The 57,120-nt window shown below is 61.3% G+C and carries 54 protein-coding genes, 6 tRNA genes and 1 pseudogene (2 of these 61 running past the window's edge); 24 read left to right on the top strand and 37 right to left on the bottom strand.

The genetic code is table 11. The annotated features are described in order from the left end of the window. From VES88_16530 to VES88_16520, 3 genes are all read right to left on the bottom strand, one after another. On the bottom strand, nt 1–114 hold the 5' portion of the coding sequence (locus tag VES88_16530; protein ID HYN83088.1) for a hypothetical protein. It extends 102 nt beyond the left edge of the window; 114 of the gene's 216 nt are visible here — the first part of the coding sequence; its start codon is at nt 112–114; its stop codon lies off the left edge, out of view. A 75-nt stretch (nt 115–189) separates the two neighbouring features. Next, nucleotides 190–393, bottom strand: a complete 204-nt coding sequence (locus tag VES88_16525) for a hypothetical protein (GenBank protein HYN83087.1) — start codon at nt 391–393, stop codon at nt 190–192. 379 nt (nt 394–772) lie between these two features. Next, entirely contained in the window at nt 773–1,126 is a 354-nt protein-coding gene (locus VES88_16520) for a hypothetical protein (protein ID HYN83086.1), read from the bottom strand. 129 nt (nt 1,127–1,255) lie between these two features. Between VES88_16520 and VES88_16515 the strand changes: the two genes are divergently transcribed. The 3 genes from VES88_16515 (at nt 1,256) to VES88_16505 (ending at nt 2,101) form a co-directional block, all read left to right on the top strand. Further along, nucleotides 1,256–1,477: a helix-turn-helix transcriptional regulator gene (locus tag VES88_16515; protein HYN83085.1), complete on the top strand. Its 222-nt coding sequence runs from the start codon at nt 1,256–1,258 to the stop codon at nt 1,475–1,477. Between the two features lie 193 nt (nt 1,478–1,670). After that, nucleotides 1,671–1,877 carry a hypothetical protein gene (locus VES88_16510; protein HYN83084.1) on the top strand — a complete coding sequence of 69 codons (207 nt, stop codon included), beginning with the start codon at nt 1,671–1,673 and terminating at the stop codon, nt 1,875–1,877. Continuing rightward, nucleotides 1,874–2,101, top strand: coding sequence for a helix-turn-helix transcriptional regulator (locus tag VES88_16505; GenBank protein ID HYN83083.1), 228 nt, complete (start codon nt 1,874–1,876; stop codon nt 2,099–2,101). The genes VES88_16510 and VES88_16505 overlap by 4 nt, the downstream gene beginning before the upstream one ends. A 271-nt stretch (nt 2,102–2,372) precedes the next feature. On the opposite strand, the gene VES88_16500 is transcribed toward VES88_16505, so the two are convergent. After that, the gene (locus tag VES88_16500) at nt 2,373–3,500 is read right to left on the bottom strand and encodes a hypothetical protein (GenBank protein HYN83082.1); all 1,128 of its coding nucleotides are present in this window, start codon (nt 3,498–3,500) and stop codon (nt 2,373–2,375) included. A 386-nt stretch (nt 3,501–3,886) separates the two neighbouring features. Between VES88_16500 and VES88_16495 the strand changes: the two genes are divergently transcribed. Both VES88_16495 and VES88_16490 read left to right on the top strand, forming a co-directional pair. After that, a complete protein-coding gene (locus tag VES88_16495; GenBank protein ID HYN83081.1) occupies nt 3,887–4,771 on the top strand; it encodes a PIN domain-containing protein in 885 nt (294 codons plus the stop codon). 391 nt (nt 4,772–5,162) lie between these two features. Continuing rightward, nucleotides 5,163–5,630: a hypothetical protein gene (locus tag VES88_16490; protein ID HYN83080.1), complete on the top strand. Its 468-nt coding sequence runs from the start codon at nt 5,163–5,165 to the stop codon at nt 5,628–5,630. A 295-nt stretch (nt 5,631–5,925) separates the two neighbouring features. Here the strand turns inward: VES88_16490 and VES88_16485 are convergent, their stop codons facing one another. From VES88_16485 to VES88_16470, 4 genes are all read right to left on the bottom strand, one after another. Then, a complete protein-coding gene (locus VES88_16485) occupies nt 5,926–6,330 on the bottom strand; it encodes a hypothetical protein (protein HYN83079.1) in 405 nt (134 codons plus the stop codon). 411 nt (nt 6,331–6,741) lie between these two features. Then, nucleotides 6,742–6,909, bottom strand: coding sequence for a hypothetical protein (locus VES88_16480; protein ID HYN83078.1), 168 nt, complete (start codon nt 6,907–6,909; stop codon nt 6,742–6,744). A gap of 176 nt (nt 6,910–7,085) precedes the next feature. Further along, nucleotides 7,086–7,346 carry a hypothetical protein gene (locus VES88_16475; GenBank protein ID HYN83077.1) on the bottom strand — a complete coding sequence of 87 codons (261 nt, stop codon included), beginning with the start codon at nt 7,344–7,346 and terminating at the stop codon, nt 7,086–7,088. A gap of 330 nt (nt 7,347–7,676) precedes the next feature. Continuing rightward, a complete protein-coding gene (locus tag VES88_16470) occupies nt 7,677–9,899 on the bottom strand; it encodes a carboxypeptidase-like regulatory domain-containing protein (GenBank protein ID HYN83076.1) in 2,223 nt (740 codons plus the stop codon). 157 nt (nt 9,900–10,056) lie between these two features. Here VES88_16470 and VES88_16465 point away from each other — a divergent pair, with 157 nt between their 5' ends. The 3 genes from VES88_16465 to VES88_16455 all read left to right on the top strand — a co-directional run bounded on the left by VES88_16465 (nt 10,057) and on the right by VES88_16455 (nt 12,734). Next, complete coding sequence (locus VES88_16465; GenBank protein ID HYN83075.1) at nt 10,057–10,224, top strand: hypothetical protein; 168 nt, start codon at nt 10,057–10,059, stop codon at nt 10,222–10,224. A gap of 53 nt (nt 10,225–10,277) precedes the next feature. Then, nucleotides 10,278–11,177: a hypothetical protein gene (locus VES88_16460; protein ID HYN83074.1), complete on the top strand. Its 900-nt coding sequence runs from the start codon at nt 10,278–10,280 to the stop codon at nt 11,175–11,177. A gap of 453 nt (nt 11,178–11,630) precedes the next feature. Beyond that, on the top strand, nt 11,631–12,734 hold the full coding sequence (locus VES88_16455) for a hypothetical protein (protein HYN83073.1): 1,104 nt from the start codon (nt 11,631–11,633) through the stop codon (nt 12,732–12,734). Between the two features lie 283 nt (nt 12,735–13,017). On the opposite strand, the gene VES88_16450 is transcribed toward VES88_16455, so the two are convergent. Then, nucleotides 13,018–13,091 (bottom strand) — tRNA-Pro (locus VES88_16450). Between the two features lie 51 nt (nt 13,092–13,142). Further along, nucleotides 13,143–14,033: a diacylglycerol kinase family protein gene (locus VES88_16445; GenBank protein HYN83072.1), complete on the bottom strand. Its 891-nt coding sequence runs from the start codon at nt 14,031–14,033 to the stop codon at nt 13,143–13,145. Between the two features lie 106 nt (nt 14,034–14,139). On the opposite strand from VES88_16445, the gene VES88_16440 reads away from it, so the two are divergent. After that, nucleotides 14,140–14,625: a hypothetical protein gene (locus VES88_16440; protein ID HYN83071.1), complete on the top strand. Its 486-nt coding sequence runs from the start codon at nt 14,140–14,142 to the stop codon at nt 14,623–14,625. A gap of 354 nt (nt 14,626–14,979) precedes the next feature. On the opposite strand, the gene VES88_16435 is transcribed toward VES88_16440, so the two are convergent. Beyond that, entirely contained in the window at nt 14,980–15,879 is a 900-nt protein-coding gene (locus tag VES88_16435) for a DUF4382 domain-containing protein (protein HYN83070.1), read from the bottom strand. Nucleotides 15,880–16,161: 282 nt separating this feature from the next. Between VES88_16435 and VES88_16430 the strand changes: the two genes are divergently transcribed. After that, complete coding sequence (locus tag VES88_16430) at nt 16,162–16,695, top strand: prolyl oligopeptidase family serine peptidase (GenBank protein ID HYN83069.1); 534 nt, start codon at nt 16,162–16,164, stop codon at nt 16,693–16,695. A 25-nt stretch (nt 16,696–16,720) separates the two neighbouring features. On the opposite strand, the gene VES88_16425 is transcribed toward VES88_16430, so the two are convergent. Together VES88_16425 and VES88_16420 are read right to left on the bottom strand one after the other, a co-directional pair. Further along, nucleotides 16,721–17,425: a nitroreductase family protein gene (locus VES88_16425; GenBank protein ID HYN83068.1), complete on the bottom strand. Its 705-nt coding sequence runs from the start codon at nt 17,423–17,425 to the stop codon at nt 16,721–16,723. 16 nt (nt 17,426–17,441) lie between these two features. Next, nucleotides 17,442–20,096: a protein kinase gene (locus VES88_16420; protein HYN83067.1), complete on the bottom strand. Its 2,655-nt coding sequence runs from the start codon at nt 20,094–20,096 to the stop codon at nt 17,442–17,444. Between the two features lie 246 nt (nt 20,097–20,342). Here VES88_16420 and VES88_16415 point away from each other — a divergent pair, with 246 nt between their 5' ends. Continuing rightward, nucleotides 20,343–21,320, top strand: a complete 978-nt coding sequence (locus tag VES88_16415; protein HYN83066.1) for a methyltransferase domain-containing protein — start codon at nt 20,343–20,345, stop codon at nt 21,318–21,320. A gap of 1 nt (nt 21,321) precedes the next feature. Here VES88_16415 and VES88_16410 read toward each other — a convergent pair whose 3' ends face one another. The 8 genes and pseudogenes from VES88_16410 to VES88_16375 all read right to left on the bottom strand — a co-directional run bounded on the left by VES88_16410 (nt 21,322) and on the right by VES88_16375 (nt 30,269). Continuing rightward, entirely contained in the window at nt 21,322–22,731 is a 1,410-nt protein-coding gene (locus VES88_16410) for an amino acid permease (protein HYN83065.1), read from the bottom strand. A 25-nt stretch (nt 22,732–22,756) separates the two neighbouring features. Continuing rightward, on the bottom strand, nt 22,757–23,812 hold the full coding sequence (locus VES88_16405) for a 2-oxoacid:ferredoxin oxidoreductase subunit beta (protein ID HYN83064.1): 1,056 nt from the start codon (nt 23,810–23,812) through the stop codon (nt 22,757–22,759). Then, on the bottom strand, nt 23,809–25,608 hold the full coding sequence (locus VES88_16400) for a 2-oxoacid:acceptor oxidoreductase subunit alpha (GenBank protein HYN83063.1): 1,800 nt from the start codon (nt 25,606–25,608) through the stop codon (nt 23,809–23,811). The genes VES88_16405 and VES88_16400 overlap by 4 nt, the downstream gene beginning before the upstream one ends. Further along, a complete protein-coding gene (locus VES88_16395) occupies nt 25,605–27,419 on the bottom strand; it encodes an FAD-dependent oxidoreductase (protein ID HYN83062.1) in 1,815 nt (604 codons plus the stop codon). Before VES88_16395 ends, VES88_16400 begins: the two co-directional genes overlap by 4 nt. A gap of 170 nt (nt 27,420–27,589) precedes the next feature. Beyond that, the gene (locus tag VES88_16390; protein ID HYN83061.1) at nt 27,590–27,979 is read right to left on the bottom strand and encodes a type II toxin-antitoxin system VapC family toxin; all 390 of its coding nucleotides are present in this window, start codon (nt 27,977–27,979) and stop codon (nt 27,590–27,592) included. Continuing rightward, nucleotides 27,976–28,206 carry a type II toxin-antitoxin system Phd/YefM family antitoxin gene (locus VES88_16385; protein ID HYN83060.1) on the bottom strand — a complete coding sequence of 77 codons (231 nt, stop codon included), beginning with the start codon at nt 28,204–28,206 and terminating at the stop codon, nt 27,976–27,978. Before VES88_16385 ends, VES88_16390 begins: the two co-directional genes overlap by 4 nt. 182 nt (nt 28,207–28,388) lie before the next feature. After that, the gene (locus VES88_16380; GenBank protein ID HYN83059.1) at nt 28,389–29,990 is read right to left on the bottom strand and encodes a tannase/feruloyl esterase family alpha/beta hydrolase; all 1,602 of its coding nucleotides are present in this window, start codon (nt 29,988–29,990) and stop codon (nt 28,389–28,391) included. A gap of 116 nt (nt 29,991–30,106) precedes the next feature. Then, nucleotides 30,107–30,269 (bottom strand): annotated as a pseudogene (locus tag VES88_16375) (tyrosine-type recombinase/integrase). An 83-nt stretch (nt 30,270–30,352) separates the two neighbouring features. Between VES88_16375 and VES88_16370 the strand changes: the two are divergent. Further along, complete coding sequence (locus VES88_16370) at nt 30,353–30,622, top strand: hypothetical protein (GenBank protein HYN83058.1); 270 nt, start codon at nt 30,353–30,355, stop codon at nt 30,620–30,622. Between the two features lie 93 nt (nt 30,623–30,715). On the opposite strand, the gene VES88_16365 is transcribed toward VES88_16370, so the two are convergent. Next, nucleotides 30,716–30,789 (bottom strand) — tRNA-Arg (locus VES88_16365). Nucleotides 30,790–31,111: 322 nt separating this feature from the next. Between VES88_16365 and VES88_16360 the strand changes: the two genes are divergently transcribed. Both VES88_16360 and VES88_16355 read left to right on the top strand, forming a co-directional pair. Beyond that, nucleotides 31,112–31,579: a hypothetical protein gene (locus VES88_16360; GenBank protein HYN83057.1), complete on the top strand. Its 468-nt coding sequence runs from the start codon at nt 31,112–31,114 to the stop codon at nt 31,577–31,579. 197 nt (nt 31,580–31,776) lie between these two features. Next, nucleotides 31,777–32,061 (top strand): nuclear transport factor 2 family protein, encoded by a 285-nt coding sequence (locus VES88_16355; GenBank protein ID HYN83056.1) that lies wholly within the window; start codon nt 31,777–31,779, stop codon nt 32,059–32,061. 69 nt (nt 32,062–32,130) lie between these two features. Here the strand turns inward: VES88_16355 and VES88_16350 are convergent, their stop codons facing one another. After that, nucleotides 32,131–34,728, bottom strand: a complete 2,598-nt coding sequence (locus tag VES88_16350; GenBank protein HYN83055.1) for a DUF5916 domain-containing protein — start codon at nt 34,726–34,728, stop codon at nt 32,131–32,133. Nucleotides 34,729–35,085: 357 nt separating this feature from the next. After that, nucleotides 35,086–36,486, bottom strand: coding sequence for a cupredoxin family copper-binding protein (locus tag VES88_16345; protein ID HYN83054.1), 1,401 nt, complete (start codon nt 36,484–36,486; stop codon nt 35,086–35,088). A 336-nt stretch (nt 36,487–36,822) separates the two neighbouring features. On the opposite strand from VES88_16345, the gene VES88_16340 reads away from it, so the two are divergent. Both VES88_16340 and VES88_16335 read left to right on the top strand, forming a co-directional pair. Further along, nucleotides 36,823–37,257 (top strand): hypothetical protein, encoded by a 435-nt coding sequence (locus VES88_16340; GenBank protein ID HYN83053.1) that lies wholly within the window; start codon nt 36,823–36,825, stop codon nt 37,255–37,257. 35 nt (nt 37,258–37,292) lie between these two features. After that, entirely contained in the window at nt 37,293–38,306 is a 1,014-nt protein-coding gene (locus VES88_16335; GenBank protein HYN83052.1) for an NAD-dependent epimerase/dehydratase family protein, read from the top strand. A gap of 53 nt (nt 38,307–38,359) precedes the next feature. Here VES88_16335 and VES88_16330 read toward each other — a convergent pair whose 3' ends face one another. The 3 genes from VES88_16330 to VES88_16320 form a co-directional block, all read right to left on the bottom strand. Then, nucleotides 38,360–39,616 carry a sensor histidine kinase gene (locus VES88_16330; protein ID HYN83051.1) on the bottom strand — a complete coding sequence of 419 codons (1,257 nt, stop codon included), beginning with the start codon at nt 39,614–39,616 and terminating at the stop codon, nt 38,360–38,362. A 120-nt stretch (nt 39,617–39,736) separates the two neighbouring features. Further along, nucleotides 39,737–39,886: a hypothetical protein gene (locus tag VES88_16325; GenBank protein HYN83050.1), complete on the bottom strand. Its 150-nt coding sequence runs from the start codon at nt 39,884–39,886 to the stop codon at nt 39,737–39,739. A 1,343-nt stretch (nt 39,887–41,229) separates the two neighbouring features. Beyond that, a complete protein-coding gene (locus VES88_16320) occupies nt 41,230–41,457 on the bottom strand; it encodes a helix-turn-helix transcriptional regulator (GenBank protein HYN83049.1) in 228 nt (75 codons plus the stop codon). A 304-nt stretch (nt 41,458–41,761) separates the two neighbouring features. On the opposite strand from VES88_16320, the gene VES88_16315 reads away from it, so the two are divergent. Then, nucleotides 41,762–42,226 carry a hypothetical protein gene (locus VES88_16315; protein ID HYN83048.1) on the top strand — a complete coding sequence of 155 codons (465 nt, stop codon included), beginning with the start codon at nt 41,762–41,764 and terminating at the stop codon, nt 42,224–42,226. Between the two features lie 53 nt (nt 42,227–42,279). On the opposite strand, the gene VES88_16310 is transcribed toward VES88_16315, so the two are convergent. The 7 genes from VES88_16310 to VES88_16280 all read right to left on the bottom strand — a co-directional run bounded on the left by VES88_16310 (nt 42,280) and on the right by VES88_16280 (nt 45,119). Further along, on the bottom strand, nt 42,280–43,530 hold the full coding sequence (locus VES88_16310; GenBank protein ID HYN83047.1) for a pilus assembly protein TadG-related protein: 1,251 nt from the start codon (nt 43,528–43,530) through the stop codon (nt 42,280–42,282). Next, complete coding sequence (locus VES88_16305; protein ID HYN83046.1) at nt 43,531–43,992, bottom strand: TadE family protein; 462 nt, start codon at nt 43,990–43,992, stop codon at nt 43,531–43,533. A 23-nt stretch (nt 43,993–44,015) separates the two neighbouring features. Next, on the bottom strand, nt 44,016–44,432 hold the full coding sequence (locus VES88_16300) for a TadE/TadG family type IV pilus assembly protein (protein ID HYN83045.1): 417 nt from the start codon (nt 44,430–44,432) through the stop codon (nt 44,016–44,018). A gap of 259 nt (nt 44,433–44,691) precedes the next feature. After that, nucleotides 44,692–44,765 (bottom strand) — tRNA-Arg (locus tag VES88_16295). Between the two features lie 29 nt (nt 44,766–44,794). Beyond that, nucleotides 44,795–44,868 (bottom strand) — tRNA-Val (locus tag VES88_16290). A gap of 40 nt (nt 44,869–44,908) precedes the next feature. Further along, nucleotides 44,909–44,981, bottom strand: a tRNA-Gly gene (locus tag VES88_16285). Nucleotides 44,982–45,046: 65 nt separating this feature from the next. After that, nucleotides 45,047–45,119, bottom strand: a tRNA-Ala gene (locus VES88_16280). A gap of 292 nt (nt 45,120–45,411) precedes the next feature. On the opposite strand from VES88_16280, the gene VES88_16275 reads away from it, so the two are divergent. Continuing rightward, nucleotides 45,412–46,299, top strand: coding sequence for an RNA polymerase sigma factor RpoD/SigA (locus tag VES88_16275; protein ID HYN83044.1), 888 nt, complete (start codon nt 45,412–45,414; stop codon nt 46,297–46,299). Between the two features lie 249 nt (nt 46,300–46,548). Here the strand turns inward: VES88_16275 and VES88_16270 are convergent, their stop codons facing one another. Beyond that, a complete protein-coding gene (locus VES88_16270) occupies nt 46,549–47,403 on the bottom strand; it encodes a helix-turn-helix domain-containing protein (GenBank protein HYN83043.1) in 855 nt (284 codons plus the stop codon). Nucleotides 47,404–47,410: 7 nt separating this feature from the next. Then, nucleotides 47,411–48,163 carry an ABC transporter ATP-binding protein gene (locus tag VES88_16265; protein ID HYN83042.1) on the bottom strand — a complete coding sequence of 251 codons (753 nt, stop codon included), beginning with the start codon at nt 48,161–48,163 and terminating at the stop codon, nt 47,411–47,413. Between the two features lie 149 nt (nt 48,164–48,312). On the opposite strand from VES88_16265, the gene atpA reads away from it, so the two are divergent. From atpA to VES88_16245, 4 genes are read left to right on the top strand one after another with little or no spacing between them, the layout of a single operon-like run. Continuing rightward, a complete protein-coding gene (gene atpA, locus VES88_16260) occupies nt 48,313–49,899 on the top strand; it encodes a F0F1 ATP synthase subunit alpha (GenBank protein HYN83041.1) in 1,587 nt (528 codons plus the stop codon). A 3-nt stretch (nt 49,900–49,902) separates the two neighbouring features. Then, nucleotides 49,903–50,784 carry a F0F1 ATP synthase subunit gamma gene (locus VES88_16255; GenBank protein HYN83040.1) on the top strand — a complete coding sequence of 294 codons (882 nt, stop codon included), beginning with the start codon at nt 49,903–49,905 and terminating at the stop codon, nt 50,782–50,784. Between the two features lie 2 nt (nt 50,785–50,786). Then, nucleotides 50,787–52,223, top strand: coding sequence for a F0F1 ATP synthase subunit beta (atpD, locus tag VES88_16250; protein ID HYN83039.1), 1,437 nt, complete (start codon nt 50,787–50,789; stop codon nt 52,221–52,223). 15 nt (nt 52,224–52,238) lie between these two features. Then, on the top strand, nt 52,239–52,493 hold the full coding sequence (locus VES88_16245) for a hypothetical protein (protein ID HYN83038.1): 255 nt from the start codon (nt 52,239–52,241) through the stop codon (nt 52,491–52,493). Between the two features lie 15 nt (nt 52,494–52,508). Here the strand turns inward: VES88_16245 and VES88_16240 are convergent, their stop codons facing one another. After that, nucleotides 52,509–53,174 carry a carboxypeptidase regulatory-like domain-containing protein gene (locus VES88_16240; GenBank protein HYN83037.1) on the bottom strand — a complete coding sequence of 222 codons (666 nt, stop codon included), beginning with the start codon at nt 53,172–53,174 and terminating at the stop codon, nt 52,509–52,511. 284 nt (nt 53,175–53,458) lie between these two features. On the opposite strand from VES88_16240, the gene VES88_16235 reads away from it, so the two are divergent. Beyond that, nucleotides 53,459–56,545, top strand: coding sequence for a SusC/RagA family TonB-linked outer membrane protein (locus VES88_16235; GenBank protein HYN83036.1), 3,087 nt, complete (start codon nt 53,459–53,461; stop codon nt 56,543–56,545). 7 nt (nt 56,546–56,552) lie between these two features. Further along, nucleotides 56,553–57,120: the beginning of a hypothetical protein gene (locus tag VES88_16230; protein ID HYN83035.1), read on the top strand. 935 nt of this gene lie beyond the right edge of the window; the window shows 568 of its 1,503 coding nt (coding positions 1–568); the start codon lies at nt 56,553–56,555; its stop codon lies beyond the right edge, outside the window.

The following is a 57,120-nucleotide window of genomic DNA, read 5'->3' as shown; positions in this document are numbered from 1 at the left end:
GACCGTCGGTTGGGACGCGGTGGCGGCCTTCGCGGGCGGCGCGGTGGTCGTCTGGGCAACGGCGAGGCACGGAAGGGCCAGCGCGAGTACGACGATCAGCAACTGCCGCTTCATGGGTACTCCTTTCAGGACGATAGCCGCGATCTGAGATTTGGCTGGGATTGTACGGTGACTAGGTTCCCACCACCGTCAGAATAGGTGACACGATTGCTTCCCGTTGTCCGATGCTTCCAGCGGGTACGACAACGTCGATCGGTTCCCACGAGACACTGAAGCCGACGTCTTGAGGCGGCCGGCGACGAAGTTCCGAATCGCCCATTTGCCTTCCAGGACCGGCGCCCCAGGAGGATAGACTATCGCGTCGTCGGACCAGAACGACACAATGCGCTCCAAGTCACCGCCTCGGCTTGCGGGCGCAGACACTGCGTTGTTATCCCCGGCATAGTCCGACCTTGTTGAGAGGCTACTGGTCTTGTCGGCCCAACTCTTTATTCACCTGCACAGGATACTACCCCTGACTCTGCCAACGCGGCAAGACTCGTCGTAATATCTGCTATTCACCGCCCAGGCGGTCCGCCGGACTCCGGACGCCTAACCCACCGCGGTTCAGAACGTGGGTGTAGATCATCGTCGTACTGACTGTCCGTGTGCCGCCATCCTTGAAGGGCGTTGCCCACGAAAAACCCGCCCGTCATACAGACCGAGCGGGTTTGGTGCCTTGGAGGTTTTCGTTCAGGGCTGGCGATCCCGTTTCACGATACCCCCCTCACGCTCACCGCGGAATAAAGACCGCTTCCGCCTTCAGGCGGCACGATTGAAGGAGCTCGATCATCGCTTCGATCTGCTCGATCTTCAGGGTTCCTTCGAGCGCTGGAGCGCCGTAGCCCGACCCATCGTAGCCCGGCGACGTGTAGATGCCAATGTGAAGCTCTGACATGTCGCCCGCACGGTCGGCAACTTCACCAAGATAGACCTTCACACCGTCACGGTTTGCCGTCACGGTTCGAAGCAACGGAACGGCCGGCGGATTGACGTGCTCCGCTGGATCGAGTGACGGGTTTTCTGGATCCCATTCAGTGACAGCCACGTCGATTTCACGCCCAGTGGTTCGCTCCATTGTCTGCATTGTCGCTCCTTAAAGGTGTACCGCACTATATCACTTGTGCTAGGGTACCGCAAGGCTTTTGTGCAATATCACTTGTGCGGTAGCAGAATCCTGCCATATTGGTATGATGTTCATGCCTGAGCGGTAGGAATGAGCCCCGCGAGGTTTCGGCTGCAGGAGGTTATCGACGCCAAGGGTACAAGCCAGAGCGAGCTTTCCCGCGTGTCTGGCGTGAGCTTCGCCACGATCAGCCGCATGTGCCGGAACGTCACAGCCCAGGTATCGCTCGCAACCCTCGATAGGCTTGCGACCGCGCTCAACGTCGAGGTTGGGGATCTGATTCAGCGTGAGCCGAAGGGACGGAGGAAGTGACCAGCGGGATTGCGGTGCTGACCGAAACTATCCGCGACATCAACGCCGCTCACGGTGCTTGCCGGGAATCTGCGCGCACTGCACTAGAGCATGCGGCTCGTGCTGGCCAACTGTTGCTTCGCTAGTGGGCGCGTCATGGTCTAAACGAGCTCAGCGCATTCCGGTCTGGAGCGCCCTCTCGCTTCTTGTCCCAATGATCGCTTTCGTTCGGATCTCCAATACTCCGGCGACGGCAACTACACAGATCGGTTACGCTCTCGCTCAACTTGGATACGTGATGTTCGCTGCAGGAGTGATCACGGGCACGTATGGTATCTTCGGCCTCAAAAAGCGAATACATGTTATCGGCGCCGCTATTGTAGCGTTCGTGATAGGAACCGTGCTGAGCAACATCGGTTGAGGCTCCGGTTGCCCGAGATGTTGAAGGAGGCGGGACTTTCGCCCTATGCGCTCTCGAAGCGATCGAGCGGGCGAATCTCCATGTCAGCGGCCTATCGGCTTGTGAAGCTCAATGGTCGTGTCCAGAACTTCGACGCCGGTATGCTCGAAGCACTCTGCGACGTGCTGTCTGTTGAGCCGGGAGAACTACTAGAGCGGGATTCCGCGAAGCGTCGGCGCAAATGAGTTGCCCGGTCCACGAGCAGTCGCAGCCCTGCTTCGTCTGCGCTCTCGAGGCCAGCTTGCCGAGCTTCTTGCCGGAACAACTCTGCGCGACAGCTGCCTTCATGGAGGCGCTACCGACTCGATACGCGATGAGCGGGGAGATTCAGGGCGAGGTCTTACACATCGCAGCTGAGATACGCGGACTCGCAGACCTGCTGGCCGCCTAAAGGCAGCCCGTTTCGGGCTATGAGTATCGGAAACGCTGGATGCGCTGCTGAGCGTTTCCGCGATGTCATGAAGAGGATTTTCCGAAAGGAGGCGCGTCGATATTCGGTGCTGACGGCCTGATGTGCGGGGGCGTGAATGAGGCGTTGCTGGCGCCGCTGCCGCTAGCGAGAGTTCCTTTCACAACTGCCAGGGGAATCTCAATGCACTGCTGGATCCATCGAGGTTCACGCGTCCACGCCCTACACGCTTCTTCCGACAGACAAAACTTCTCCACGTAGGGGCGGACGGTAACCGAGTTCAGAACCTGCTTGGTAACCAGCGCCTTACCGGCCTGGTAAACTGCGTGGTCTAGATAAGTGTCGGACTCGCCCCGTTTCATGGGCAATGTATCTACGCTAAAAAGGTCGAGAAAGCGTTGCTCGTCGTCAGTAAGTAGCGCGAGTTTTTCGTAGACGACCCTGATACGTGAACTACGCACACCCGCTCGGAAATCGGGGTCGGATGAGAAACCAATCTCCTCCGAATTAGCCGACAACCACCCGATCGTGTCGCCCTCAAAGGCCGCCCGCTTGATTAGTGTCTGGTAAGCTCCGGCGACGGCGGGATGAGCCTTTCGCCACTCCTCATAACCTTTTGCTTCATGCTCTTCCGCAGGGAAGGTAGGCTCGACATACCGGACGCGATTCAGAACGGCCACGCCACGGGCGTATTCGTTCCGGAAAGTTCGGAGTGCTTCCTGAATTTCGGAGAGGCTTGGAGGCGTTCTGTCTAGCGCATCGTCAACCGCCTTTGTGGCATCGCGCAGCTTTTTGGCCGGCTCGTAAGCGAAAATAGTGAAGGGGTTGCCGCGACCGGCAAAGTAACTGGCAGCCTGTTCATTCAAGGACGCGAGATTGGTAGAGGCCAAAAAGACGTTGTCATCCCTCGACAGCTCGCGCACGCGCTGAACGTCCTCATACTCGCTTGGCGACAGAGGGCGCGGTCGTAGGTTCTTGCGCCTTTCACGGAGCCTAGCGACCGTCGGGCTGTTTTCGATGAACGCGCTCAAGATCATCACGGCTAGCAAGCCAACCAGCAGTAAACCGAAAAAGCCGACCCGCTGCGCCATCAACCAACGAAGGTTCTGCGAGACGGGTGGCCAAACGGAATTGGTCAGCCAGGTACCCGCCACCAGTTCGAGGACAAACGCCACGGCTAGCACGCCGATAGCCGTCCATGTTCGATGACCTCGGATGCTTGTCCCGACCGCGCGTAGCTGCTCTCTGACTTTTCCCATTCCCCCGAATCTACGCGTCAGGCGATCAGCCGCAGCGAAGCGACCACAGAGAGCCGACCCCGAGGGATTGGTAGTAAATTCTCCGGTGTGCCGTCTGATGCAGATCGCTTCCGCTTCCTCGCAACACACAAACTGACCCTTCACACAAACGGCGAGCAGTACATGGTCCATTTCTGCCGCACAAATGGACCGGGAAAGCCGCCCATCTACTACCCGGCCTCGAATGGAGCTTCAGCGGAAGAAGCGATAGACCGCGCTATAGAGCGATACAACCGGAAGCATGCTCATCAGCCTACAGGCCGATGACTGCGTTATCTGTCGCCGCGAACGTCGAAGCTGAACTTTGCGAATTCACCGCGAATGTCGAGCGACTCCTGACAGAATTCAGCAGCCTTTACCTTGCCCGCACGTCTAGCCCGGGACTCGTTTTCTTTAATGTGAACGGCAACCATGCGTTCGAAGGCCTGCCCTTGCCAGGGCGCCAATTGCAATCAAAGCTCCTCCGCGAGCGAGGGCATCTGTATCCGCTGTTGGATCTGCTTACGCGTTCGCTCCCCGTAACCGACCGAAAGCGAGTGGACGAGGCTAAGGAGACATTTGATCGATTGATTCAACAGGACGGATGCACGTGGTCCAAGAACATCACGGAGACCGCTACAGCTGCGCGCCTTGCGCGCGATAATATTCTCGAAGTCCTCAACTCCCTCTACGATCCCACCCCAAACGACCTGCTGTATGTGCCGGATACCAACGCATTGTACGCGAATCCGCAGTTGGAAACGTGGCGTTTTGATTCCTCAAGGCCGTTTACGATTCTGCTGATTCCAACGGTGCTTGCTGATTTAGATCGACATAAGGTTGAGCATAAAAACGAGTCGCTACGCGAGAAGGCGTCGGGGCTTATCCGCCGTATCAAAGGCTATAAGGATCGGGGGAAGCTCATTGATGGGGTACCGCTGTCAAGCGGGGTCAGTGTAATTCAGTCGCTTGCTACGGAGCCGACTTTCGCGGAAACCTTACCGTGGCTTGATCGCAACAATGATGATGATCGCATTATCGCGGCATGTTTTGAGATAATGCACGCGCGTCCGCGCAGTGCAGTCTTGCTCGTTACTGCGGACATCAACCTGCAAAACAAAGCTGAATTCGCCCGGCTACCTTTTGTTGAGCCTCCACCGGCTAAGTAAACGATCTACGCCCCGGGCACGACGGGCGTGAAACTGATTACCCGTAGCAAGTGTTATTGCATGATCTACGGCCCGGCTCATCGCGCGCAGGATCTACGGCACCGCATCCTCGAGAGCATGACGGCGGAAGAGATCGAGCAATACTCAACACAAGGGAGAGTGAACGTGGAAGCCATAGAAACGAGTCGGAATTGCGAGAAGTGGGTACTACCCGGCAGATCGTCGCGATGAGTGAGTGGGGAAAGCCTCTCGGCGGCGGCGCTAACTGCTGGTTCCATTACGGCGGCAACGCTCACTGCAGGTGCCCCGAGACGGAACTCAACGACCTTGACCGAGCGGCCGTCGAGAAAACGCAGGAATGAACGCGATCGGGCGGCTACGGCCGGCCGTAATGCTGATTCTTGTCGCGCAGCTGAGTTGCGAGAGCGCGGCTCAGAACGCCGCAAGGGCGACAAAGGTAATAGGGAAGATCCTAAAGGACGCGGCGAGAAAGGCTGAAGGAACCGGTCACATTCCCCCGGTTCCGAAAGCTCCTGTTCCAGTAGCGCAAATTGTCCAGGAATCGATCGATCGGGTCAAGCTCGCCCAGTGGCGTAAACGCTACGCGTTTGCAGAGAACGTCATCCAGGAAAGCATATGTGCCGAGATCGGGCACGCCTTAAGGACTAAGGACTTTCCCACCTTTAATGGTTTCGTTGACACTGTGAAAGGGAACCTCCTTGGCCACGCGGTCCCGGGAGGTGAGGCGCTGAATGCCGCAACAGAGATCGCGGAGATGCTGTACGAGAAAAGCGACATGTCCTTATCCGAACGCTTCAGGATCCTCCGCTGGCAGATCGAAGAATGTCCCCGCTATTGAGGACGGAGCGGAGCCATCACACCTCGTTGATTATGCTCTGCTTTTTGCGCTCGGAAGTCCTCGTGAGTGGTGAGCCTTTTCTGATACAGCTCATAGACCTCCCGGAGGCGCGCCTCTACGCTCTGGTAGCTGGCATCTCGTGACGGCGGCGGAGTTGGAGCCGGATCGTGCGGCGAGGGTTTGCGGGAGTGGATGTCAAACCCAATACCTCGCGCGGTCCCAAGCCTCCGGTAGTTCCGCCTTGGCCTCCTCCCCGGATTCGCGCGTCGGGGAAAGCCGCCGAATCGACCGGTTTTTAGGCTTCTCCTTCAAATGTCCATGACCGTCCTTCTTCATCCTCGCAATCGCCCGTCAGGTCCTCCTCGAGCTCACAGTCGGGGAAGTCTACCCAGCCCCCTTTCGGAAAATAGATTCTCTGCAGCTCCTGCCCATCCATGTCGGCATCGACCGTGTAGGTATTCCCGCTGCTGCCGCTTGTCACCGTTACGGTTACGGTCCCGAAATAGCCCGATGGCTGGTCGTTCGTTTCATCGTTTGAGGTTGCCGGATCATCTGACGGTAGCGCATACGCACGACGGATGGTCGGCGATCCCCCCGTCCGCGACATGTCGCCCTTCTGGACCACAGCCTCACCCGGCCCGCACATCGTGCTGAACGCCACGACCACGGCCAGTGTGAATCGCATCCAAAGCTTTCGCATTTAGCCAACGCTGAAAGGGAACCGTCAAGAACGTTCACGTTTGAGTGCGATCGCGCAAGCCACGTTCCGCGGTTCTTCTCAGGCTGATGGTTGAAGGAGAGGTTACGATGTAACCGGTTCGACGCTGAGTGGCCATCAAAACTCCGGGGATAAGTCCGGTAATAACGATGGATACAGAGCTGAGGACCTTCCCATTTCTCCCATAATTCCCTAGTTCCCAACCTCAACCATCGGGACACTCAGAGGGTGTTGCAAAGGGGTCGTAGCGGTCTAATTCGAAGCGTCGTGTTCCCCGAGTGTGACCCGGACGCTCCACAAAGCCATTGAGAGCGACAAACGCCGCAACATAAACGGTTGCGGCGTTATCAGTTGCCCCTCCTAGGCTCGAACTAGGACTCTCCTGATCCAGAGTCAGGGACAATCATTCACCATTAACGACAATCTGGCAACGACCTTCACCGGTCCCGCGGCAGCCGCTTCCGCTGCCGCCAAGCGAAGATCGTTCGGGAAGCGGTCGACACGCGTCGGCATCTTGGCGTTCGCTGGGAGGACGGCCAGAGTGAAGGACTCGTTGTGCACATCCATCCCCACCTAGATGATAGAGCGAGTAACAGGAACTGCAGCAGTAGTCGTTGACATAGGTTGGTCTCCATATGCGACAGTCTGACCACCAAACTGCGCGAAACCAGCATCCTGCGTGGAGGCCGATTGATTCTCTGTCGCTAATCGCCCGTCGTCGCGGTGGCTGCCGCGCTTTATCGTACCCACCGTAGCGATGCCAGCGCGGCCAATCCTGGTCGGTCGCGCGGATCCACCCGCAGCCGGTCGCCCGGGCCGCCGAACCGATACACCTGGTCGCTGACCGGCCCACGGATCGCCGCCTCGCCGGTCCCCACGTATTCGAACATGATCACAGATGTCGCCGACGCCGCAGCGGCGCCGACGGATGCCTTGGTCCCGGCGCTCGCGGCGATGGCTGCGGCACGTGCCGCCGCGCGGTTACTCCCACAGCACATGTCCCTTTCTCCTATTTAGATGGTCTTTGTCCCGCTGGGGGACCTGCCGGGAACGCGCGTTCGAGCAAAATGGCGCCGCCCGATAGCGCGGGCCAGAAGACAACCCGAACGATCCAATCGTCGCCCAACCAAACCGCGATCGGCAACGCCACCCAGAGGCTCGAGCAGTTGAAGCAGTCCATCATTTGTCCGATGAATCCCGACCCCGCGATGCGGCGGAGGCGGGCCACCACGTTCCACGGCCCATCCTCCGCCACGATCAGGTGTGTTAGGCGCCACGTCGCCAAGATCCCGGCGACCAGCAGCGCCCCACTCACCGCATGGCTCTCGTCACACGGACACCTGGAAGCTCCGTTCGCTCAGGTTGCGGTGCGCGTTGTTCGCGCTGCAATTTACGATGGTACGCTTATATGCCCGGAGCTCCAACTGGTAGCAGCAGCTCTCCTGGAAGGCCACGTCGGCCGAGATCGACAGCCGGATGGCACCGCCGGTCCACGTCGGCGCCGTGGCGTTCTGCGGAAGCATTCGTGCCGTCGCATAGTCGGGCCCCACCTGTGTCGCTGCCGGCACCGGACCACCCAACAGCGGCGTCATCACGCCACCCAGGCCGATGAGGTCGCGTGACAAGTTCTCCCCGAACGTGGCTTCCAGACTGTATGAGGCCAAGTGGCCCTGCGCATCGTACGCAACGAAGTCAACCTCGAGAGTGTCGCCGGGTTTGATCTTGACGTCGCCACAGGGACCAATCACCTCTGAGCCACCCCCCCCTGTGTGTACGATGCGAGCGTCTAGGATATCGGTCATCGGTTCGTTCGTACAGGTATGCGTGGTGCCTGGGCCGCACGGATTGTCCGCTGGCCCGGGGGCGGGGAAGGTCGACTGGTTATCGATGGTGACGATGATGCCGGCCGGCGTCTGCGTATCGCACACCGGGAGGACCCGTCGATTCGAGAGCACCCCGCCCGCCTCGTCATACCCGACGACCTGTAGACCATAGGTGCCGTCGCCGAAAGCCGGCTCGGTGACCCATGGGAACACCATGTCGATGTTCGTTCCGAGCCACACCTTGCTGCCACCCCAGTCCGCAGGCGTGTGCGTCGCCTCGTAGTGCTCGATCGTTTCGTAGACGTGGTGTCCACCGATCGGCACTTGCGCGCTGAATGGGACGTCGACATCGGTGGCGAGGGTGAAATCCCAGTACTCGCGTACGAACGTCCCAAGCGCCTCAGGTGGTACTACCTGCCAGGTGCCCCCTGAGTCCGTCGTGAACTCGATCTCGTAGTAGTCGATGCCGCTGAGGCATTGCACGGTACCACGGATGTCGACCACGCCGCCGAATGGCGCATCGCCTCCGTTCGAGATCACGTTCGGGAATGCGTACCCTACGGGCGCCGGATCGGCACCCGGATTCCCCCCAACCTCGTCTTCGTCGACGTTGCAGACCTTGGCGAGCGACAAGCATTCGCCCTCAAGGCAGCCATTCGTCGCTACGCAGCACGCGTCGTCGGACGCGGTGAGCGTCACGTTGAACATTTGCGGGATGTTCCAGCGGGCCGAGAACCACCCCTCGTCTACGATTACGCGCGACTGGCCTCCGCAGGTCTGCGTGGCACGGAACACGATGTCGGGGGTGCAATCCCACCACGGCTGCCACGGCCACCATGGCCAGAGGTGAATCGACTGGAGCGCCGGGATGTTAGGCAACCGCGCGAGCAGCCGTTCCCGCAACCCTTCGAGGCGAGCTGGATCCACCGAGGCGACTGCCTGACGAGCGCGTGACACGACGCGCTCCGCAGCGACTGCGGCGACGTTTCCGACAGCGGAGCGTTTTTCCGACGCGGCCACGATAGACCGCCCCGCCGACCGAAGGACAGGTTGGTCACCGATCAGTTTTTCGAATAGAGCGAGATCGGGCTGCGGATCGGAAAGCGGTATCTTCGGGAAGCGCGGCTCCCGCTGCAGGGCGCCGAGAATGTGTCCAGCGAGCGTCGGTTCGACGTACCATCGGCGGAGCCGCCACCACCACCATGGCCACCACCCGCAGCACCATTTGAATGTCAGGGTGAACGAACCGCTCGCGTCAGTCGTGGCGCAGCCCACCAGCTGCCGGCTCCACCACCACCACCACGCGTCCACGTCGTACGCACAGACGACGGCCCCGGGAACAGCGTTGCCGTCGGGACAGAGCACGCGTCCGTGGATCGTGAAGGCCCTGCACCATCGCAGCCACCAGAACCAATAGTATGGGGTGATGCGGATGGTGGGAATGACGAGCTCGTCCCTCCCCAACCATCGGCGGAGAGGGACATCAACCGCGATCGTCTGCAGGCCGAGGAGTTCATCGTCGGTTGCGTCGTACGGCCCCACAAACACGCGGAGACCGCGGGCGTTTTCCTTGACGTCGAACGAGACTTGCGCCGACGCCTTCTTGTCGAGCGTGACGGTTTCGGAAGCGAGCGGCTTGCCGCCCGAAGCGAGGAGGACCTTGATCTGTCGTTTTGGGTCGAGACCCTCTATGCCCGATGCATCGAGAGGAATTGTGATGCGCGCCATGTGACCTCCATGTGGTACTGTCGGGCGGCTGGGTAAAGTCTCAGCGAAGCACGATCTAGTTTAAGTGCCACTTTCTCCTCGATAATAGGAAGAACGTAGCAGACCACAATGCCGGTTTTATATCACGGTGTGCGGTTTTTGTATCACCCTATTAGTGATGCAAAAACCGCAAGTTCACTGCGGCCGTCAAAGCGGCGCTGGTCCACGTGGAGCGATCGGCGCCAATCACGACTTCCTCGTCAACAACGTCGACAATTACCCCGGCGCGAAGGACGACGGGAACGCATGGAGCTTCAACGTCTACTACAAGGACACGTCACCATGAACGCCGGCAGAATGCGTGCTGTGCGCCCGTTAAGCGGCTTAAGCGTGGCGCTGATGCTCACCGTGGCGGTCGCGCCGGTCGGTCACGCCCAGCCAGTCCATGGTATGCGCGAGATGTCCGGGTTGCGTCTGTATCAGGGCCCTGTTCACGTGAAGCAGGTCGCCGGGATAGTCGACTTAGCCGACACGGCAGCGATGACGCGGCTCACCCTAGTGCTACGCAACGACTCCGCGGCGACCCAGGCGATCTCCGCCGGCTTCCGCGGCGCACCTCCGGAGCGGATTTCCGTCCAGTCCCGCGACACGAACCGCGTCGTCGTGCCCGTGCGAGTCGAGCGCACTGGCTCGCGCGCCGGCGCGCAAACCGCCGCGTTCGAGCTGTTTCCAGAGCTGATGTCGCTTCCCGCATCGCTTCCCCCTGAGGAGGTTAACGTCCTCTTCCTGCTGCCGCCGGGCGCGTCGTTCCTTCGCGCGAAGACGCCGATGGTCCGTGACACCACGAGCGGGCGGATCGGATACCGCCTCGCGCGGAAGCGGGCGTACTTGACGCGTGTGAACATCGCCTATACCACGGGTCGTGTGGCGCTCGAGATCCAAAAGTCGATGGTGCCGACCGTCGTCGACAGGGTCGGACCGGTGACCGTCACTCTCGTTGTGCGCAACGTCGGCAGCGCCACCGCCAGTAGCGTCGTCTTGCACGACGACTTCGACCCGGGGGACTTCGCGGGCGAGGGTGCGGAGTTCACGTTGGTGAACGGCAAGGAGAACGACCGGCGGTTGGTCTGGTCACACCGGCTGGACACGCTGGAGCCGAATGGAACGGCCACAGTAAGGTACACCGTTCGTGCGCTTCTGCCGATCACATCGGTGACTTTGAGCGCGGTCACCGCAACGTCGGGTCAGGACCTCGTCGGCGTCAGCAATCGCGTGCGGCTAGATCGGCTGCGGCGGTAGTCGCGCGGCGCCGACTAAGCTCGGACATCAGATGCCGGTAAGTCCCTCGCGCACTTCCACAGCGTTTCATTCCTCGGTGCGCTCAGGAAGTCATGACCAGCCCAGGTCAGCCGCTTCACGAATGCGACATGGGTGCGCCCATCGCCCATCGCAGTGCCCGAAAGGATAGCTCCCTTGAATCGTCATGCATCCCTGAACAGCAGCCCTGGACGTATCTCCCCTTCTCAGGAAACCGGACCAGCGTCGCGCTTAGCGTTTCAGGAAGCAAGGAACGCGGCCCCTAAAGGTCGGGGACGATACAGAAACAGCACTCAGTGATATAAAACCGGCATTGCGGGCCTCGACCACTGTCATATAGTGGGAAAATTCAGATGCTTTATTTCATTCGTCTCTTCGGGCCCTGTGAAAAAGAATTTTCCATCACGTTTGTCAACGAAACCTAGGAGGCATCAGATGGCACCGGAACCTGATTCGACGTCGGCGCCACAAGAACCGTACCTCGTCCCCGAGTGTGATTGCGGGGGAAAGGAATGCATTGGCCCTGAGCCGGTGCCATGGCTCTCCTGGCAGCACTGCTTCAAGATGTATGAGTTCCGGTATGGCGTCGTTCCGCTCGACAAGCAGGTAATCGCCACAGCGCGCCTGGAGCGCCTTCTCATCCGCATTCGATACGAGCATTCGCTGTGCCTCGCCGGCCGGAAGCAGGGGCCCATCGTCCACAGCTTGACCCTGCTTCCCAAGGAAGAGGTCCGCATTTACGAGTACGATCGGTACAGAAGGTCCACCGCAGTGACCAATCGTTTCAGCGTGCGGACGTCGTTCTACACGCTCACCCAGCGCGTGCAGGATGCCTACTCGAGCACCAAGACCGACGCGGGAGGGTCCGTTTCCACTACCAGCAGCGCGTCGGCAGGCGGGGGCGGCGGGATCGACCTGCCCCTCATCGGTAGCTTCGGGGGTAGCGCATCCGCCTCGGCGAGCTTCAACACGGCCGCGTATTTCGACGTTGCGAGCGTCAGCGAGCAATTCAGCCACGTCGCCGAGACCAGTTCACTAGCTGTGGAGAGCGAGCGCTCGATCGTCGTCAGCACGTTCGAGGACCAGGAGAGCCTGCACTCGACGGCGAGGACGCTTCGCAACGACAACGACTGCAGAGCCGTCACGTACTTCATCCGGCGCGTCTTCGAAGTCTACAAGCTGACGACTCGGATTGTCGCGATCGAGCTGCAGATCGGAGACCGGTGGGTGGATCTGGGCGCCGCACCGCCCGAGATCCAGGGGATCGTGAAGAAGCACCTGGTCAAGATCGATGTCGGCGCCCCGCACGATCCGGAGGTCGAGATCGCGCTGCCGACCGACGGCCTGCTGTACGAGGCGGAGCTCGCGCACTGCTGCTCGTGCGACTGCGAGCGCGAAGCGAAGACGCGCTTGGAGCTGGAGAAGCTGCAGCTGGAGAATCTCAACCTTCGTCTGGAAGCGGCGAGGCGCCAGAAGCGGCTCGATGCGGGGGAGTTCGATCCGTTTGAGCCGGCGCCGCCGGCCCCCGAGGAGGCGTAGAGCCCTGCGCTGGGCGGCTGGCCCCTCATGGCTGGGCGCCATCGCGGTGAATGCGCGTTAGGCATCGGCTATGGGATGTCGCTCACTCAGTATGGGAGGGAGGCTTCGATGGTAGGGTCGACGAGCCCTGCCATTCCAGTCCTGCGGAGATTCCGAGAGAGAAGTGCTTCGCAATTGGTGTTGGCCTCCTACTCCGAGAACAGGAGCCCACGAAACTCACCCCCGAATCCGGATAACAAAGACCCCCACAACGCAAAACGTTGCAGGGGCTGCACTTGATAAGTCGGGGCGACTGGATTTGAACCAGCGACCTCCTGCTCCCGAAGCAGGCGCGCTACCGGGCTACGCTACGCCCCGATTTGATAGCTCCAGCACCGCTTAGCGCACTGGAATTCGTAACTTAATCCCTCAGCGACGGGGCACCAACACCCGTCCCGCCATGGGCTCGACGGTCACCTCGAACGGCGAATTCCCCAGCAGCTCGCCATCGGCCTGCCCCAGTTGCGGGGGAATTGTCTCCAGCCGGAATTCCTTTCCAACATGGTAGCTGACGCACCGATCCGGCGAAAAGTTCTTGCGCGACATCTTCCATAGTATGCGCGCCGCATCCCTCAGATTGTTCGGTGAGTAAATGCAGGCGTTGAGAAATCCGTCGTCGCGTCTGATGCCGTCGCCAAACGAGATGAGGTTGTTCAGGACCGCCCCGAAGTTTGCAATCAGCACGGCCGAGGCCTGGCGCTCGACGATCTCGCCGTCCACGGTGAGGCGCACACGGAATTTTTTCATTCGCAGCACTGCGCGAGTCGCGCTCACGACATACGCAAAGAATCCGAACCTCCGCTTGAGCGGCGCCGGTGCGTCGGCAATCATGGCCGCGTCGAGCCCCACGCCCATTCCTATCGCGAATCTCTGTCCGTTAGATAGTCGGCCAAGATCGATCCGCGCCTCGTCGGCGTCGAGAAGCGCCCGCACGGCCTTCCCTAGTTTCAACGGCGTGCCCAGGGTTCGCGCGATGACATTTCCGGTTCCGCCCGGGAGAATCCCAACGGGTGGACCGGTGTGCGCGAGCGCGCTCACTATCTCGATTGCGGTGCCGTCTCCCCCAAGCGTAAACACGGCGTCGTACGCTGAGCCGTGCTCGGCGGCAAGGATCGCTCCATGGCCGGGCGATTCAGTCGCGCGCGTGTCGCATCGCACCCCCGCCTCTGCGAACGCGCGCTCCGCCTTCGCCCTCGCGCGGGAGCCTCGCCGCGACGCAGGATTCACTATCAAAAGCACTCGGCGGATTACAATCGGCATGACGGGGTAATTAACCGCTCGGGGTCACTCTCGCCAACGCACCAACCCGGCGATTCCGTGTATTACAAAGGATGTCCATGTCCCGCCCACGCCGATATTTTTCTACATGATGCTCAAGAGCGCTCTGGTTGCGTTGCTCGCACTCGCGATCCCCGCCGCTTCGCCGGCAAAGCCTGCCGCGCTAACCGGACTCTACGTCGCGAAGCAGCTCAACTACCACAAGCTGCCGAGGATCGAGCGCGTGCCTTCGCAGGACGGGTGGGAGCACTGGTTCAAGCTCGAGCAGGCGATGATCACGCTGCGCCCCGACGGACGATTCATTGCATCGTTCAAGTACTACCGTCAGCATGTGAAGCCGCGCGCCGCTGTGAGACCCGGGCCGATGCTGAACGAATCCTACAAGGGCAAGTATTGGGTGAAGGGAACACAGATCACGTTCCTCGCCGACAAGACGAAGCAGCACAAGGGCATGAAGCCGAAGCCGGTTGTCGGCACCATCGCTGGCACTCAGCTGATGGTTCCATACATCGTCGCGGAAGGTCAGAGCAAGCATCCGCTGCGATTGGACCTGCGCAAAGAAGGGAACTGGTAATCACGAATCAACTCGCGGGCGCGATTGTGTTGAAAACTCCCTGGCCCGCAGTTTGATATTTATATTCCCGGCGCCGCACCGCTCCTGAACTTTCCCTTCGCTAACGCGGGGAAACGATTTCGGGGGTTGTGCGGCGCGCCATTTCAACAGACCCGTTGGCAGGCGGGAAACGGATTTTGGCAAACAACATCCTTACACGATTCATACTCACCCTCCCAGCGTCGCCGATTCAATTTTCAAGTCCGCGACCACGTTGTAATCCAACAAACATCGACCCATGACTAACCGCAGAGAGTTCCTGAAGAAGGGCGCGTGGGATGTGCGCCGTGCAGGAGGGGCGGCGCACACCGCAACCTATTTTGTGACTACGATAGTCTTACCCGTGACCGCGGTGCCGGCAGTGACTGTCAGTCCATCCGTCAATAGAGCAGGCTTGTAGCCCGAGGCGTCGGGCGGAGTCGCCCGGACGACATAAGTGCCCGGCGGCAGAAAGGCGAGCGTGAAGTTGCCGCTGCCGTCAGTCATGCCGGTGCGCACAACATTGTTGTCGTTGGTGTCTGTGAGGGCCGTCCCGTTCTTCAACACCTCAACCGTTGCACCCGCCACTCCCGCACCGGCCGCGGTCTCTGCGCGGACGCTTCCCGCCACGCTGCCCGTGCTCTGCTGCGACGTCCCACGGAGCACTCGCTTGAAGATCAGACCGTTCTGGGATATCGAATTACCGCGCAACACGAAGCTGCGGCCGACGTCGAAATCAATCAGCAGGTTCGACGGGCTGGCCACTACGACCGGTTCATCGAGTATGATCTTGATTCCATTGATGCCTGCTGCGGGCCATTTCACGTCGGGCTTCGTGTCATTGTTGAGCGTGATGCTCGACTTGTCGGTGTCGATTACCATCCGGAAGCTGCGGTACGTCCCCGCCGGCAATGTCGCGACGCCGAGATTGGCCGTTTTGCCGTTGGTGAGATCGAGCAGATTGATCAACGTGTTGGGTGTCACGAGTGTCGTCCACCCTGACGTCGCGGACGGATCCTCAGCCTCCGAAGCGGGCGTCTCGGCTGGCTTGGCATCTACCCTCTCGACAAAGATGTCGACGCGCTTTACTTCGCTGAACGGGAAAGGCTTGTCCGTCAATTGCACGGTGAGCTGCGCAGTCCCGGTCAGGAGCGGTAAGCCCCCGGATTCGCCGCACGCCGTGGCGCCCAAGCCCGCGCCGGCCAGGACCGACAGTATTCTGAGTGTGTTTTTCATCAGAGTGCCTCCAAAAACTGCCTCTAGTGTCAGGCCCAAAGGGGGCACATTCTGCGCCACCAGCGCTTCATCTGTCAGCGTCGCCTTCTAGCCTTCAGTGTCCGCCGAGGGGTATGATTGCGGTACACTACTCCGGAAACTCCCACGCCTCGTTGGATCCCGCAAGGATGCCTGCTCGCCGCCGCCGCCGCCGCCGTCCTCGTCGCCTGCGCCCCGAGCACTCCGCCCACTACTACTGCGAGCAATTCCGCCTCGCCTGGTCGGACCCCGCAGCAGTACACGATGCAGGACTTCTACGCGAATACATCCTACAACGGCGCGTCGTGGTCCTCGGATCGGAAACACATACTGGTCTCGTCCAATGCGACCGGGATCTGGAACGTGTACGCGATACCGGCGGCGGGTGGAGCACCTGTCCCACTCACCCAATCAACGACTCAGTCGATCTTCGCGCGGGCAAAGGTCAAGGCGAGCTTTGAAGGATGGGCCGGCGACGACAAGTCATTCTTCGTTTCAACCAACGAGCGTGACGAGCGTTACTTCGACCTCTATGTCCGCCTCCACAGGGTGTCACCCCTGTTCAACGCCGAGAAGATCAAGGTGCCGCTGATGGTGCTTCAGGGGGCGAACGATCCGCGCGTTCTGAAGGTTGAATCCGAGGAGATAGTCGCGGCTGCGCGAAAGAACGGCGTTCCGGTGGAGTACGTGATTTTCCCCGATGAAGGGCACGGCTTCGTGAAGAAGGAGAATCCGATTCGGGGATACTCTGCGGTCATCCAGTTCCTTGATCGCTATTTGAAGGGAGCGGCAGAGTAGCAGGGCCTCAGGCGCGTCACGTCCGCTAGCGAAACGTGGCGATCTCTGCCAGCGGTTTGCGTGCGAGACGCGGTACCATCGCGTCAGGCGCCGGATATCCCGTGACTAACAGCATCACCGGCCGCTCGTTCCGTGGGCGCCCCAGCAGGGTCGTGAGGAAATTCATCGGATTGGGTGTGTGGGTCAGCGCGACGAGTCCCGCATTGTGCAATGCCGCGAGTAGGAAACCCGTCGCGATCCCGACTGACTCCTGAACGTAGTAGTGCGCCTGCCGTTCACCGCTGCTGTTCAGTTTGTAGCGCACAGCAAAAACCGCAATCAGGTATGGTGCGGTCTCCAGGTATGGCTTGATCGCGTCGGTGCCGAGGGGCTCGAGCGCGGCCAGCCATTCAGCGGGCGCGGACGCGTAGAACTCCTCTTCAGCGCGCTCCGCCGCCTCGCGGATTTGGCGCTTCATCGCGGGATCGCTAACGGCTACGAAATGCCACGGCTGTTGATGGGCGCCGCTCGGTGCCGTGCCCGCTGTTTCTATGCACGCCTCGATCACCGCGTGTTCGACAGGCCGGTTGCTGAAGTGCCTCGTCGTGCGCCGCCGCTGCATGTCGGCAGCGAAGGCGCGGCTGCGAGCGAGCATTTCGGCGGCCGGATACTCACGGTATGCGCTGAGCGGCTCGAAGGAATGACGAGCGTCAGTTGCGGGCGCCGCCGTACCGCGCTCATCAGGGATCATACCGTGTTGCGGAGCGTCATTTCGACCCGCTTCCACCCTCAGCGGCGTCGTCCACTGCCCGCTTCATTGCAGCCACCCAGTTCGGCACGACGCGAAGATAAGACGCGCCTGTCCTGGCTGGCCCCTGTACGTAAATCAATCCTCCGTCGCGCGTGGGATGCTGCGACCACCCGGGCGTATCGCTGAATCGCGCGTCAGTGAGCCACCGCCGCGCGGGACCGGCGAGCTCCCCGGTGACCGGATTCACATCTACCTCCATCCAGCTCAACCCGGAGCGGAAATTGAGGCGGCCGGGTGAGAGCCATTGAGCCTCGCCTCCGTCGCGACTCACCACGACGCGGCGGTCCCGCGACGGGTACGGAGTCAGCACCACTTCCGCCGATCTTTTCGAGGAGTAGGCAAGCAGCCGCCCACCAGGCGAAAGCGACGGAAAAACAGCGTCCCTGACCAGTGAGTCGATGCGAACAGGACGCGTTCCCGGATTCACTCCCAGTGCTATCGAGCCGCTCCAGTCCTGCGCGATGATCAGCGAATCGTTCGGCCAGCTCGTGGGCTCGAAGCCACCGTCGCCGCTGAAGATGGTATCGGGCGCACTCGTCGCGTCTGGTGATCCGATTATCACGCGCGTCTCTGCCATCGTTCGCTCGCCGCGATCTGTGAGGAGTGCGGTGGCGATACGGTCGCCGCGCGGGCTCCACACCGGTTCGCCTATACTCTGGTGCGAGAGCCACACATGACTGCGGCCGTCGCGAAGATTGTAAATGCGGAGCTCCTGGTTTCCGGAGGCCTGGACGACTGCGGCCAGCCGCCTCTCGTCGGGGCTCAGGCGGTAGCGCAGAAACGCGGCCGGCGGTACCGGCAGCGGCTCCGGCGGCGAACCGGCACTCGCGCGCACAATCGGGCCGATCTCCGCGTTGGCGCCGAGTGCGTAAACGAGCGTCCCGTTGTCGGCGATGTCGAACTGACCGGTACCGCGGTAGGCCTCACGCCTCACGCCTTGAACGAGGCGCACTGGACGCCCGATTCGCGCAGCTCGCGCGTCGAACTTCGCTGCCGCGATGTCACCTTCCACCGACATGAAGACGACGTACTTGTCGTCTACCACTCGGAAGTCAGAGCCGGCGACGATGTCGAACCCGGCCTCGCGGTCAGCAGTTGCGGTGTTGACTACCCGGTACCGGTCAGTCTTCGGATTTGCGATCATCGCGTACTTGCGGCCGCCTCCGCCGCAAAGCACCTCCTCCGTCGTCGGCAGCCAGCGCGCGTCCACACAGTATGGGATGCGTGCGGACGACGTCTGACCGACCTCGGCATCGATCCAGCGGAGCGTATTTCCGTCGTCGTCATCGATGTAGAGACGCGTAGGCGAGCCCCACTCGATGCTGACGGGATCTCGAACTTCTGCGACGACACGTGTCGTACCGCCGGCGACAGGCATGACCCTGATACGCGGATAGTCCAGGAACGCGACGACCTTGCCGTCGGGCGAGATGCGCGGCTCCAATCCACCCTCGGTTCCTTCGATCGGACGGGTGGTAGCGTCCACCAGGCTGCGATACCACAAGCGGGGACGCGCCGACTCCTCGCCGCCGCTGTAGATGACAAAGTCGCCGTTCGGCGATATAGTGAGGCTCGTCCCGTTGAACGCTATCGGTCCGGCGTCCTCGAGTCCGACATCGTAAATCTTGAGAGCGGTGGCCGAGCGCCTTCCAGACACACCCCATGCGGCGGCGAGCAGAAGCAACGCCGAGACGCCGGCCAGCGCGACACTGACGCGTCTCCAGTTCCTGACAGATCCAGCCGTGGCCGTTTCGACCTCACCCGCTTCTGTCGTGAATCGTGGATTCTCTATCGCCGCCGCAAACTCGGCGGCAGTCGTGAACCGGTCGGCGGGCAGCTTCGCCAGCGCCTTGTCGATCGCGAGCGTGATGTGCCGCGGAACGCTGCCGCGGCTGGCGGTTACAGCGGGCGGCTTCTCGGTGAGCACCTTCGCCACCACCGCCTGCGCGTTTGCGCCGGTGAAGGGAGGCTGTCCAGCCAGCATCTCGTAGAGCATCACGCCGAGCGAGTAGATGTCGGAGCGCGCGTCGATCGATCTCTCGCCGGTAGCTTGCTCGGGACTCATGTATGAGGGTGTTCCGAGCGACAGGCCCGTCTGCGTGAGCCGGCTGGTTCCGGCTTGACTCACCGCGAGCGCGATCCCGAAATCGGCGACGAGTGCCTGTCCTTCCTGGAGGAGAACGTTTTCCGGCTTCACGTCGCGGTGCACGACTCCCTGGCGGTGAGCGTATTCGAGAGCGCTCGCGACCTGACGGGTGATGCGCATCGCATCCTCGATGGGAAGTTGTCTCTCACGATCGAGCCGGTCGCGAAGACTTTCGCCTTTCACGTACGGCATGACGTAGAAGAGCTGTCCCTCTATCTGTCCCGAATCGTAAAGCGGAAGGATGTGCGGATGTTGGAGATTCGCCGTCGTGCGGATCTCCGCGAGAAAACGGTCGCTTCCGAGAACGGCGGCGAGATCAGGATGAACCACCTTTACCGCGACGTTCCGGCCGTGCCTGATGTCTTCGGCGAGATACACCGTCGCCATGCCGCCCTGACCAAGCTCGCGCTCGATGCGGTAGCGGTCGGAGAGAAGGGATATCAGGCGGTCAAGGACTTCCGTCACGCGTTGACGCTCCGAAGGGTGCGAGCCGCAATGTGCAGGAGGAACTCTTCCGGCGCTATTCCGTCGCCGCCAACGAGAAGCGGCCAAGCCTGAGGGACTCATGGCCGGCCGCAGCAATCTTCCGATTTCTGAGCGGCGTTACCAGCGGATTCGGCCCGAGCTACGTTGGGAGACTGGCTTGGCCCACTTCTTCCTCCTCCCAACGTTTCTGGTAATCACTCAATCCTTGAGCATCGAGGTAGTAGCATGCATCGCGGTCATCTTCGCCCCGCTACGGTTGCCGTCATTGTCTCACTTTTCGGTGCCGGTGCGTGCGCGCGGACTGCCGACCCGGCAAACCCGGTTGCGGAATCCAAGCCGCTTGCGATACCGGAGGTTACAGCTGCGGCTCAGCCGCCGACGACTCAGCCAGCCGAGGCAACCAGCCCGGCTCCATCTGCGGGCGCTGGGACACAGGCGCCGACTCAGCCAGCCGAGGCAACCAAAACCGATGGTTTCAAGCCGAGTGTTGGACAGGCAGGCAAAGATGTCGTGTGGGTGCCGACGCCCCAGTCACTCGTGGACAGAATGCTCGAGATGGCCAAGCTCACCCGGAACGACATTCATTTCGATCTTGGGTCGGGCGACGGCCGGATGGTGATCACAGCGGCCAAGCGCGGCGCAAGATCGACCGGCGTGGAATACAACCCGGACATGGTGGCGCTGTCGAAGCGCCTTGCCCAGCAGGAAGGCATCGGCGAGAAGGCGAGGTTTGTCGAGGGCGACATTTTCAAGACGGATTTCTCGAACGCCACAGTCCTCACCCTGTTCCTCCTGGCTGACCTGAACGTGAAGCTGCGGCCGACCTTTCTCGCAATGAAGCCCGGCACGCGTGTAGTCTCGAACACATTCAAAATGGGAGACTGGGAGCCGGATGAAACCCAAGTCGTCGCCGAGAAAGACGGCTGCACGGGCTACTGCACCGCTCATCTCTGGATCGTGCCGGCGAAAGTCGGAGGCAAGTGGAGGCTGCCCGATGGTGAGCTGCAGTTGACGCAAACGTTCCAACGCGTCTCCGGCACGCTGGGCTCGAATAAGGTCGAAGGCAGCCTTCGCGGTGACCAGATCTCCTTCGCCGCCGGCAACGCCAAGTACACCGGCAGAGTGAAGGGGAAGACGGTGACAGGCAGCGTTACGCGTGGCTCGAGCACGAGACCGTTCACCGCCACGCGCGTGGGCTCGTAGGCTACGCCTCGGCGGCTGCCGATGGAGCCGGCTCGACGTCGGGCGAAGAGGGCGTCGAGCCGCGCACGAGTAATAACAGCCCGCCGCCAACTACGAGGACGCCGACTCCGATCCACGCGGCGTTGAGCCCCCCCAACTCCTGGCTGTAGACGTATGAGAGGCTGGACCAAAGCATGTAGGCGCAAACAGTGACAAAGATCATCGGCAACAGAGGATAAAGCGGAACCCTGAAGGGTCGCTCGACATTCGGCTCGCGCCTGCGCAGCACGAACAGCGATACTCCCGCCAGCAGGAAGAACAACCAGAACACCGGGGCGGTGAATTCGACCATCGCTTTAAACCCCCCGCCGGTGACCGCGCCGATTGCTACCAACACCAACGCCGCAGCACCCTGCAGAAGCACCGCGGCTACCGGCGTCCCACGCGACTCGTCCCACTCGCCGACTCTGCTCAGCACTTGCCAGTCACGCCCGACCGCGAAATTGGTGCGTGCGCCGACGATCATGGTCGCGTTGATCGAGGTAAGTGCGGCGATCGCCACCATGACCGCGATAAGCGTCCCACTCGTGTTACCGAACGCGACGCGCAGCAGATCGGCCGCGATCGCTTCGGACCTGGCCATGCCTTCGATGCCGAGTCCTCGCCAGTACGCCCAGGTCACCAGTAGATAAAGCGCGGTGATCGCGACGATCGAAATCACAAGCGCCCGCACCATGTTACGGCGCCTGTCCTTCAGCTCCGCATTGATGTAAACGGCCTCGTTCCAGCCGCCGTAGGTGAGGAGCACGAATACCATCGCCATCCCGAACCCGCGGAGCGAAGGCGCAGACGAAGTGTTCTCGGCGGGTGCCTCCGCTACACCGGTGGGGCTCCCGAGAAGGAAAAGGCCGCTGATGACGATCAGCATAAGCCCGCCTACCTCGAAGACCGTGAACACGGTCTGAGCGCCGGTGCTCGGCTTGATGCCGCGAAGATTGACCCATGTAAGGATCGTTATGGCCGCGGCCGCGTACAGTGCCGGACCGCGCGCACCCAGCGGCAGAATTTCCGACACGTAATCGCCGAAAACGAACGCAAGCAGTGCGATCGAGCCGGTGGTGATGACGGAGAACCGCGCCCAGGCGAAGGTGAATGACACCGCCCGGCCATAAGCACGGTGGAGGAAGTGATAGTCACCGCCGACATTCGGATATGTGGTCGCAAGCTCGGCGTAACACAGCGCACCGATAAGGGACACCAGGCCTCCAAGTGCCCACGCCGCAAACATCCACCCTGCGGTTCCGGTCATGCCGGCCACCAATGACGGTGACTTGAAGATGCCCGCACCGATGACGATGCCGACGATGATCGCAACGGCTTCGTGGAGGCTGACCACAGCGCGCGGCTCGCCCCGCCGAAATCCAGCCTTCACAGTTGGACCGACTCGCTCGAAAGGCCTAACGGAATTTCTCCATCAGCTTCTGCAGCGCATCGTTCCCCGGGCAGAGCTGCTCGAAGGGCACGTCGACTAGCGGCGTTTCCACGGTCTTCGACACCGCGTGCATGTCCTGGCCGTTCTCGTCGAGGAAGAGCAGGCCCGTCGCCACTTCGCCGCGCTGCTGGCACGCGCGCACGTGCGTGTACGCTGCCTCGCGATCGGTCGGATCGTAGCCCTGGGGGAGTTTCCGAAACCGCACAGTGCTGCCGTCGTGCATCGTCACCACAGACACCGCCTCGTCGGTTTCCGGCGCCACGACCTCGCGCCGAAGCGGAACGAAATCAGCTTCCACCACCTCGACTTCGTGCTCGCGCGTGAACTTATAGCTCTTCGTGGATCCTTCGTGGTCGTTGAAGGTCACGCAGGGCGAGATGATGTCGACGAGCGCCAGCCCGTTGTGCGTGAGCCCCGCCTTGAGAATCGGCACCAGCTGCGACTTGTCGCCCGAAAAGCTGCGCGCCACGAACGTGGCACCAAGTGTCAGCGCGAGCAGCACCGGGTCGATGGGCGGCTGCAGGTTGGCTTCGCCCTTCTTCGAGGTAGAGCCAATGTCGGCTGATGCCGAGAACTGGCCCTTGGTGAGTCCGTAGACGCCATTGTTGTCGATGAGGTACAGCATGCGCACGTTGCGTCGAATGGCGTGTGACAATTGTCCCAGCCCGATGGACAGCGAATCACCGTCACCAGAAATGCCGATGTAGATGAGGTCCCGATTTGCGGCGTTCGCGCCGGATGTGACCGACGGCATGCGCCCGTGCACGCTGTTGAAGCCGTGCGACTGTCTCATGAAATACGCGGTGGTCTTGGACGAGCAGCCGATGCCGCTCATCTTCGCGGCGCGATGCGGTGGAAGGGCCAGCTCCCAGCACGCCTGCACGAGCGCGGCCGTCACGGAGTCGTGCCCACATCCAGCGCACAGCGTCGACATCGCACCCTCGTAGTCGCGCACCGTGAAGCCGAGCGTGTTCTTGCGCAGCCCCGGATGGCGAACCGGCGGTTTCGTAATCGAGGTCACGCGGCCACCTGTGCCATGTGGTTCGTCACGGCCGTGACGACAACATTCGCCGTGAGCGGCATGCCGCCGTAATCGAGCACGGGCACCATCGCATCGCGCGCGGCGCCGGTCTCGATGGCCAGCAACGAACGGAGCTGCGCGTCGCGGTTCTGCTCTACTACGAACACTGTGGGGTGAGAATCGAGAAAAGCCTTGACCGATTCGTTGAACGGAAACGCCCTGACGCGCATGTAGTCCGCAACAATTCCCTGACCCCGCAGACGGTCGATCGCTTCGAGCACCGCGGCGTGGCAACCCCCGAGTGAGACAATGCCAACGCTCGCGTCCTGCTGAAGGCGGACCTCTGGCTCCGGGACCGCTTTGGCTGCCGCGGCAAACTTGATCGCCAGGCGGTCGAGCACTTCCTGATACGCGTCCGAGTCTTCCGTGTATGCGCCGTGCTTGTCGTGACCCGAGCCGCGCACGAAGTACGCACCGTTGGGGTGCACGCCGGGAAGTGTGCGCGCAGCGATCCCGTCCTCATCCTCGCACAGGTACCGCGAGAACTTCTTCACGTTGGCAAGCTCGTCCGCACCAAGAACCTTGCCGCGATCCGGGCGATAGCTATCGTCCCACGTGAGCCGCTTGCACATCCAGTCGTTCATGCCGATGTCGAGGTCGCTCGCCACGAACACCGGCGTCTGAAAACGCTCGGCAAGATCGAACGCGGTGACACTCATATAGAAGCACTCTTCCGGATTGCAGGGAAAGAGCACGATGTGCTTGGTGTCACCATGTGACGCGTACGCAAGCGACATCAGATCGCCCTGCTGGGTGCGCGTCGGCATTCCGGTGGACGGGCCCGTGCGCTGAATATCGTAGAAGACAGCGGGTATCTCGGTGTAGTACGCGAGCCCGATGAACTCCTGCATGAGAGATATCCCGGGGCCGGCTGTGTTCGTGAACGCGCGTGCACCGGCCCACCCGGCGCCGATGGCGATGCCTGCCGCGGACAGCTCGTCTTCCGCCTGGATGATGCAGTAGCGGGCCAGACCTGTCTCGGGATCCGTGCGAAACTTCTCGCAGAAATTCTTGAACGCCTCCATCAAGGAAGTCGATGGCGTGATGGGATACCACGCGCCCACCGTCGCGCCGGCATATACCGCGCCGAGTCCGGCCGCGGTGTTGCCATCGATGATTATCGAATCGCCGTTGGCGTTCATCTTTTCGAGATGAAACGGTAGCGGACAGTCGTAGTTTGCCTTCGCGTAATCGTAGCCGAGCCTGATGGCGATGTTGTTCGCGTCGAGCAGCTTCTTCTTCTTCGAGAACTTTTCGATCAGCATCTGGCCGACGATTTCCATGTCGATTTCCAGCAGCGCCGCGAGCGCGCCCGCGTACACGATGTTGCGGAGCAGCGTGCGGTCGCGATCTCCCTTGAAGTTCTCCACGCACATGCGGCCGAAGGGGATGCCGAGAATCGTGATGCCCTCGCGCACCAGCTCGGGCTCGAGCGGCCACGACGAGTCGTACAACAGGTAGCCGCCCGGGCGCACCGTCGCTACATCCTTCGCATAAGTGCTCGGGTTGAGCGCGACAACGAGGTCAACTTCAGCCGGGCGCGCGATATAGCCGTCCTTGCTGACACGAATCTCGTAGAAGGTGGGCAGTCCCTGGATGTTCGACGGAAAGATGTTCTTGCCCGTCACCGGAATGCCCATGCGGAAAATCGCCTGCATGAGCAGGCTGTTGGCGCTGGCCGAGCCCGTGCCATTCACAGTGGCCATCTTGAACGCAAAGTCGTTGATACCGCTCATACGGTCACCGGGACGACTGTACCTGACTCACTAAAAGCATACGGCAGCACGAGGGCGAACTTCGCCATGTCCCAGGCCGCCGTTGGACATCGCTCGGCGCACAATCCGCAGTGCAGGCAGATGTCTTCGTCCTTCACCATCACTCGCTTTGTTTGCGGCAACGCCTCTGAGACGTACAGGTCCTGTGTGAGATTCTCCGCGGGTGCCGACAGTCGTGTGCGAAGCTCCGCTTCCGACTCCGGAGGCGGCGCGATGGTCAGACAGTTGACCGGACACACATCGACGCACGCGTCGCATTCGATGCAGAGCGAAGCGCTGAAGTGCGTTTCCACATCACAGTTGAGACACCGCTCGACTTCGGTGGCCGTCTGCTCCGGCGTGAATCCGAGCTCCACCTCCACGCTGATCTTCGAGAATCGCTCTACGAGCTCGGCGTGATTCATCTTCGCGCGCGGCGAAAGATTGAAATCGTTGCTGTACGCCCACGAATGCATTCCCATCTTCGTGCTGGCGAGATGCATTCCCTGAGGCGGACGCTCCGTTACCGGCACACCCTGACAATGATGGTGAATGGAGATGGCCGCCTGATGTCCATGCTCTACTGCCCAGATGATGTTCGATGGCCCCCAGGCCGAATCGCCGCCAAAGAAGGCGCCGGGAAGAGAAGACTCCATTGTCGTCTTGTCGACCACCGGCATGTTCCACTGGTCGAACGCAATGCCGATGTCGCGCTCGATCCAGGGAAACGCGTTGTCCTGTCCGATGGCGAGAATCACTTCGTCGCAAGGGAGGATGACCGTATCGACGACCTTGCTGGTCTGCCGGCCGTTTGTCTCCCCCCCCGTCCACTCGAGGCGCTCGAATTCCATGCCGACGAGCTTTCCGTTCTCCACTACGAACCGCTTCGGCGCGTGATTCTCGACGATGTCGATGCCTTCTTCTTCCGCGTCTTCCAGCTCCCACGGCGACGCCTTGAAATACGGGCGTGAGCGGCGCGCGATGACCTTCGTGTCAACGCCGCCGAGCCGGCGTGACGTGCGACAGCAGTCCATGGCCGTGTTGCCGACGCCGATGATCAGCACTTTTTCGCCGATCTTGTCGATGTGGCCGAAGTGCACCGATCCAAGCCACTCGATGCCGATGTGAATTTTTTCGCGCGCGCCAGGATCCCAGCGACCGGGGATGTCCAGCTCCTTCCCCTTCGGCGCACCGCTTCCGACGAATACGGCATCGTAATCTTCATCGAGCAGCGCCTTCATGCTCTCGACCGTCGTGTCGTACCGAACCTCGGCGCCCATGTCGATGATGCACTGCGTTTCCTCGTTCAACACGCTCTCGGGCAACCGAAACGCGGGAATGTTGAAGCGCATCAGGCCACCGGCGCGCGCGGTCTTTTCGTAGATCACGACCTCGTACCCGATGGGGAGGAGATCGTTGGCGACCGTCAGCGAAGCCGGGCCGGCACCGATGAGGGCAACGCGCTTCCCGTTCCGGATGAGCGGGGCTTTAGGCAGATATTCCGTGACGTCATCGCGCAAATCCGCGGCAACGCGCTTGAGGCGGCAGATCGCGACCGGTTTCCCATCGACGCGCATGCGCCGGCAGGCCGGCTCGCACGGCCGGTCGCAGGTTCGCCCCAGGATACCGGGAAACACGTTGGACTCGCGATTGAGGAGGTACGACTCGGTGTACCGGCCTTGCGCGATAAGCCGCAGGTATTCGGGCACATTCGTGTGTGCCGGACAGGCATATTGGCAGTCTACGACTTTATGGTAGTAGTGAGGATTTGTGACGTCGGTGTGCATGGCCATGCGTCGGCGCTCTTCCGCTGTTCGGGTGCAACAAGCGTTCAGTGAGGATGATACCCCAGACTCTTCAGGTCAGTCAGAGGCTACAGCGAGTCGGGCTACGTCCGCTCGTTCAGATCCAATCTATGATTGGTTAGAGACTTGGGGAAAGCAAAAAGAGTCGGGGGAGGATCCTACACCCACTCGATAGGAATGCCGTAGGGCTCGAACTGTCGGTCGGCGGTCATCAGCGTGACTCCTTCGAGTTCGGCCTGCGCAACGAGCAGCCGGTCGAAGGGATCCCGATGGTGCGAGGGCAGCTCGGCGACGCGGAGCGCATGGCTGTGTTCGATAAGGAGCGGTGTCACGCCGGTTTTTGCGATCTGCTGCGGAACGTACTTCGCTGCCGGCGCTGGAAGTGTCAGTTTGCCAAGTGAGTGCTTGATCGCAATCTCCCACGAGCTGGCCGCTGAGAGCAGGAGCTCATTCGCGGAATTTTCCAGCACCGCCGCCGTGTCTACGTCAAACCGTTCCGGCTCGGCGATCATCCACAGCCAGACGTGGGTGTCGAGCAGGAGCCTCACCGTTCGAAGGCGTCCAACACCTCGGGCGCGAGGGGATCATCGAAATCGTCCGGAACGTTGAACGCGCCCTGGTCGGTACCCAGCCGTCGCTTCTTCGCGCCGCCAATGGGCACTAAGCGCGCGACTGGCTGGCCGGCATTGGAGATTATGATCTCCTCGCCGGCCGCAACGCGGCGCAGCAGTTGGGAGAGGTGGGTTTTTGCCTGGTGAACGTTGACAGAGGACATTCCTTAACATGAACTAAGTCGTGAACTAAGTCAACCAGTCGGCAAGCCTCAAGGCGTATACCGAACAAGTGCCGAAGCTAGGGTGTTGTAGCCTATTGCCGGGATCGTGGGGGGAGCTATTCGGTACGACGAAGAAGGATTTGCCTAGGACAAAGTTTCCTAGCAGCAACGATTGGGTCGCGCTACGGCCGGGCCGGGTCGAACGGCACAAAACTCGACGCGTCCTTAGGATTGCCCGACGAATACCGGGCTCGAATCGGATACGGATAGACTGGGCGCGAGCGCTCCACTGCGCCGTTCGCCAGCCGGCGGGCGATCAGGACGTCCGGGGCCTGCCCTTTCTCGACCCAGTTTTCGAGCAGCGTGAGCGCGTCGAAGTCGGTGAGCCCTGGCCCGCCCCCGCAGTGATGCACGCCCGGGATCAGGAACAGGCGGAAGAAGTCATCCGTCGATTGCCGGCCGCCCATCGTCTTCACCACGCTTTCGTAGTAGCCGACTGACGAGCTCGCCATGATGCTACCGTCGGCGAGGCCGTGCCACATCAGGATCTTGCCGCCGCGCGCTTTCACCGCGCGCAAGTCCGTCGACGTCGCGTCGTAGATCGACCGCGCGCGCGCGAGCGTGGCGGGAACGCGATCGAAGTCTGACCCGAGCGGGTTGACGTTCTTGCGGGGTGTGGCGTCCGCCATGAACTTCATGAACTGATCGTTCAAGAGGTTGTTGAGGACCGGACCGGCCGGCGAATAGTTCCATCCGCCCCACTCGGTTTCGGTGCCGGCGATGTACGGATACGCGTAGACGACCTGGCCCTTCGAGTTGACGACCGGGCTCATCAGGCGCGTGACGGCGGCGACCTGTTGTGGCGTCAGGCAATCGGACCCAGCGGCATTGGCCGACGTGCAGGCCATCATCTCAGGCCTCCAGTCGCACGTCATCGGATCGGTGACCAATCCCTCGTCGACGCCCGCCTGCGACCCGCAGCGGGCGAGCACCGACTTGTGCACCGCTGCCGCCGCCGCCTGATCGAGCACCGATCCGCCGCGGCCGTCGTTCACCGCCTGCGCGAACCAGGCGCCCGCCATCACTCGCCCCACGAAGTCGTAGACGGGCGCGATTGGAAGATATCCGTCGTAATCCTCGGGAAACTGCTGCGCCTGTCTCAGAACGCTCTGCCCGCCCTTGGAGCATGAGGAGATGTAAGACCGCACGATCGGCCGCCCGTAATACTGCGTCGTGATGGCCTTGGTCGCGATCGTTACGATGTGCACGCCGCGCCAGCCGAAATCCTCCTGAAGACGGGGGGAGCCGGCTGCCCACACGCCGTCGAACCCCTGGCGCCCGTCGTGCCCGCCGTTGTGCGTCACCGCGGCGTACCCGCGCGCCAGACTCGGATTGCAGGCCTCGCCGTTGACGCCGCCGCAGAATCCGGCGCAGGGAGTAAAGAAGAACCGTTGATTCCAGTCGGCCGGGATCGGGAGCCGCAACTCGAACTTGTTCTGCGGCGCGACGTAGCCGTTCACTTGGCAGTACTGCTTGATGCGCGTGGCAATCGGCGCGCCTCCTCGCCCCCCGTCGAGGCCTGCCGCCGGCACGTCCACGAGACGGGCGGACACAATCCGCGTCGGCGTATCGGGCAGGTCCGGCAGCATCACGTTCACGAGCGCGGCACAGCGGCTTGCATCTGTACCCGCCGTGGGTACAGCAGCACCGTCACTCTGGGCCGGAAAGGTTGCCGCGCCACCCGTGAAGAAGACGATCAGTGCGAGAACCGCCAGACGCCTCATTGTCAACCTCCAATCTGGACTGCATTCACTATGCGTTGCCGGCCTAACTCTCTATTCACCTGCACAGGATTTTACCTCTGACTCTGCCAACGCGGCAAGATTCGTCGCAATATCTGCTATTCACCGCCCAACCGATCCGCCGGACTCCGGACGCCCAACCCCCCGCGCTTCAGGAACTTGGGTGTACATCATCGTCGCACCGACGTCCGTGTGCCCCAGCAGTTCCTGCAGCGTCCGAATGTCGTACCCGTCTTCCAGCAGGTGAGTCGCGAACGAGTGCGCGCGACGAGATCAAGTCATCCCGCGTGAGGCTTGGTAGTGCGTTCGGTTCGCTCGTATTCCCGAGCGATACAGACGCGACAATGCCGGTTCGTACCGATGTGTTCTCGGCCTGGCTCCGCGCAGCCGAGCAGAAAGCAGAACTCCCCAAGCTCGACGGTTCGCTATGGCACGCATACCGGAGAGGGTGGGCGACCTCCAGAAAGCACCTGCCAACCGCTGATGTTGCGGCGGCGGGCGGATGGTCAGATGTGACGACGCTGATTCGTTGCTATCAGCAGGTTGACGACGACACGCTACTCCGAGTGATGAACGAACCACGCAAGGTCATGGAGCGGGCGAAAAGTGGTTGATTTCGGGGGAAACAGTCCTACAAACAGCCCCCGCTCCGAGCGAAGAAAAAGCCCCGCACCACATAAGCAGCACGGGGAAAAGGACTTACCTAACGCGCCCGGAGGGGCTCGAACCCCCAACCTTCTGATCCGAAGTCAGATGCTCTATCCAATTGAGCTACGGGCGCAGCTCCTCTCAAACTTACCGCACCAAGAGAGGATGGCGGTATCTCGATTTTCGCGCTCTTGTCCTGCTGCCACACACGAACATCGTGCTGCCCGGGCGCCATTCCCAGCGCAGAACGGCGTTGCTGCGGCAGGTCATCCTGGAAGCCTCGGACATTTTCCTCTTCCTCGCTGGCGGCACCGCGATCGGTGTGCGCGCTCCGCTCGATGGTACGTGACACTGGCAGCAGTGGCAGGCACGGCTTATTTTTGGCGCGGCGGACCCCATTCTCAAAGTCGTGAAATCCCCACACACAATTTTCAACCGCCAAGCGAGAGGACCTCATGCGTCGAACGTGGATGTTGCTTCCGGTTTTTGCCGCTGCAGTGGCTTGTGCGAAAGCCGAGCCACCGCTGGCAGACACCGCAATGGGTGACGCGGCAATGGCTCCGGCAATGGCTCCCGCGATGACCGAGGCCGATATGGTCGGCACGTGGACAGGCACGACCATGCCCATGGAATCGGATTCGGTGGTGGGCAGGTGGACGACGGTTTGCGGGGCCGGATCCTGCAAGGGCACTTCCGAGGGCTCCAGCCAAACGATCGAATACGCGTACACAATCGCCGCAGACAGCGCGGTTGGTATCAGCAAGCCGTACTCGGACCCTGCCGTCAAGGGTGGAAAGGTGATCGATACGTGGGTTGTCCGAGTGAAGGGCGACGATGGGACGGGTACAGGCGCCATGACGCTGGCCTCCAAGCCTGACTCGGTAGCAATGCGCTACCGCTTCGTCGGGAGCCGCAAGCACTGAGTCTCGAGGCGAGGTTGTGCGGGCTGGAGCCATCGAACGGCAGGCCAGCCCGCACGATAATTATCAGTCCTGGGCGTTAAGGAGCGGGAACAATTCCGAGATCGGAAAGTTACCGTTTGATAAAGGGGGACTGGTGAGAGACGAAATGATAAAGGTTGTTGAAGGCTACCTTGAAGGTCTGAGAAAAAAAGATCTCAGTGGTTGCGTTTGCTCCTGACGTCACCTTCGAAAGTCCGTTGTCGTCCAAGTTGATCGGTGAACGAGCTGTTGCGGATTTCCTTGCAGGTTTATTCCCGGCAATCAGGGACATTCGAGTGAAGCAGCACATCGTGGAAGGGGAATACGTGGCGACAGTGTTTGACTTCGACACTACGTTTGGTGTGATTCCCGTGTTCGATTGCTTCCGCATCTCGAACGGGAAGCTCAAGCAAATCCGGCCGTTCTATGATCCGCGTCCGATCACGAATCCGCAGGGATCGTAGTGTCGAGAACGCGATTGACGAGCAATTAACCCGAAGCTACCTGCTTCGTCGATCGCGTGAGTTATTGAGTTACTTCAGCGGGATCCAGTAGCTCACCTTCACGGCGAGGAAGGTGTCACCCTTCGCCCGAAATGCGTCGAAGATGTCGCCCGGCCGCACCAGTCCCAGCTCGCGATTCGCGCTCTTGTCCTGCTGCCACACCACGAACATCGTGCTGCCCGGGCGCCATTCCCAGCGCAGAACGGCGTTGCTGCGGAACGACCTGACGTTGAAGTCGGGATCGGAGATCGTGAACGTCTGGCCGTCGGCCGTGACGTGGTGCGATTCCCCCGCACTCCGCGTGATGGTAGTGCCGTCGGTGCCGTATGCTCTCAGCTCAAAACCCCCGGCTTCGCGCAGCTCGCCGAAGCCGCGGTACGTACCGCTCGCCGCGAACGGCTCGAGGTAACTCTCGAGAGTGAGCCGCGGAGTGAAGGTATAGTTGAGACGCAGGCCGGCCGCGATCTCGCTCCGATCCACGTGGGCGAATACGTAGCGCCGTCCGAACGTGGCCGCGGGTCCGCCGTCGACGAATGTCACGTACTGCCGCGACGACTCACCCCGCTCCCACCTTGGACCGAGACGCAGCTCCCACTGCGGGCCGGGCCGGTATGTGAGACCGAGTTGGATGTCCCGGTTCCATCCCCCGAATTCGTCCTTCGATGCGTTGAGCCTGATCTGCCATTGATTGCGCGCGCCCGACTGATTCTCGAGCGCGATGCTGCCTCCATGGTTGGATGGCCTTCCCATGAGAGGCCCGCCGCGGGTGAGTGCGTCGGAGACCGATCGCGGCTCATAGTCGGCATACGCGCTCACCCGCCAGAAATTCGACAGGGTCGCATTGGAGGATGCCCAGAGCTCTGAGTAAGTCCGGACACCCTCGAAATTCCAGTTCGCTTCGGTGCCGGTCGTGATCGAGTACGATCTGTACCATCCCCGCGGTGCGGTCTCGCGATAAGTTATCCGTGCGTTCCCGCCCCGATCGTCCACATTCCCCCAAGCGCCGATATCATTTGGCTCCAGGCCGGGAGATACCTGGGAGTAGTCGATGTCCCACAACCAGTGCTTGCCGGAAAGCTTCCTGTGGCTGATGCCCATGCTGGTGCCGGTAAGAGTGCGGCGCGACGGATCCACGCTCACGTGCGATGCGTCGGGGCGCTGCCAGAACCGGCGCGACGAGAGTTGCTGTCTCAGGATCGCCACCGAGTCGCCTCGCACGTGTGTGGCACCGATGTACGGGCCGACGTCATACATTCCTCGCGCCCACCTGATTCGCGTATTGACGCTCGCCGTGTAGGCCGACTGCGCCAGGAGCGCGGCGAGGGGCGTCCCCGTCTCGAGCCCGCGCTGTACCATCGTCACCGTTCCGGCGATCGTAGAGCGCGTCCGCCCGAACTCCTGCTGGACGCTGGCCACCGCGTACCCCGTGCGCGGTGCGACGACCGCTTTTCCAAAAGTCGCCGAGGCCAGATCGTACGTCGAAACTTCCTCCTCCTCCGTCACAGCCGTGAGCGCCCCGATTGACAACCCCGATGGCAACCGGCCGGTGAGCTTGGCAGCGCCGAGGATTGTCGTATTGCCGATGCGCTCCTGGTAGTCCGCATCCGCGCTCCCAGGCGGGCGCGCGCCGATGCGCCGTGTGTAGTAGTACTCCGACCCTCCGAAGAGCTGCCGCCCCTCGACAAAGAACGGCCTGCGTTCCGGGAAGAACGTCTCGTATGCGGACAGGTTCACCTCGGCCGGATCGGCTTCAACCTGCCCGAAATCGGGATTGATCGTCACGTCGAGCGTCAGGTTCGGGCCGATCCCCATCTTGACGTCGCCGCCGGCGCGGAAGCCAGTCGCGTAGTCCCTGGCGAACGGATCGGCAGGGTCGGTCACCCTGATGAACCGGGAATCGGCCGCGAGGTATGGCAGGAGCTCGATGCGGCGGGTAGGGCGGACGCCGCGGATACCTGTCAGCGCGGCCATGCGCGACGACCATCCGGTTTCATTTCGCTTGACGAGGACCCAATAGCTTTGCTCGTTCCGCGCCGGAACCTTGCGCGTAAGGTTGACGCCCCACTCCTGAAAGTCGCCGGGGTTGAACCGGAGCTGCGTGAACGGTATCCGCATCTCCACCGTCCAGCCGATCGAATCAATGACAGTCTCCGCCTCCCACACCGGATCGTAGTCGTAGTTTCGCTGGTCCTCGAAGTCGCTGCCGTGGAAATAGTCTATTCGAACAGCGGCGGGGGTCACCGCGAACGAGTACGCAGTGCGCCTGTCCCGGTGTGTGTCGAGCGATACGATGAGTTGCTCCGAGCTTCCCTCGCGATCCTTGCGTGTTATGAGAGCGCGAATGTCGCGGGGGCTTCGGCTGTACATCCTCGCCCCGATCCAGAGCGCGTTCTCGTCGTACGCGAAGCGAACTTCAGTACGATCCAATGCCGGTGCACCTTCGCTCGGCTCGCGCTGAATGAAACCTTGCGCTGGCGCAGCGGTGCGCCACACCTCTTCGTTGAGGCGCCCATCGAGCCGGGGTAAGCCACCGGTGATGCGAACCGCCTCGATAATCTGAGCCGGCAGTGCCGGGGCGGCCGCCGAGAGAGCGGCGAGCGCGGCAAGCGCGAGGCGGGAAGGCTTCATCGCTTTACTGGACCCGCCTCCTCGGTCAGAGTCTCACCACAGCAGACGCAGCACGTGTATTAGTGACCGGCGCAGTACATCTACATCAGTCCTGCCATCTACGGATTAAGGGGGATGAGTTCCCTGAAGCCTTCCCGACATACCGGGTTGGAAGTGACCTCGTGATTTTCCCATCGCACAAAATAACGCGACCGTGTCAAGTGCACGAGGCACAGGGAACAGCTTCTGACACGATTGTCGTAATCAATCCCAGGCCGGGCCGCAAGGCTCCTACTCGTAAATGTCAAAAGGTGGCGCCATTTCTCGCAAAGGCTATTATCGCCTGACCAGCGTCACACGGTACCCATACGCTGGCGCTCACTGAGCCTTCACTACAATCAGCCCTTTCATGAACGGGTGCGGCGTGCAGAAGAAGTTGTAAGTGCCAGCCTTCGTGAATGTGTGGGTGTAAGTCTTTCCGGGCTGGATGAGCCCCGAGTTGAAGCTCTTGTCCACGGCAGTGACAGTGTGAGGCAGAGGATCATTGTTCTTCCACTCGACCGTAGTCCCCACAGCGATCTCCTGCCGCGACTGGAGATAGTTGAGGTTCCTGATGCCAGTGCGAACGGTACTCGCGGCGCGACGCGCGGGCGTTGACCTTGGCGGCGACGCGGGCGCCGAGGGACGAGGCGTAGTCGTTCGACGCGGGGTTGCGGGCGAAGTCGGCGGAGTCGTCGCTCCTGTGTTTGCACGCGGCACCGTCACCCGCGATGTGTCGCGGTGCGGGCTCGGCGCCGGCGTCGTGTCGCCCGGTATCGGTGCCGGAGCGGGCGCGGTCGGAGGCACGCTGGTTGGCACATTACTCGCCGGTGCGGGCGCTGGAGTCGGCCTCACGGCGACGGTCGTGGTGTCGGTGTTCAACGCCGCGACAGCCGCAGCCGAATCCGCCGTCGCTGCAGCCGACGCTGAATCGCCAGCCGACTGTTCTTCACGACGGCCGAAATACCGGCGCAGCGTGAGGGGAATCGTAAACTCGAATCCGTAACGCCTGCCCTCGATCCCCCGCGACGCACCCTGCAGAGTCGACACGAGCGTGTTCGTCACCTGCAGCGAGAACGTGTGAGGCGAAAGCGGAATCGCCAGGTGCAGGCCTGCGCTCCAGGCAACACGCTCGGTCGAATCGCGACTGGTCAGCGATGCAACGTCGCCGGCGAGCGCGACGTACGTTCCGAGCCGAACCGTTCCACCGCCCCCGAACGCGTAGCGGACGTTGCCGGACTCGAATGGATCCGAGAGAGCCCGCGCCACAGCGATGAGACGCGCGGGACCGACGCGACGCGCAACCGAGACCTCACCGTCCACACCTTCGCCGGCATTGTTGTATCCGATCTGACCGGCGAGGTCGAGCGGCGCCCCATAGTCCTCAGAGAGAGGAGCCCAGCGCGCGAAAAGCTCCCATTCATTCGGAAAGCGCGGCGCGAGCGCGGAGTTGGTGGAGTAGTTGACACCGGCTAGAAATCTCATCGGCAGCCCGGCGGCGAGGAGGAACGTCGGCACGTTCGAGACTTTCCGCTCAGGCGCGCTGCCCGTCGAGAACCGATGGATGAAATGGAAGTACAGTGTGCCCGGAGCACCCGTCCAATCGGCCGAGAGATTCGGTGGACGATCGAGCAGCGACTGGGCGTTCGATGGCGCTGGAACGACGAGCATCAGAGCGGCAAGGACTGGTGCATGCCTGCTGACTAGTCGAATAGCGTGAACGCGATGACGGATGCGCATGAGCGTTGGCTGTGAGTGGACGCGGCGCGTCAGCGCACGCGTATCCTTCCATTCATGCCGTCGTGAATCGTGCAGAAATAGTCGTAGTCGCCCGTTGCTGCGCCGGAAGAGGCGCAACCGCAAACTAGGTTGGCGTCGATTGCGGGGCAGTTCGCGTGCGGCGCGTTACAACTTCTTCGAGGGGAGGGCGTTCATTCGCGCGGCAGACGCACGACTGTGAGAAGGATGGGCGGCCATCGAACGGATGGCGCGGTAACTGCAAGAATCGCTTTCGGTACACACCAAGGCACGTGCCGGTCCGACCCGTCGGACGATCATCCTGCAGCAGAGGTTCGTATGCCCAGCAACATCAAACGATTGATTGGCCTCGCCGCCCTGACGCTCTTCGTGGCATGCAGCGACTCTTCCGGCCCGAAATCGAGTCTGACCGGAAGCTACGCCCTGATCACCATCAACGGCGCCGGCATGCCGTTCGTGGTCTTTTTCGATCAGGGCTCCAGGCTCGAGATCATCGGTGGCGACGTCACGCTGAACGCCAACAACACCTTCAGCAGCTCGGGTACGTATCGGCAGACGCTGACCGGCGGGCCGTCCCAAACCGTGACTGAAAGCTGTAACGGCACCTATACCGTGAACGGGAACAGCATCACGTTCACCGAGCCGACGATAGTGGGTTCTAACTGCGGCGGCGTATACAATGGAACGTGGGACGGCTCGAATACTCTGACCGTCGCCTTCGACGCCACCGTACAGGCGGTGTTCCGGAAATAGCCTTTCACGAAAAAGCCTTTTCACATAGTCGCCCCGTGGCGGACGTTCTGATCCTGGGCGGCACCCGCAACCTCGGCCACGTTACGGCGCTCGCGCTGCTCGAGGCAGGTCACGAGGTCTCGGTATTGAACCGCGGGATGACGCCGGACGAGCTGCCGCCGGCGGTGCGCCGCCTGCGCGGAGACCGCACCGATTCCGTCGCGATGCGCCGTGCCGTTCCTGATCGCGATTTCGATCTCGTTCTCGACACGACGACATACACCGGCGCCGATGCACGATCGGCCATCGAGGTCTTCGGCGGTCGCGTTGGACGATACGTCTTCATCAGCACGGGTCAGGTCTACCTCGTGCGCGAGGGCATCTCCCGTCCGTTTCGGGAGGACAGCTACGACGGACCGGTGATGGCGGAGCTGCCGCGCCACTCGGACGACTACGACGCGTGGGCATACGGCGCATGGAAGCGCGACGCGGAGGATGAATTTTCCGCGGCGTTCTCACGCGAAGGATTTCCTCTTACGACTCTCCGCCTCCCCATGGTTGCGTCCGAGCGAGACCACTACGGTCGTATCCAGGCGTATGTCGCGCGGCTGCTCGATGGACACACGATCCTGGTTCCCGACGAGACGGGTCTTCCCCTGCGACACGTGTACGTCGGCGATGTGGCTCGGATTATCGTGCAGCTCGTCGCCTCACGCGAAGGTACCGGACGCGCGTACAACATTTCCTACGGCGAGTCCATGTCGCTCGCGGATTTTCTTGCGACGCTGGCGGTATTTGTCGATCGGACGCTCGACGTTCAGCGTGTTCCCCGCGCGGAGCTGACGCGTGCCGGCCTCTTGCCCCACTGCTCGCCCTTCAGCGGACGATGGATGTCGGAGCTCGACAACACACGCAGTCTCGCCGAGCTCGGAGGAGACCGGATGAGCTATACGAGCCCTGAGGGATACCTTCCATCGATCATCGAGGACTACCAGAAGCGATGGCAGTCGAATGGAATCATCCCTTTGGGTTACGACCAGCGGCTGAGAGAGAAAGAATTCGCCTACTGAATCACAGGCGGGTTACAGGCCCTAGCTTTCCAATCTTCGGCGCATCAACCGCGTCACGTTTCTCCCGCCGGGCTTCTGAGCCTTTCCTCCGGCGCAGGTGCCTGCCCGCCCTGGACAACGTCGGTATCCACCCGCCGAAATGGAAGTGAAAACGCGAACACAGATTCGTCGCCGGGAAACTCCGCCCACGCGCGTCCACCGAGGGATTCGACCGTATCGGCGACGATGCTCAGCCCGAGCCCGGTGCCCTCGATGTCTGTTGCAACGTTGTGCGCGCGGAAGAAGCGCTGGAAGAGGCGATCGCGCATTTCGGGAGGCACGCCGTGACCGTTGTCGCGAACGCGGACGACGAGCTCGCGGACTCCCTTGGGGCGGGCTTCGACGGTGCCGTTGATCTCGGCAAAGCGGCTCGGTTTCGTCGGATCAGCGTACTTGATTGCGTTGGAGAGGTAGTTGGCGAGGCACAGCTCCACTGCCGCGGCGTTGATCTCGATATTCGGGAGGTCCCCAAGTCTGATCTCCAGTCCGGCATCCCTCGCCGATTCTCTCACCTCGCGAATTGCTTCGCCCGCGGCTTCGGGAAGCTGGACGTGTCGATGCTGACGCGAATCGTTTTCGGTCCGCGACAGTGCGATGAGATTCTCGACCGAATGCCGCATGGTTCTGGCGTTCCTGACGACTATCTCGAGGAACTGCTTCTGCTGTGCCGGATCGAGGTCGGGCATCTCCAGGAGCGCTCCCCCGGCGCCGAGTATTGCCCCGATCCGATTCTTGATCTCGTGCGATACGGTCTGATTGAATGCCCGGAGGCGCGTTTCGCGATCGGCAATTTTTGTGTCGCCCAGTCGCAGGAAATGCGTGGTGGTCGTCTGCTGAATGATCGTGACCGCCTTGAAAAGGCGCTGGCCGCAGTGGAGCAGCTCGCTCTTTTCGCACGGCTCCGGTATCTCGTCGGCGGCTTCAGCGAGAAACGCGAACAGAATGCCGCCGAGTATCTCGTACTCCTTGAGTATCTCGTAAACGTCGAAGCCCTGCCCGTGCCGAAGCGCCCCGAGCTCCATTGCCTTGGCTACCACGGGCATGTCGGCGCTCACCTCGTTTACAGGATCCTGGAGGTAGTCCGCAACTCCCTGAATCAGGAGCGGTACGTGATCGAGGAGCTCTTCCGACGGGAAGATCTTGTTTTTATCGAGTGAGACCCTGGCGGCAATGCGCTCGAGCCAATGGGCCGCGAGCTCCCTCCGGGATTCACGGAGCCGATCGGCGAGAACGTCGGCCAGGGGGCATTCGCGCGAGGTTCCGTCCGACATTTATGAGATCCCCGCAACAGAAGTTGACATCCTATCGAAGGGCAGGGTGCATGGAGCGCGCCGGATACACTTACCCAGAGGATGACAAGGCCGCTCTGCCTTTCTTTTCAGCGCGATGCCTTACCTCATCCTGACTTCGATCACCCCGCCCATGCCGCCCTGGATTCCGAATGTCGCGCCGGCCTGTGTAACGTCGTAGTAGCGGAACTCCTTCGTGTGCCAGGCCGGAATCCGCCGAAGTGTCTCGAGGCCTGCCGTGCTGCTGCCCATCGACGAATACAATCGCAAACTCGGTGTTCCCGGAGCCGAACGTCGACGCACCGCGCGAGACGAGCCAATTCGGGCGCAGGCGCGCTATGGCGTCGTAAGAATTCATTACGTCAGCGTGAGCGAGAGCGACTTCCTGGGCAGTCAGAAGGTCGGCCTTTCGAGGAACCGTTTGCGCGGGGGAGGAGCCGGCTCCACCGCTTCCAGATGCGCAGCCGATGGTGGCCGCGACCGCCAACAGAACAAGATACTTGGCCGACAAGGTGTCCTCCCGGTTTTGATCAGCTCCCGCTCCCTAAACTCTGCGGCGCAGCATCTCCTCCCGCCAGTATCAAATACCCCGGAACAACAAAACCCCCGCATCGACTACTCGACATAGGGAGACTGATTCATCTGACGCGCCCGAAGGGACTCGAACCCCTAACCTTCTGATCCGTAGTCAGAACCATACACTAACCATTAACGACAAATTGTCGGTCTACAGAGGGAAATCGGGCGTCGGTGCCGGACTTTCCCGACATTCATGCCGTACTTTGCCGGGAGAAACGGGTAAAGAAACGGGTAAGGGAAGCGTCACCAGCTCCAGGTACCGTCTGCATTCCATCGACTTCTTAATCGTGGAAGTAATCCGATTTTCTCAAGATACGCTCCCGTTAAGGATCTTCCGTCCTGACTCCAACACGACTGTCGATTGCAAGTATGCTCCGGCGAGAATCCTTCCGCCTGCGCTTGTCCGTACGTCACTGCGGCTGAGAATCGACTTGTCAGCGTGGGATTGGCCGCGGCGAAAGGTGGCGTGACGAACTCCTTCGCAGTCCTGTCAACAAACACAATTGCTGAAGAAGGCGGTGTTTTTACTGTGGTCATTATCGTGCCCAGTACCAGAACTCCGAATGCGGCGCCGAACGCCACCTGTAGCAGTTTCTTCATAAATCCTTCTCTAGTGATCCGAGAGCCTATCGAGTGTTCGGCTAAATGCGGAGCCGCCGCGAAGAAACGAAAGGTTCGTAGCAAGCCCGTTGTCTCTCGGGAATGAATTGCAGGAACGGTTCGACCCTCGCGCAGCCTGCGCCGCTCACCCCCCTATCACCTTGGATGCTCGACTCAGGTTCTACCCCAGTGCAACGGGCGGCTTCTTTTTGACCGGAGGACTTGGGCGTGGGGAGTATCATCTCTGCTGCGATGTGCAACACCTCTCCTTGGATCTCGCCAGGCATAGCCGTACCGATTCTGTAGCGCCTCCATAAAGGCGGCTGAGGCGCACAACTGCTCCACCAGGGAACTTGGCAACCTCTCCTCGAGCGCGCACACAAAGCAGGGCTGAGCCTGCGAGTGGACCGGGCAGCTCATTTCCGCCGACGCTTGGCGGAATCCCGCTCTAGCAGTTCTCCGGGCTCGACCGACAGCACGTCACAGAGAGCCTCCAACAGTTCCGCGTCGAAGTTCTGCACACGACCTGAAAGCCTCGCCATCCGGTAGGCGGTGGACATGCTGATCCGCCCCTTGGATTGCTTCGAGAGGGCGTAGGCAGACATTCCCCGCTCGTCCAAGAGTTCCGGTAATCGTAGCCGCATCAGCATACGATGAAGCTATCTGCGATCCGTCGCTATTGTCAACGCTCGCAGTTGCTAGGCTTGACAGCAGCAACAACAAATGACGGTCGGGTTTTGTATTTTGCGTTTTCGTGGTCCGCGACGAAATGCTCGGAGAGCGGCGAGTGGCTTCTGGAGCAGCCAAGCGCATGATCGGTCTCCCCCTCCAGTTTCTCGACGATAATCAGGTCTATTCGCCCGAAGCGTTCCTGGTGCTCGTCGGCATAACGGGCCAGTCGCTTCCGAGCGTGATCACTACGGCAGGATCCAGGCGTACGTCGCGCGGATGCTCGATGGAAATGCGATCCTCGTTCCCGATGAACGGGGACTTCCGCTTCGACATGTGTACGTTGGCGACGTCGCTCGCCTGGTCGTCCAGCTTGTCGGCTCGGGCGAAGGAATAGGACGGGCCTACAACATCTCGTACGGCGAGTCGATGTCGCTCGCTGAACTTCTTCCGATGCTTGCGCGCCTCGCTGAACGCAAGCTGATCATCGAGCGTGTACCTCGCGCCGACTTGCAGCGTGCGGGTCTGCTGCCTCACTGCTCACCATTCAGCGGACAGTGGATGTCGGAGCTCGATAACACACGCAGTCTCGCCGAGCTGGGAGGAGCCGGGATTCGATATTCGTCTCCGGAAGCGTACCTGCCCGGGATCATCGAGGATTATGAAAGCCGCTGGCGCTCAGGCGGGATCGTACCGTCGGGCTACGATCAGCGGCAGAAAGAAAACGACTTGTCCATCGCGTAAGCCCCGCCATCGATCGTCACGTTCGTCCGAAGCAGCTGATGCTTGCGGGACCACTACTCGACAATCGCGGCCCGCTTCAACGCAAACAGATCTGGAACGGGGTTGTAACCAGTGAAGGTGAGGTCAGTGTTGTTCCTCAGGGCAGCCCGGAACGCGACCACCGCGCCGTTGGTAACGCTCCCTGATCCGCTGTTGAATTCGATGGTTTGCGACGGAAAATACATCGTGCCGTCCATGGTGCTGGTCGACCCTGCCTTGAATACGTTCGTCAGATTTGGCGCCGCTGGGTCCGAGTAAAAAAGAATGCCCGGTAGAGCGCTGGCCGGGTCAGTGTTCGCAGAGATATTCACCGTCACGTTGGCCTGCATGAGAATGGGTCCGTAATCTCCGCCAAGAGGCGAAACGGTGTTGAAGAAGCTGACGCCAGTGCCGAGGCTCGTCAGCGTGGACCCTGCCGATTTCACCTCGAGCCCCCCTCCTCTCAAGATGTAGAGGCCGGGGTTCAACATCGCTTGACCATTGAAGACCTTGAGGCCATAGCAGTAGGTTCCGGGGTTCAATGTCATCGCGCTCGTAACTTCCAGCGAGGTGTAGTCGCAAGTGTTTGGCACTGGTGGCATCGGGACCCACGCGAGCGGGTCGGCCACCGGTGGCATGCCCAGGTCCGGAGTGGGGCTGAAATTGGTCCCCGAGACGCCGCCCGTCACCCCAATCGTGCTGGCGATTATATGACCTTGATCGCTGACATCCGCGGCATTGGAGGCGGTAGAGTTCACAGCGACGCCGCATTCGCTGCCGGTGAGACGAGACGTATTATCCACGCTGAGGGCGGAATTTCCTGCAGGGTCCAGTACGATAAAGCAGTACTCGGCCAGGACGATACCGGCGACTGCCCGGCTTCGGACGGTCACAAATCCCCAGCCGAAAATGCCCGCGAAATACGTAGGCACAGTCCGTTGTACTTCGACGCCGACGAACCTGGACCCGACGAAGGTTCCACCTCTCGCGGGGTAGGTCACTGTTATGGTGTCGGCTCCTACCAGGTCAGCAAATCCGTTTCTTGCCGTCTCACTCTTTGCCGAAGCGACCACCGAGTCCCTTCGATTTCTGAGAATCTCGACGGCTCCGGCCAGGGCCCCTGCGTCGGCGGCCGTTTGTGCCAGTCGTTTTTGCTCCTGCAGGGTACCGCCGTCGATGCTAAGCACCAGAAGGCCCATCACGGCGACCATCGACACTCCCATAATGATCAGGATCGCACCGCGCCTGTTGCCCGGCCGAGCTGAGCCCGTCTCAGGTCGCTTCATTTATTGCGCGCGAAACGTCGCGGTCCGCGTGATTGCGACCGTCGGTGGTAGACCCGGGTAGTCAATCAGAAATGCATACGTCTTGCTTGCGCTGACGTGAACGAACACCTGAGGAGCGCCATACGAGGCACACGTGCCCGTACAGGCGGGGGTACTGCCGTCGGGACATCGGCAGAAGCGGCTCGATGCTACGGTGATTTCGCCGAGGTCTGCTGCATCATTTCGCGTTGCCTGCTCTATGCCGGCAAAGTTGCCGCTCGTCGTCGTGCTCTGCGCCCCGTACTGCGCGCCGGCCCGAGTGGCATTGGCCACGGCGATGCTTGTGAAATAAAGCCGTCCGAAATCGGCCACGCCGACGGCGAGCAATGCAAGCAGCGGAAGAGTCATCGCGAGCTCTACCGCTGCGGCACCCGCGTCTGAGCTTCGAAGGGCTCTCAACGCTCGAACAACTGCATCACGCATGTTCCCACTCCTGGATGCCAGCATCAGAAGGCAATGACCATCTGAGAGCTTGCGCTGTCGGTATGGGCGGGAATGAATGGTCCCCGCCGAGGAACATTGTGGGCGACGCTGACGGTCACCACGGAGCCCGGGCGCTTGTTGGGGGACCACGTTGTGTAGACCCGGAACGCGGCTGTGTCGAGCGATGTTCGCGTTTTGACGTATTCCGAGACCGACTCGGCGGTTGCGGTTCGCCCGCTCGCCGTGCCGCGCACGACAGCGTAGCGTGCTCCTTCCCGCACGTCGGAGGCAACGCTGTTTTTTTGCCAGACAGCGAGGCCGAGTTCGATAATGCCGAAAAGTACGATCATGAAAACCGGGGCAGCTATGGCAAACTCCACCAACCCTGTACCATTCTCGGACTTCCAAAACCTGCGTGAGAGCAAAGAGATGCGCGTCATAGGGCTGGAATCCTCCCCTGAAGGCCGCCGACATTTGTAGAGCAGCGCGTCCCGGCGGAGACATGGAATCCCGGCGCTGCCCAATTCGCGTTCTCTAGGGCGACGAGCGAGACTTGAAAAACGTCACCCGTTTTGGGGGAAACGCCTATTAGCTGGCCCCGAAGGTCGGTTCAACGCGTGCCGCGAGTTCCGTGGATGCGATTTGATAGCAAAAAAAACCTGCATCGCGTTCGCGACACAGGGTCAATCCATCATCTGACGCGCCCGAAGGGACTCGAACCCCTAACCTTCTGATCCGTAGTCAGATGCTCTATCCAATTGAGCTACGGGCGCCCATGCTCACTTCCATCACCCAAAACGCATGGGCGGTACAAGACTCGAACTTGTGACCTCCACGATGTCAACGTGGCGCTCTAACCAACTGAGCTAACCGCCCCTGAATCAAACGCCGGCGTCACGACCGACCGCCGGCGCTAAGCGGGAAACGGGACTCGAACCCGCGACCCCAACCTTGGCAAGGTTGTGCTCTACCAACTGAGCTATTCCCGCGTATCTCCGGAAACGCAAATCCGATTCTCAAATCTAATCGCTGACCCCTCGCGCCCCGAACCGGATGGAGGTGAGGGGAATCGAACCCCTGACCTCTTGAATGCCATTCAAGCGCTCTCCCAACTGAGCTACACCCCCGGCCTTTTTCCCTCTGGACAACCGCGCCCGAGAGGAACCGCGAAGGATATCCGCGGGTAGAATCGAAGTCAAGAAATCGCACTAGTATTTTGCTCCGCGGCCGGTATCTTGCAGCGCCCGAACGTCCAACGAAAACAATTCCTAGGATCACAGATGTTTTGGGGCGGTATTGAATTAACGTGACCCAAATCGGCGGCAAATTGCTGCCTCGTGCGTCAAATTCGCTGCACTCGGCGTTCGCCGTGTCTAATAAATAAGAAGTATTTCGCTAAGGACCTGAGGTGTCCAAACAATGGCTGAAGTAAAGCGCCGCCGCCGAGCGGCCGCACCGGGGGGAATCGCGCCAAGTGAGCCGGAGCGCGACATCCTCGATCAGTATCTCTATGAGGTCAGTACTTACCCGCTCCTCAAGGGAAACGAAGAGATCGAGGTTGCCCGGAAGATTCGTGCTGGAGACCAGGACGCGCTGCAGGAGCTCGTAAAGCGCAACCTGCGCTTCGTCATCTCCGTCGCAAAAAAGTATCAGAACCGCGGACTTCCTCTGATCGACCTGATCGGGGAAGGGAACGTCGGGCTGCTCACCGCTGCCCGAAAATTCGATCCCGACCAGGGAGTGAAGTTCATCTCCTATGCGGTGTGGTGGATTCGTCAGGCCATCCTGAGCTCGCTCGCGCGCCAGGGGCGAACCGTGCGCGTTCCGCTCAACCGGACGGCCGACTTGTCGCGCATCATCAAGGCGTCGGAGATCCTTCGCCAGAAGATGCGGCGCGAGCCGACGCCCGAAGAGCTGTCGCATCTCACGGGACTCTCGGTCGACGTAGTGCAGTCGCTCGCCGCGCTCAATACAGGCGACGTGCGGCTCGACGCACCGATGGATCCGGAAGGCGATCGCTCTCTGATCGAGCGGTTCGTCGCCGACGAGATGCCAGACACCGAGGAGGAGGCAATGAACCGCTTCCTCAACGATGAGATCGAGACGGCGTTGTCGACGCTTCCTCCCAGGGATGCGAAGGTGCTGCGCCTGTACTTCGGACTGGAAGGCGGCCGCGAGCACACACTCGAGGAGATCGGCTCGATGCTCGGCGTCACCCGCGAGCGCGTTCGTCAGCTGCGCGATCGCGCCTTGAAGCGCCTGCGTGAGGGGGATGTTGGTCGAGCACTCGGGAGCTTCGCGGCGTAAGGCAACCGACGAGAAAAACGAAACGGCACGCCCGAGAAATCGGCGTGCCGTTGTTTTTTAGACCCATTCAGTTTGCGCGTTGCGAGTGTACCGTTTTTCAGTCGTCCGTCATTCCGTCGCTTTGCCGGGATGACATATCGCGGAACCGATTAAGCCCTGATGTGTCATCGCGGCAATGCGACTGAATAACTGACGACGGGGCAACAGGAAACGCAGAACGCGCAAACTGAATGGGTCTGGTCTGTTAGTTCATCCTCGACTGCGCGTTCTCCCCTGCACAAATCGCTCTATCAAATCCACCGTTCTCAGCCGCGACAGAGAAGCCGGCCGAGTGCCCAGCACGCGCTGGGCCGTCACCGCCAGGTGGGACGACGACGCAAAGCCGAGGATGTGGGCGATGTCGCGGATGTCCAGGCCGGGATTCTTTGCGAGCTCAGCCGCGGCGATCATCCTCACGAGGTCGATCACCCGCTTGAGGTTTGGTGAGCCAAGCCCCGAGAAGTTGCGGCTCAGGTGCTCGCGACTTACGCCTGCCGCTTTCGCCAGCGCGCTCGTTCGCACCGGCCGGCCCCCACCGGCGAGAATCGCCCGCCAGCTCGCGAGCTGCATTCGTGTCTCGAGTCTGAGCGCGGGTGGCGGGCTGACGAGCGCCGCATAAAACCTGGCGGAAAATGTCTGAGGTGCGACCAGCTCCCGCGCCACCGGCTCGTCGATCCCGTCGGCAATTACATCGCAGAACTCGAGCGCGCTGCAGCGCGCGACGGCAGGCGCGTCGGTTGCCCGAAGGGGGCTGATCGCAAAGAACGGCGCACTCGGAAATTCCTGCGCGAGAGCGGCGATCTTCCAGGTCTCGTCAGCGCTTCCGCCGTTCGTCGGGAGCGGTCCATCGCTCCCGCTCGACGCGAGCGCCGCGATTGCCAGTGGCGATCCAATGTCGACGAGCGCCGCGTCGACCAGAGTCCGCCGCAAAGCGTCCGCAAATTCGCCGGCGTCACGCGCGGCGATGACCCGCCATTTTCGTTTCGGAAACGCCGTTCGCACGAGCGACCGCGCACGCTCCCGGGGAACGAAGGCAAGGATGGTGGGAAGATCCGCGGTATCCATGGCGATGCTAGACGCCGGTCGCCGCGAGCTCGAGGCTCGGACGTCCCTCGATGAATTGGCAGACTATTGGGTCGGTCGTGTGTTTTATCTCTTCCACCGTTCCAACCTGTCGCACCTTGCCCTCGTAAAGCATCGCGATCCGCGAGCCGACCGTGTAAGCGCTCCGCATGTCGTGAGTGATGACGATGCTCGTGACGCCGAGTTTCTCGCGTGTGCGCACCATGAGCTGGTCGATGACCGCGCTCGTCACGGGGTCGAGCCCCGTCGTGGGCTCATCATAAAGGATGTACTTGGGACGCCGCGCGATCGCTCGCGCGATTCCGACGCGCTTCCGCATTCCTCCGGAAAGCTCGGCCGGGAACTTCCCTTCAACTCCCGGCAGGTCTACGAGCTCGAGCGATTCGCTGATCCGCTCCTGAATCTCGGATTCGGGAAGCTTGTGCTCCTTCCGGAGACCCATCGCCACGTTGTCGCCGATGCTCATCGAGTCGAACAATGCGGCGAACTGGAAGACGTAGCCAATCTTCGAGCGGAGATCGTACAGCTCGGGGCGGGTGAGCCGCGGGACTTCCTTGCCGTCAACCCAGACAGTGCCCTCGTCCGGCTCGAGCAGTCCGACGATGTGCTTGATCGCAACGGATTTTCCGGAGCCCGAGTAGCCGATGATTACCATCGTCTCGCCTTCCGCCACGTCGAGCGAAAACCCTTCCAGCACTGTCTTGGGCCCGAAGGACTTGTGGACGTCAACGAGGCGGATCACGTCGCTAATCTAACCGGGGCTGCGATAGCTCGTCTCCTTGCAGTCACCGGCCGCTTGTGATATTTTTCACAAGCAAAACGAGGCGGGGATTCTGCCCGATGATCGCCCGCCCGCGCCGCTCGAAAACCCGCCCACAGCAAACCACATCTATGGCTACCGCTACCACTCTTCGTCCGGGCGAAATCAAGGACATCCTCCTCCGTGAGATCGAAGCCGCCGACCTCCAGGACCTCGACGTCGAAGAAGTCGGATCCATTCTCGAGGTCAAGGACGGCATCGCTCGCATCTACGGACTCGCCAAAGCCATGTCCGGTGAGATGCTCGAAGTCACCTCCTCCGAGACCGGGGAGAAAATCACCGCCCTCGCGCTGAACCTCGAGGAAGACAACATCGGCGCCGTCATCCTCGGCGACTATCTCCAGCTCAAGGAAGGCGATGAGGTCCGGCGCACGGCCCGAGTGCTCGAGGTTCCGGTCGGGCCAGAGCTCGTCGGACGCGTAGTCGATCCACTCGGCAGACCGCTCGACCAGAAGGGGCCGATCACCACGACCCAAACGCGGAAAGTCGACTCCAAAGCGCCAGGCATCATTGTGAGACAGCCTGTGAACGAGCCGCTGCAGACCGGCATCAAGGCGATCGACTCGATGATTCCCATCGGACGCGGCCAGCGCGAGCTGATCATCGGCGACCGCGGCACCGGAAAGACCGCCATCGCCGTGGACACTATCATCAACCAGAAGGGCACCGGCGTCATCTGCGTCTACATCGCCATCGGACAGAAGAACTCGACCGTCGCGTCAGTCGTCGAAAAGCTTCGCCAGGCCGGCGCGATGGACTATTCCATCGTCGTCGTCGCGAGCGCATCAGATCCCGCGCCCATGCAGTACATCGCCCCCTACTCCGGATGCGCGATGGCCGAATACTTCATGTACAGCGAAGGGAAGCCAACACTGTGCGTGTACGACGATCTCACCAAGCAGGCAGCCGCGTATCGCCAGCTTTCGCTCGTGCTTCGTCGCCCGCCCGGCCGTGAAGCGTTTCCGGGCGACGTCTTCTATCTCCACTCGCGTCTGCTGGAGCGCGCGGCAAAGCTCAGAAACGATGACGCCGTCGTGGACGGCGTGAACATTCTCAAGCCGGGTGGATCGCTCACTGCGCTTCCCGTGATCGAGACCCAGGCCGGCGATGTGTCCGCGTACATTCCGACAAACGTCATCTCGATCACCGACGGTCAGATCTTCCTCGAGGCCGACCTTTTCTACGCGGGTGTTCGCCCCGCGGTGAACGTCGGCATCTCCGTCTCGCGCGTCGGTGGCAACGCGCAGATCAAGGCGATGAAAGCGGTCGCGGGCCGCCTGCGGCTCGATCTCGCCCAGTACCGCGAGCTCGAAGCGTTCGCCTCGTTCGCGTCGGACCTCGACGCGGCGACGAAGAAGCAGCTCGAGCGCGGTGCGCGTACGGTCGAGCTCCTGAAGCAGCCGCAGTTCCAGCCGATGCCCGCAGAAGAGCAGGTCGTCGTGATCTACGCCGTGACGAACGGATTCCTCGACGAAGTTCCGGTCGCCGAGATCAAGGAATGGGAGCGCGGCTTCCGCGAGTACATCGCCGTAGAGTATCCGCAGGTGACAGACTCGATTCGCAAGGAGAAGGTTCTCTCGAAGGACAGGGAAGCCGATCTCCGCCGCGCGATCGAGGCCTTCAACAACATGCGCGGAACCGAGAAGACGGCGGCCTAGCACATGGCCAAGGGTCGCGAGCTCAAAGGGCGCATCCGCTCCGTGGAAAACACGCGGAAAATCACGCGGACGATGGAAATGGTCGCCACGTCCAAGATGAAGCGCGCGCAGGACCGCGTCGTCGCGGCGCGTCCTTACGCGAATTCGCTCACGGAAGTGATTGCCAGCCTCTACTCTCCGGAGCTGGCCAAGGAGTTCCCGCTCCTCCGGCAGCCCAGCTCGGCAAAGAAAGCAGCGGTGTTGTTGCTGACCTCGAATCGCGGACTGGCCGGCGGCTTCAACGCCAACCTCATCAAGGAATCGAGAAACCTTTTGCGGCGGCTCGACGGTGAAGGAACGGAGACACTGCTCCGCATCGTCGGGAAAAAAGGGCTCGGCTACTTCAAGTACATCAGTCGCGCGATCGAGTCGAGCCGCATCGACTTCACCGATCGTCCCACCGCGCAGAATGCTTCCGAGCTCGTCGACGATTTGATCGGCCAGTTCGAGAGGGGCGAGATCGACGCGATTTACGTCGTCTATGCCAAGTTCAATTCGGCGCTTTCGACGCCACCGACAACGGTGAAGATACTGCCCGTGTCTCCACCCGAGACGAAAACGGAAGGCAAGAGCGGGGGGATCAGGAAAGACTACCTGCTTTTTCCATCAGCCGAGGCGATTCTCGCGCAGCTGCTGCCGCTTTACGTGAGGAACTCGGTGTATCGCGCGCTCGTCGAGACCGCGGCGGCAGAGCAGGGAGCGCGGCGCACCGCGATGAAAAACGCAACCGACAACGCCGGCGACATTCTCAACGTGCTTCGCCGTACATATAACCGCGCCCGTCAGGCGCAGATCACGCAGGAGATTGCCGAGATAGTCGGCGGCTCCGCGGGCCTCGAGGGATAACAATGGCAGCCACAGTCGCTCCGACCAGGAACATTGGCAGGGTCGTCCAGGTCATCGGACCGGTTCTCGACGTCGAGTTCGAAGCCGAGAAGCTTCCGGAGATCTACAACGCACTTCGCATCACCGCAAAATCGGACGCGGGCGGCGACATCGATGTAACCTCCGAGGTGCAGCAGCACATCGGACGCAACCAGGTGCGCGCGGTAGCGATGTCCGCCACCGACGGCGTCGTCCGCGGTATGGAGGTTGTCGACACCGGAACGTCGATCACCGTGCCGGTCGGTGAAGCCGCGCTCGGACGGATTCTCAACGTCCTCGGTCAGCCGGTGGACGACGGCCCTCCGATTCCCGACAACGTCGAGCGCTGGCCGATTCACCGTATGCCGCCGCAGTTCGCCAACCTCGAGCCGAAGACGGAGATCTTCGAGACGGGAATCAAGGTCATCGATCTCATCGCTCCGTTCGTGAAGGGCGGAAAGACCGGACTGTTCGGTGGGGCCGGCGTCGGCAAGACGGTCGTCATCATGGAACTCATCAACAACGTCCAGAAGGGACACGGCGGACGCTCGGTGTTCTGCGGCGTGGGCGAGCGCACGCGTGAGGGAAACGATCTTTACCTCGAGATGAAGGAGTCGGGCGTGTTGAAGGCCACCGCCCTGATCTACGGGCAGATGAACGAGCCGCCGGGAGCGCGTCTGCGCGTGGGGCTCACAGGTCTCACCGTCGCCGAATACTTCCGCGACGTTGAGAACCAGGACGTTCTCGTCTTCATCGACAACATCTTCCGCTTCACGCAGGCGGGCTCCGAAGTTTCCGCGCTTCTTGGACGAATGCCGAGCGCGGTTGGTTATCAGCCAACGCTGGCAACGGAGATGGGTGATTTGCAGGAGCGGATCACTTCGACGAAAACCGGCTCGATCACGTCAGTGCAGGCGATCTACGTCCCGGCTGATGACATCACCGATCCCGCACCGGCGACGGCGTTCGCGCACCTCGATGCGACCGTCGTTCTGTCCCGCGCAATCACCGAGTTGGGGATCTATCCGGCGGTCGATCCTCTGGCGTCTTCGTCGCGAATTCTCGACGCCCAGTTCATCGGCGACCGCCACTATAAGGTTGCGACCGATGTGCAGCGGATTCTCCAGCGCTACAAGGAGCTCCAGGACATCATCGCGATTCTTGGAATGGACGAGCTCTCGGAAGAGGACAAGCTCGTCGTCGGTCGCGCGCGCCGTCTGCAGCGATTCATGTCGCAGCCGTTCGCGGTCGCCGAGCAGTTTACGGGAATTCCCGGCAAGTACGTGAAGCTCGAGGACACCATTTCTTCGTTCGAGCGAGTCGTCGCCGGCGAGTTCGACCAGCTTCCGGAGCAGGCGTTCTACATGGCGGGCTCGATCGACGAAGTGGTCGAGCAGGCCAACAAGATGGCGAAGGAGTAGCGGCAGGTGCTAAAGGTGTCCGTGATTTCGCCCGAGGCCGTGCTGTTCGAGGGAGAAGCGGAGGCCGTAGTTGCGCCGGCGTTCGACGGCGAAGTGGGCATTCTGGAGAATCACGCGCCGATGATGACATTGCTCGGGAAGGGCGAGCTTCGACTCGGGAGCGGTGGCGCGGGCAGCGCGGGGGATAAGAAATTCAACATTGACGGCGGATTCCTACAGGTTGTCGACAACACGGTTCGGGTGGTAACGGAGCGCGCGGCCGCGAGCTGAGCGGGGGCTGGCCGGTCAGCGAATGCGCGTCCAGACAAGTACGGCACCGCAGCTGCGCCCGGCTCTGTCGCGGTACTGGGGCGGAATCCCCGCGGATGACCCATACACTTCTACCCCTTCGATCTCGCCGGGGCGCGTCAGCTCGTCCAGCTCTGCGTTGACGGCCTGAACTCCGTCGATCCAGAGAGTGGGCCGACAGCCTCGTATTCGGATCGAGTTTCCCCCGCGAACCGATGGCCGGATGGCGATTCCGGGAAACCTCCGGAGCATGTCGGTGGTGTACACGGGATTTCGACGATCGATCTCCTTTCTCTCCACAAAGTGGCCCGACCGGTGGATCTTCCGACGCTCGTAGAACTCCCGCATCCTCCCGCCCTCGATCGCCGCGACGTGTACAGTGTCGAGGATCAGGGGCGCGCGCTCGAGAATTATAGATACGGGTTTGCCCGTTGAAACGCTGGCGGCGAGAAACGAGCGGGAGTATTCTCTGTACCCAATGCAGCGGACCCGAAGCTGCACCGGGGCGCCGCGGACCTCGGTGAACGAGAATTTTCCATCGCTCGTTGTCCGCGCGGTCTCGCTGCTTTCTCTGCCTCGTTGCAGGACGACCTCTGCGCCGGCAATCGGAGCGCCATCGATGTCTGTGACCACGCCAAAAAAGTCGATCACTGGCGTCGCCATGATCTTCTGCGCCGTCAGTACCGGCGCTGAGGCAAACAACAAGTAGAAGGACAGGGAAAAAACAAGCGGGATATGGATTCTCAGGAGGGTCGCAGTCTTTAGGGTAAGGTGCGCGCATCCGGTGTCAAGCTCCGATCCATGGGGTCTGCAAATAAGCGACTTGCGCCGAAGATGAATACGCCCAAACTTCCATAGACCGCATGCAGCACGAATTTCGTCGATGCAGGTTTCAATACCGCCGGCGGTCTGGCCGGCAAGGAGGAAGAATGCCTAACGCTCGTAAGTTGGCAGTTCGCAGATTCCTGATGTGTATCGCTCCCGCTGTACTGGCCCTTGTTCCCGCCGTCGCGATGGCGCAAGGCACCGGGACGATCACCGGCGAGCTCAGGGAATCCGGAACAGGAAGGCCGATTTTCAGAGGACGCGTCACTGTCGTCGGCACCCCGCTTTCAGTTCCGACAAACGACGACGGGACATACACGATTCGCAATGTTCCGGCCGGTCGCGTCGAGGTACGCGCGTACTCTCTCGGACATGAGTCGCAGAGGCAGACAGTCGCTGTCGCCACCGGCCAGCCTGTACAGCTCAACTTTTCGCTGCCCCTGGTAGCCGTACAGCTTGGGGAGATCGTGACGACCGCAACGGGCCTGCAACGGCGGCTCGAGCTCGGAAACGACATCTCACGTGTCGACGCCGCAGCACTGACCGCAACGCTCCCCATCAAGAACATTGCCGATCTACTGACGGCGCGCGCGCCGGGAGTGCAGGTCACACCCGGCACAATCACCGGAACGCAGTCGCGAATTCGCATTCGCGGGACGAACAGCCTTTCGCTCAACAATGATCCGATTTACATCATCGACGGCATTCGCATGGAGGCTTCATCCGGGTCGTCCAGCATCGGCGTTGGCGGCGCGATTCCCAGCCGCGTGGGGGACATAGATCCGGAGCAGATAGAGAGCATCGAGGTCGTGAAGGGTCCGTCGGCCGCAACGCTGTATGGAACCGACGCAGCCAACGGAGTCGTGGTGATCACGACCAAGCGCGGTCGCCCGGGTCGGCCGAAGTGGAACGTCTACGTCGAGCGCGGCCGCCTTACCGACGAGAACACCTACCCGACAGCGTACACGCTTTTCGGCCACAGGCCCGGGGAGACGACAGCGCGTCAGTGCACGCTCGCGCAGGTTTCCCTCAAGACGTGCCTCCAGGACAGTCTGAAGTCGTTCAATCTTTTCGAGGATCCGGAGACGACTCCGTTGTCAACGGGGTGGCGTGAACAGTACGGCGCGCAGGTTAATGGAGGCTCAGAGACCCTTCGCTATTTCCTTTCCGGTGAATACGAGGGGGAGACTGGCGTTTACAAGGTGCCTCGGTTCGACATCGAGCGACTGAATGCGACGGTCGGCCGAATTCCTGGAGAGCAGCTTCGTCCGAACTCGCTGTACCGGGCAAACCTTCGCGCAAACGTCAACGTCACCCTGACTCCGAGGGCCGATATTGCGGTATCGACGGGATTCGTCTCCAGCACTCAACGCCTCCCGCAGACGGATAACAACACGACCGGGTTGCTATCAAGCGCCTATGGCGGGCCGGGCTATCGCGACAATGGCAACACAAGTCTTGGTTTTCCGCTCAATGGCTATCGCATTTTCACACCGGGGGACGTTTTCCAGGATGTGGTGACGCAGGAGATCAACCGGTTCATCGGAAGCGTATCGCCTTCCTGGCGGCCGGCGAGCTGGCTCTCGGCACGCGGCAACTTTGGTGTTGACTACACTAATCGAGTGGATTCCGAGCTTTGCCGACGCGGCAACTGTTCGGATTTCGGTACAAGCCGCGAAGGATTCAGAATCAACAATCGTACGAACTTTTTCCAGTACACCTTCGACGTGAATGGAGCGGCGACGTTCAACCTCCGTCCGGAGCTGACCTCGAAGACAGCCCTTGGTGTTCAATACTTCCGCAACGTTTTCGCTCGCAATGGGGCCAGCGGCAGCAACCTGCCGCCGGGAGCCGTGACGGTGACGGCGGGGGCCGTGAGAGATGCGGCCGAGGTAACCAGCTTCGCGATCACCGCGGGCGTGTTCGTCGAGCAGACGTTCGGATTCAACGATCGCCTGTTCCTGACCGGTGCGCTGAGGGCCGACAACAACACCGCGTTCGGGCAGAACTTCGACGCGGTTTATTATCCGAAGGCCAGCCTCTCGTGGGTTGTGTCCGAGGAGGGTTTTTTCCGAAAGCCGGGCTTCCTCGATCAACTGCGCCTCCGCGCCGCGTATGGAGCATCGGGGGTTTCCCCAGGCACGAATGACGCGCTCCTTTTCTTTTCACCGCGCACAGCCAACTTCGGCGACCAGGGCGTCCCCGGCCTCACCTTCAATGCGGTTGGCAACCCTGACCTCAAGCCTGAGCGAGCGCTCGAGTTCGAGGGCGGCATTGATGTCGGCATGCTCAACAACCGCTTCTCCTTCGAATTCACCGGCTACCGCAAGCGCACCAGCGACGCTTTGATTCAGCGGATTCTTCCTGGCTCCATCGGGATCACCGCATCGCGCTTCGAGAACATCGGTTCAGTGGAGAACAGAGGATTCGAGACCGGCATTCACGCCCAGCTTCTGCGGACCGATCGGATCGGGATTGATCTGGGTATCAATCATTCGATCAACGACAACAAGATCCTGACGCTGGATAACAACGCAGCCGGCGAGCCGATTCCGATAATTGTTGCCACCCAGATCCAGCACCGTGTCGGTTACCCGCTGTTCGGGTACTGGCACACCGCGATCAAGAGCTTTGCCGACACAAATGGCGACGGCCTCATCACCCAGGACGAAGTCGTGGTGAGCGACACCGCGGAATATCAGGGACGACAGCTCCCGCACGTGGAAATGTCCTTCAGTCCGGGGATAGAGCTCTTTGGTGATCTGATCCGATTGAGTGCCAGCATAGACCACAAGGGAGGCTTCAAACTCCTCAACGCCAATGAGCGGATCCGGTGTCAGAGCCGAAGCAACTGCCGTGGCCTTTCGGATCCTAGCGCGTCGCTGTTCGAGCAGGCGCGCAACGTTGCACTTCGCGACCACCCACTCCGTACGCAGGGGGGGTTTATCGAGAAAGCCGACTACACCAAACTCCGTGAGGTCGCACTGACACTGACTTCGCCACGACAGTGGAATCTCGCGCGGCGCTTAAACGCGGATCGCGTGAGCGTGACCATCGCCGGCCGTAACCTCAAGACGTGGACCGACTACAGCGGCATCGATCCCGAGTCCGCCTACTTCGAGGGCGGGGGTGGAAACGACATCCAGACAGATTTCCAGACTGCACCGCCACCGCGGTACTTCACGCTCCGCCTGAACCTGGGATTCTGAGGCGATCATGACATCATGCCTTTTCTCCCGCGGCCTCCGGGGAATGATCGAAGCTGGGCGCGCCCGCAGGCGCGCCGCGTGGGGTTTCTCTGCCGCGGTCGCGCTGATAGTAAGTGCCTGCGATCGCGCGCTCGAGGTGACCGATCCCGACGTCATCGCCATCGAGAACATCAACTCCCCGGAGTCAGCGGAGGGTTTGCGACTCGGTACACTTGGCCGTCTCAACGGTATGACGAGCGGGGGCGAATCTGTATTTCATTTTCCCGGCCTTCTCACTGACGAGTGGCGCTCGGGCGACACGTTCGTCCAGCGCGACGCAACTGACCAGCGCTTCGTGCGCGAAGAGGTCAGCGTCATCAGCGGTATGTGGTATGACATAAATCGCACGCGAACCGCCGCCAACCAGGCGATTGATGCTCTCCGCGCCTATCCTCCGGCAGCCGCATCCGCACTCCCACTCGTCCAGTCGGGTATCGCACAGATGTACTGGGCACGCGGGTTCGCGGAAACGGCGATCGCCGAGAACTACTGCAACGGAACTCCGCTCAGCAGCTTCAACCTCGACGGTTCTGTCA

This window comes from Gemmatimonadaceae bacterium, from assembly GCA_035633115.1.
Lineage (GTDB): Bacteria > Gemmatimonadota > Gemmatimonadetes > Gemmatimonadales > Gemmatimonadaceae > UBA4720.
The sequence above is the reverse complement of the archived record's forward strand: the minus strand, read 5'-3'. Positions and strand labels throughout refer to the sequence as shown.

Coding starts and splice junctions, on each gene's coding strand:
- VES88_16520 (HYN83086.1), bottom strand. CDS start 1,126: ATGCAGACAATGGAGCGAACCACTGGGCGTGAAATCGACGTGGCTGTC.
- VES88_16515 (HYN83085.1), top strand. CDS start 1,256: ATGAGCCCCGCGAGGTTTCGGCTGCAGGAGGTTATCGACGCCAAGGGT.
- VES88_16510 (HYN83084.1), top strand. CDS start 1,671: ATGATCGCTTTCGTTCGGATCTCCAATACTCCGGCGACGGCAACTACA.
- VES88_16495 (HYN83081.1), top strand. CDS start 3,887: ATGACTGCGTTATCTGTCGCCGCGAACGTCGAAGCTGAACTTTGCGAA.
- VES88_16490 (HYN83080.1), top strand. CDS start 5,163: ATGCTGATTCTTGTCGCGCAGCTGAGTTGCGAGAGCGCGGCTCAGAAC.
- VES88_16485 (HYN83079.1), bottom strand. CDS start 6,330: ATGCGAAAGCTTTGGATGCGATTCACACTGGCCGTGGTCGTGGCGTTC.
- VES88_16475 (HYN83077.1), bottom strand. CDS start 7,346: ATGTGCTGTGGGAGTAACCGCGCGGCGGCACGTGCCGCAGCCATCGCC.
- VES88_16470 (HYN83076.1), bottom strand. CDS start 9,899: ATGGCGCGCATCACAATTCCTCTCGATGCATCGGGCATAGAGGGTCTC.
- VES88_16465 (HYN83075.1), top strand. CDS start 10,057: ATGCAAAAACCGCAAGTTCACTGCGGCCGTCAAAGCGGCGCTGGTCCA.
- VES88_16460 (HYN83074.1), top strand. CDS start 10,278: ATGCTCACCGTGGCGGTCGCGCCGGTCGGTCACGCCCAGCCAGTCCAT.
- VES88_16455 (HYN83073.1), top strand. CDS start 11,631: ATGGCACCGGAACCTGATTCGACGTCGGCGCCACAAGAACCGTACCTC.
- VES88_16445 (HYN83072.1), bottom strand. CDS start 14,033: ATGCCGATTGTAATCCGCCGAGTGCTTTTGATAGTGAATCCTGCGTCG.
- VES88_16440 (HYN83071.1), top strand. CDS start 14,140: ATGATGCTCAAGAGCGCTCTGGTTGCGTTGCTCGCACTCGCGATCCCC.
- VES88_16435 (HYN83070.1), bottom strand. CDS start 15,879: ATGAAAAACACACTCAGAATACTGTCGGTCCTGGCCGGCGCGGGCTTG.
- VES88_16430 (HYN83069.1), top strand. CDS start 16,162: ATGCAGGACTTCTACGCGAATACATCCTACAACGGCGCGTCGTGGTCC.
- VES88_16425 (HYN83068.1), bottom strand. CDS start 17,425: ATGATCCCTGATGAGCGCGGTACGGCGGCGCCCGCAACTGACGCTCGT.
- VES88_16415 (HYN83066.1), top strand. CDS start 20,343: ATGCATCGCGGTCATCTTCGCCCCGCTACGGTTGCCGTCATTGTCTCA.
- VES88_16400 (HYN83063.1), bottom strand. CDS start 25,608: ATGAGCGGTATCAACGACTTTGCGTTCAAGATGGCCACTGTGAATGGC.
- VES88_16395 (HYN83062.1), bottom strand. CDS start 27,419: ATGGCCATGCACACCGACGTCACAAATCCTCACTACTACCATAAAGTC.
- VES88_16385 (HYN83060.1), bottom strand. CDS start 28,206: ATGTCCTCTGTCAACGTTCACCAGGCAAAAACCCACCTCTCCCAACTG.
- VES88_16380 (HYN83059.1), bottom strand. CDS start 29,990: ATGAGGCGTCTGGCGGTTCTCGCACTGATCGTCTTCTTCACGGGTGGC.
- VES88_16370 (HYN83058.1), top strand. CDS start 30,353: ATGCCGGTTCGTACCGATGTGTTCTCGGCCTGGCTCCGCGCAGCCGAG.
- VES88_16360 (HYN83057.1), top strand. CDS start 31,112: ATGCGTCGAACGTGGATGTTGCTTCCGGTTTTTGCCGCTGCAGTGGCT.
- VES88_16350 (HYN83055.1), bottom strand. CDS start 34,728: ATGAAGCCTTCCCGCCTCGCGCTTGCCGCGCTCGCCGCTCTCTCGGCG.
- VES88_16345 (HYN83054.1), bottom strand. CDS start 36,486: ATGCGCATCCGTCATCGCGTTCACGCTATTCGACTAGTCAGCAGGCAT.
- VES88_16340 (HYN83053.1), top strand. CDS start 36,823: ATGCCCAGCAACATCAAACGATTGATTGGCCTCGCCGCCCTGACGCTC.
- VES88_16330 (HYN83051.1), bottom strand. CDS start 39,616: ATGTCGGACGGAACCTCGCGCGAATGCCCCCTGGCCGACGTTCTCGCC.
- VES88_16325 (HYN83050.1), bottom strand. CDS start 39,886: ATGGGCAGCAGCACGGCAGGCCTCGAGACACTTCGGCGGATTCCGGCC.
- VES88_16320 (HYN83049.1), bottom strand. CDS start 41,457: ATGCGGCTACGATTACCGGAACTCTTGGACGAGCGGGGAATGTCTGCC.
- VES88_16315 (HYN83048.1), top strand. CDS start 41,762: ATGCTCGATGGAAATGCGATCCTCGTTCCCGATGAACGGGGACTTCCG.
- VES88_16310 (HYN83047.1), bottom strand. CDS start 43,530: ATGAAGCGACCTGAGACGGGCTCAGCTCGGCCGGGCAACAGGCGCGGT.
- VES88_16305 (HYN83046.1), bottom strand. CDS start 43,992: ATGCGTGATGCAGTTGTTCGAGCGTTGAGAGCCCTTCGAAGCTCAGAC.
- VES88_16300 (HYN83045.1), bottom strand. CDS start 44,432: ATGACGCGCATCTCTTTGCTCTCACGCAGGTTTTGGAAGTCCGAGAAT.
- VES88_16275 (HYN83044.1), top strand. CDS start 45,412: ATGGCTGAAGTAAAGCGCCGCCGCCGAGCGGCCGCACCGGGGGGAATC.
- VES88_16270 (HYN83043.1), bottom strand. CDS start 47,403: ATGGATACCGCGGATCTTCCCACCATCCTTGCCTTCGTTCCCCGGGAG.
- atpA (HYN83041.1), top strand. CDS start 48,313: ATGGCTACCGCTACCACTCTTCGTCCGGGCGAAATCAAGGACATCCTC.
- VES88_16255 (HYN83040.1), top strand. CDS start 49,903: ATGGCCAAGGGTCGCGAGCTCAAAGGGCGCATCCGCTCCGTGGAAAAC.
- atpD (HYN83039.1), top strand. CDS start 50,787: ATGGCAGCCACAGTCGCTCCGACCAGGAACATTGGCAGGGTCGTCCAG.
- VES88_16240 (HYN83037.1), bottom strand. CDS start 53,174: ATGGCGACGCCAGTGATCGACTTTTTTGGCGTGGTCACAGACATCGAT.